This window comes from Mobilitalea sibirica (assembly GCF_015999265.1).
In the GTDB taxonomy this organism is placed as follows: domain Bacteria; phylum Bacillota; class Clostridia; order Lachnospirales; family Lachnospiraceae; genus Mobilitalea; species Mobilitalea sibirica.
This window is the reverse complement of the sequence record NZ_JAEAGR010000005.1, coordinates 115,344-173,014: the sequence shown is the minus strand read 5'-3', so window position 1 is coordinate 173,014 and position 57,671 is coordinate 115,344. Positions and strand designations below refer to the sequence as shown.

At 36.9% G+C, this 57,671-nt stretch carries 45 protein-coding genes, 1 riboswitch and 1 other annotated feature (2 of these 47 cut by a window edge); of the genes, 13 read left to right on the top strand and 32 right to left on the bottom strand.

Features of this window, described 5'->3' with window-relative positions; all coding sequences use genetic code 11:
- The 13 genes from I5677_RS06960 to I5677_RS06905 all read right to left on the bottom strand — a co-directional run.
- Positions 1-366, bottom strand: partial view of an HAD family hydrolase gene (locus tag I5677_RS06960; RefSeq protein WP_197660844.1) — the 5' portion only. Its footprint begins 336 nt before the window's first position; only the first 366 of its 702 coding nucleotides appear in the window; its start codon is at positions 364-366; its stop codon lies off the left edge, out of view.
- A gap of 44 nt (positions 367-410) precedes the next feature.
- On the bottom strand, positions 411-1,682 hold the full coding sequence (locus I5677_RS06955) for an aminotransferase class I/II-fold pyridoxal phosphate-dependent enzyme (protein WP_197660843.1): 1,272 nt from the start codon (positions 1,680-1,682) through the stop codon (positions 411-413).
- A gap of 325 nt (positions 1,683-2,007) precedes the next feature.
- A complete protein-coding gene (locus I5677_RS06950; RefSeq protein WP_197660842.1) occupies positions 2,008-2,472 on the bottom strand; it encodes a hypothetical protein in 465 nt (154 codons plus the stop codon).
- Between the two features lie 32 nt (positions 2,473-2,504).
- Positions 2,505-3,866, bottom strand: a complete 1,362-nt coding sequence (locus I5677_RS06945) for an amidase family protein (RefSeq protein WP_197660841.1) — start codon at positions 3,864-3,866, stop codon at positions 2,505-2,507.
- 387 nt (positions 3,867-4,253) lie between these two features.
- Positions 4,254-4,988 (bottom strand): amino acid ABC transporter ATP-binding protein, encoded by a 735-nt coding sequence (locus I5677_RS06940; RefSeq protein WP_206762679.1) that lies wholly within the window; start codon positions 4,986-4,988, stop codon positions 4,254-4,256.
- Positions 4,989-5,007: 19 nt separating this feature from the next.
- Positions 5,008-5,793, bottom strand: coding sequence for an amino acid ABC transporter permease (locus I5677_RS06935; RefSeq protein WP_197660840.1), 786 nt, complete (start codon positions 5,791-5,793; stop codon positions 5,008-5,010).
- Positions 5,794-6,201: 408 nt separating this feature from the next.
- Complete coding sequence (locus I5677_RS06930; protein WP_197660839.1) at positions 6,202-7,107, bottom strand: transporter substrate-binding domain-containing protein; 906 nt, start codon at positions 7,105-7,107, stop codon at positions 6,202-6,204.
- A 284-nt stretch (positions 7,108-7,391) separates the two neighbouring features.
- A riboswitch (Lysine riboswitch) is annotated at positions 7,392-7,573 on the bottom strand.
- Between the two features lie 432 nt (positions 7,574-8,005).
- A complete protein-coding gene (locus tag I5677_RS06925; protein WP_197660838.1) occupies positions 8,006-8,449 on the bottom strand; it encodes an RrF2 family transcriptional regulator in 444 nt (147 codons plus the stop codon).
- Between the two features lie 68 nt (positions 8,450-8,517).
- The gene (locus I5677_RS06920; protein ID WP_197660837.1) at positions 8,518-9,696 is read right to left on the bottom strand and encodes a MalY/PatB family protein; all 1,179 of its coding nucleotides are present in this window, start codon (positions 9,694-9,696) and stop codon (positions 8,518-8,520) included.
- A gap of 181 nt (positions 9,697-9,877) precedes the next feature.
- A complete protein-coding gene (locus I5677_RS06915) occupies positions 9,878-11,014 on the bottom strand; it encodes a trans-sulfuration enzyme family protein (protein WP_197660836.1) in 1,137 nt (378 codons plus the stop codon).
- Between the two features lie 261 nt (positions 11,015-11,275).
- On the bottom strand, positions 11,276-11,404 hold the full coding sequence (locus I5677_RS17325) for a hypothetical protein (RefSeq protein ID WP_279380747.1): 129 nt from the start codon (positions 11,402-11,404) through the stop codon (positions 11,276-11,278).
- A 29-nt stretch (positions 11,405-11,433) separates the two neighbouring features.
- Positions 11,434-12,174 (bottom strand): peptidylprolyl isomerase, encoded by a 741-nt coding sequence (locus I5677_RS06910; RefSeq protein WP_279380746.1) that lies wholly within the window; start codon positions 12,172-12,174, stop codon positions 11,434-11,436.
- 102 nt (positions 12,175-12,276) lie between these two features.
- Entirely contained in the window at positions 12,277-14,184 is a 1,908-nt protein-coding gene (locus I5677_RS06905) for a DUF4153 domain-containing protein (protein ID WP_197660835.1), read from the bottom strand.
- Positions 14,185-14,524: 340 nt separating this feature from the next.
- On the opposite strand from I5677_RS06905, the gene I5677_RS06900 reads away from it, so the two are divergent.
- Entirely contained in the window at positions 14,525-15,799 is a 1,275-nt protein-coding gene (locus I5677_RS06900) for a uracil-xanthine permease family protein (protein WP_197660834.1), read from the top strand.
- Between the two features lie 568 nt (positions 15,800-16,367).
- Here I5677_RS06900 and I5677_RS06895 read toward each other — a convergent pair.
- Together I5677_RS06895 and fusA are read right to left on the bottom strand one after the other, a co-directional pair.
- Positions 16,368-17,819 (bottom strand): NCS2 family permease, encoded by a 1,452-nt coding sequence (locus I5677_RS06895; protein ID WP_197660833.1) that lies wholly within the window; start codon positions 17,817-17,819, stop codon positions 16,368-16,370.
- A gap of 272 nt (positions 17,820-18,091) precedes the next feature.
- A complete protein-coding gene (fusA, locus tag I5677_RS06890) occupies positions 18,092-20,179 on the bottom strand; it encodes an elongation factor G (RefSeq protein WP_197660832.1) in 2,088 nt (695 codons plus the stop codon).
- Between the two features lie 447 nt (positions 20,180-20,626).
- Here fusA and aroF point away from each other — a divergent pair, with 447 nt between their 5' ends.
- The 6 genes from aroF (at position 20,627) to I5677_RS06860 (ending at position 28,814) form a co-directional block, all read left to right on the top strand.
- Positions 20,627-21,640 carry a 3-deoxy-7-phosphoheptulonate synthase gene (gene aroF, locus I5677_RS06885; RefSeq protein ID WP_197660831.1) on the top strand — a complete coding sequence of 338 codons (1,014 nt, stop codon included), beginning with the start codon at positions 20,627-20,629 and terminating at the stop codon, positions 21,638-21,640.
- 262 nt (positions 21,641-21,902) lie between these two features.
- Complete coding sequence (locus I5677_RS06880; protein WP_197660905.1) at positions 21,903-23,012, top strand: prephenate dehydrogenase; 1,110 nt, start codon at positions 21,903-21,905, stop codon at positions 23,010-23,012.
- Between the two features lie 225 nt (positions 23,013-23,237).
- A complete protein-coding gene (gene aroA / locus I5677_RS06875; RefSeq protein ID WP_197660830.1) occupies positions 23,238-24,554 on the top strand; it encodes a 3-phosphoshikimate 1-carboxyvinyltransferase in 1,317 nt (438 codons plus the stop codon).
- 435 nt (positions 24,555-24,989) lie between these two features.
- Positions 24,990-25,493 carry a GNAT family N-acetyltransferase gene (locus tag I5677_RS06870; RefSeq protein WP_197660829.1) on the top strand — a complete coding sequence of 168 codons (504 nt, stop codon included), beginning with the start codon at positions 24,990-24,992 and terminating at the stop codon, positions 25,491-25,493.
- 168 nt (positions 25,494-25,661) lie between these two features.
- Positions 25,662-28,052 (top strand): leucine-rich repeat protein, encoded by a 2,391-nt coding sequence (locus I5677_RS06865; protein WP_197660828.1) that lies wholly within the window; start codon positions 25,662-25,664, stop codon positions 28,050-28,052.
- 243 nt (positions 28,053-28,295) lie between these two features.
- Entirely contained in the window at positions 28,296-28,814 is a 519-nt protein-coding gene (locus I5677_RS06860) for a nitroreductase family protein (protein WP_197660827.1), read from the top strand.
- Between the two features lie 369 nt (positions 28,815-29,183).
- On the opposite strand, the gene I5677_RS06855 is transcribed toward I5677_RS06860, so the two are convergent.
- The 3 genes from I5677_RS06855 to tyrS all read right to left on the bottom strand — a co-directional run bounded on the left by I5677_RS06855 (position 29,184) and on the right by tyrS (position 31,813).
- On the bottom strand, positions 29,184-29,723 hold the full coding sequence (locus I5677_RS06855) for a GNAT family N-acetyltransferase (protein WP_197660826.1): 540 nt from the start codon (positions 29,721-29,723) through the stop codon (positions 29,184-29,186).
- Positions 29,724-29,773: 50 nt separating this feature from the next.
- Positions 29,774-30,406, bottom strand: coding sequence for an HD domain-containing protein (locus I5677_RS06850; RefSeq protein WP_197660825.1), 633 nt, complete (start codon positions 30,404-30,406; stop codon positions 29,774-29,776).
- Positions 30,407-30,502: 96 nt separating this feature from the next.
- On the bottom strand, positions 30,503-31,813 hold the full coding sequence (gene tyrS, locus I5677_RS06845; RefSeq protein WP_330617868.1) for a tyrosine--tRNA ligase: 1,311 nt from the start codon (positions 31,811-31,813) through the stop codon (positions 30,503-30,505).
- A 261-nt stretch (positions 31,814-32,074) separates the two neighbouring features.
- Positions 32,075-32,359: a binding site (T-box leader), on the bottom strand.
- Positions 32,360-32,546: 187 nt separating this feature from the next.
- On the opposite strand from tyrS, the gene I5677_RS06840 reads away from it, so the two are divergent.
- Positions 32,547-33,494 carry a DDE-type integrase/transposase/recombinase gene (locus I5677_RS06840; RefSeq protein WP_197660824.1) on the top strand — a complete coding sequence of 316 codons (948 nt, stop codon included), beginning with the start codon at positions 32,547-32,549 and terminating at the stop codon, positions 33,492-33,494.
- 222 nt (positions 33,495-33,716) lie between these two features.
- Positions 33,717-34,157: a C-GCAxxG-C-C family protein gene (locus I5677_RS06835; RefSeq protein ID WP_197660823.1), complete on the top strand. Its 441-nt coding sequence runs from the start codon at positions 33,717-33,719 to the stop codon at positions 34,155-34,157.
- A gap of 232 nt (positions 34,158-34,389) precedes the next feature.
- On the opposite strand, the gene I5677_RS06830 is transcribed toward I5677_RS06835, so the two are convergent.
- The 5 genes from I5677_RS06830 to I5677_RS17320 form a co-directional block, all read right to left on the bottom strand.
- Positions 34,390-36,183: an ABC transporter ATP-binding protein gene (locus I5677_RS06830; protein ID WP_197660822.1), complete on the bottom strand. Its 1,794-nt coding sequence runs from the start codon at positions 36,181-36,183 to the stop codon at positions 34,390-34,392.
- A 290-nt stretch (positions 36,184-36,473) separates the two neighbouring features.
- Positions 36,474-38,174 carry an ABC transporter ATP-binding protein gene (locus I5677_RS06825; protein ID WP_197660821.1) on the bottom strand — a complete coding sequence of 567 codons (1,701 nt, stop codon included), beginning with the start codon at positions 38,172-38,174 and terminating at the stop codon, positions 36,474-36,476.
- 372 nt (positions 38,175-38,546) lie between these two features.
- Entirely contained in the window at positions 38,547-39,974 is a 1,428-nt protein-coding gene (locus I5677_RS06820) for an alpha/beta hydrolase (RefSeq protein WP_197660820.1), read from the bottom strand.
- Positions 39,975-40,278: 304 nt separating this feature from the next.
- Entirely contained in the window at positions 40,279-44,532 is a 4,254-nt protein-coding gene (locus tag I5677_RS06815) for a 2-hydroxyacyl-CoA dehydratase (RefSeq protein ID WP_197660819.1), read from the bottom strand.
- 325 nt (positions 44,533-44,857) lie between these two features.
- A complete protein-coding gene (locus tag I5677_RS17320) occupies positions 44,858-46,597 on the bottom strand; it encodes a glycosyl hydrolase family 18 protein (RefSeq protein WP_197660818.1) in 1,740 nt (579 codons plus the stop codon).
- 337 nt (positions 46,598-46,934) lie between these two features.
- Here I5677_RS17320 and I5677_RS06805 point away from each other — a divergent pair, with 337 nt between their 5' ends.
- On the top strand, positions 46,935-47,546 hold the full coding sequence (locus I5677_RS06805; RefSeq protein WP_197660817.1) for a TetR/AcrR family transcriptional regulator: 612 nt from the start codon (positions 46,935-46,937) through the stop codon (positions 47,544-47,546).
- Entirely contained in the window at positions 47,539-48,126 is a 588-nt protein-coding gene (locus I5677_RS06800) for a GNAT family N-acetyltransferase (RefSeq protein WP_197660816.1), read from the top strand. The genes I5677_RS06805 and I5677_RS06800 overlap by 8 nt, the downstream gene beginning before the upstream one ends.
- 224 nt (positions 48,127-48,350) lie before the next feature.
- Here I5677_RS06800 and I5677_RS06795 read toward each other — a convergent pair whose 3' ends face one another.
- The 3 genes from I5677_RS06795 to I5677_RS06785 are packed head-to-tail and all read right to left on the bottom strand — an operon-like array spanning position 48,351 to position 50,261.
- Positions 48,351-49,124, bottom strand: coding sequence for an ABC transporter permease (locus I5677_RS06795; protein WP_197660815.1), 774 nt, complete (start codon positions 49,122-49,124; stop codon positions 48,351-48,353).
- On the bottom strand, positions 49,121-49,756 hold the full coding sequence (locus I5677_RS06790; RefSeq protein ID WP_197660814.1) for an ABC transporter ATP-binding protein: 636 nt from the start codon (positions 49,754-49,756) through the stop codon (positions 49,121-49,123). Before I5677_RS06790 ends, I5677_RS06795 begins: the two co-directional genes overlap by 4 nt.
- Before the next feature lie 25 nt (positions 49,757-49,781).
- Positions 49,782-50,261, bottom strand: a complete 480-nt coding sequence (locus I5677_RS06785) for an LURP-one-related/scramblase family protein (protein ID WP_197660813.1) — start codon at positions 50,259-50,261, stop codon at positions 49,782-49,784.
- Positions 50,262-50,693: 432 nt separating this feature from the next.
- Between I5677_RS06785 and I5677_RS06780 the strand changes: the two genes are divergently transcribed.
- Positions 50,694-52,685: a methyl-accepting chemotaxis protein gene (locus I5677_RS06780; protein WP_197660812.1), complete on the top strand. Its 1,992-nt coding sequence runs from the start codon at positions 50,694-50,696 to the stop codon at positions 52,683-52,685.
- Positions 52,686-52,790: 105 nt separating this feature from the next.
- A complete protein-coding gene (locus I5677_RS17315) occupies positions 52,791-52,916 on the top strand; it encodes a hypothetical protein (RefSeq protein WP_279380745.1) in 126 nt (41 codons plus the stop codon).
- Between the two features lie 205 nt (positions 52,917-53,121).
- Here the strand turns inward: I5677_RS17315 and I5677_RS06775 are convergent, their stop codons facing one another.
- The 6 genes from I5677_RS06775 to abc-f all read right to left on the bottom strand — a co-directional run.
- The gene (locus I5677_RS06775; RefSeq protein WP_197660811.1) at positions 53,122-54,396 is read right to left on the bottom strand and encodes a GGDEF domain-containing protein; all 1,275 of its coding nucleotides are present in this window, start codon (positions 54,394-54,396) and stop codon (positions 53,122-53,124) included.
- A gap of 214 nt (positions 54,397-54,610) precedes the next feature.
- Positions 54,611-55,216, bottom strand: a complete 606-nt coding sequence (locus I5677_RS06770; protein WP_197660810.1) for an HAD family hydrolase — start codon at positions 55,214-55,216, stop codon at positions 54,611-54,613.
- A 145-nt stretch (positions 55,217-55,361) separates the two neighbouring features.
- A complete protein-coding gene (locus I5677_RS06765) occupies positions 55,362-55,631 on the bottom strand; it encodes a zinc ribbon domain-containing protein (protein ID WP_197660809.1) in 270 nt (89 codons plus the stop codon).
- 113 nt (positions 55,632-55,744) lie between these two features.
- Positions 55,745-56,218 (bottom strand): VOC family protein, encoded by a 474-nt coding sequence (locus I5677_RS06760; RefSeq protein ID WP_197660808.1) that lies wholly within the window; start codon positions 56,216-56,218, stop codon positions 55,745-55,747.
- 57 nt (positions 56,219-56,275) lie between these two features.
- Positions 56,276-56,806 carry a hypothetical protein gene (locus tag I5677_RS06755; RefSeq protein ID WP_197660807.1) on the bottom strand — a complete coding sequence of 177 codons (531 nt, stop codon included), beginning with the start codon at positions 56,804-56,806 and terminating at the stop codon, positions 56,276-56,278.
- 205 nt (positions 56,807-57,011) lie between these two features.
- Positions 57,012-57,671, bottom strand: the 3' end of a protein-coding gene (abc-f, locus tag I5677_RS06750) for a ribosomal protection-like ABC-F family protein (protein ID WP_197660806.1). It continues 930 nt past the right edge of the window; only the last 660 of its 1,590 coding nucleotides appear in the window; the start codon falls outside the window, past its right edge; the stop codon is at positions 57,012-57,014.

Sequence of the window (57,671 nt, the reverse complement as noted above, 5' to 3'; positions counted from 1 at the left end):
GCCCAGCCTTATTCCTTTGGACCGAAGCTGTCTTACCGCTTCCGGGACACCGGGAAACAATCCAACTCTTTTTACAATCTGTAATTCAAAATCTGTAACGACATCCTCTGCCTGCTTATTGATCCTATCTGCTTCCGCCTTTGGAAAGTTCTTCACTGCAATATCATGAAGCTTATGCCAAACCATATAACCGTCGATTTCATTCTCTACATATTCACGGGGTATCTCTAAGCTCCTGCCATAAAGTGAACGAATCCGATTGGCCAGTTCCGGTAAAAGCGTAGGATCCTTATATAGATAGGTCAAAGTCCGATCAAAATCCGTCACTAATACCTCTGGCTGTATAAGCCTATTCGTATCTTTCATTTTATCTCCTGTTGCCTCTCGTCAGTGTCTCGATTGGATTAATCTTATTTATTCTCTAATAGTTTATCTATACTTACGATTTGAATACAGATGCAGATTACTTTAATCGCTTTCGTAAGTTCCTCCAAGGAAGGGAACGTCGGTGCTATGCGGATATTCCTGTCTCTGGGGTCCTTACCATAGGGGAAGGTTGCCCCTGCGCCGGTCATAACCACACCTGCTTCGGCTGACATGGCAACTACTTTTTTTGCACATCCATCTAAAGTATCTAAGCTGATAAAATATCCTCCGTTCGGTTTATTCCACCAAGCGATTTCTTTTCCTTTTAACTGTGTATCAAGTATATCAAGCACGGCGGTAAATTTCGGTCCAATAATCATGGCATGCTTTTTCATGTGTTCCTTAATATTCTCCATGCTTTTTAAGAACTTTACGTGACGAAGCTGATTTAACTTATCCGGACCAATGGTTTGTATTGATATTCTCTTTTTGATCTGAATAAGATTAGCCTTACTGGAAGCCATCATGGCTACGCCTGCTCCCGGGAAGGTTATCTTAGAGGTTGAGGTATAGACATATACCCTGTCTTCATTCCCGGTCTCTTTACAAGCCTTAAATAGATTCTTTAGCTTATCGCCCTGCTCATTAAGATCATGAACGCAGTACGCATTATCCCAAAAGATTCTAAAATCCTTCGCCTTGGTCTTCATCCTTGCCAGCCTGTCCACCACTTCATCAGAGAACGTAATTCCACTGGGATTACTATACTTCGGAACGCATATCATACCCTTGACTTCCTCATCCTCCGCTACAAGTCTTTCAACCGCGTCCATATCCGGTCCGTCCGAATTCATATCCACGATAATCATCTCTATTCCAAACAATTCACATATAGCGAAATGCCTGTCATAGCCGGGACTTGGGCATAAGAACTTCACCTTGGGAAGTTTACCCCAAGGAATCTCTCCGGCTGATACACCGAAAGACATTGCTCCGGCTATGGTGTCATAAATCATATTCAGTGCAGAATTACCACCGATAATTATTTCATCTGGGTCGGCTTCAAGAAGGTTGGAAAATAGTTGTTTTGCTTCAGGAATTCCGTCAATCCCCCCATAATTTCTACAGTCTATACCGTCAGCTGTTTTATATTCCTTCAAATTAAGCATATCTGCACATAGGTCTAACTGTTCGGGACAAGGCTTTCCACGGGACATATCATATTTTAATTTCTGACTTTGAAAGTCCTCATACTGTCTCATCAACTCATCTTTGTATTTCTGTAATGCTTTCGCATCCATTTTCATAAATTCCATTCTCTTGTTTCCTCCCAACATAACTCATCTGTAGCAATCTCTAACAATTACTCTTTTCATAATAATTAACTTAAGCTCTTTCGTCAAATACTTCTTGCGATTTATACTTATATTTTACCCCTAATAGCTTGTAATAGCAAATAAACTCATAAATAAGTATACAAATGCATGTCAACTATATATTTTACCATTTGTTTTCGCACATACGAAAATAGATTGAAATCTTTCATTAAGACCTCAATCCATTTTAATATTCAGCTATGAAACTTCTGCATTGAATACTAATATAAGAAAACTATTCTCAATATAATAAGCCAAATAATTCTTATATCGTCTTTCCCTTCTTTTTAGCATCTGCATCCATGGAAGACCCAATGATTAATCCAAATGCTACACCAAGCGGTAAACCCATTGAGATATTATCAAACAAAATCAATCCAAAAATAAGTCCAAAGCTGATTCCTAAGGGCAGATACATTGATATATAATGGCCATCCGGTAGCAGATTATGTTCCTTCTCCATATGCTGTGTGATAACTTTTAACTTACTCTGAAACCGCATGAAGTCTTTCTTATCCAAAGGTTCCTGTTTATAGATAATATCGTTAAGTAAGTCTGTTAAATCGGTTATGAAGTTTGTACATTCATCACAGTTGTCAGAAAATTCTATCAGTCTTTGTGTAATCCTCTCTAACAGATCTACATTAAGGGGTTTCATATATCTATCCTTAGAATTATTCTTTTTCTCCTTCAGATCCCGAACTGCATTTTCTAATACCTTATGTTTCATCTTATACCTCCTAAAGAACCTGTTACTATGGATTACTTATTAATAAACAGTTTGGGTTCAACTCTTTGTCCAACTGCTTTCTCAATCACATAAGAATGTTTTAACAGCTGCTCATCCGTTATGGCTGTGATCTGGAGACCAAAGGGCATACCATCCTCGTATAATCCACAGGGTATGGTGATTACCGGTAATGCTGTATATTGAAGAATGTTATTATAGGAAAGCATAATACAAAGATCCATATCTTTTAACTGTTCTCTAATCTTTAGCATACTTACCTTACGATCTTCTAATAATTCTTTATAAGCTGTTTCAGTAAGATTACCGGTAGTATTCTCCTCGGCATCGATTAAGAAGGTCTGACCGTATCTTAAGGCCTCCTCTTTATGGAGTTCATTATAATCAATAATATCTTTTAAGGTCTTAATAGGATAGTCCTTTGGTAAGGTGCTTAGATATTGATTCATGGCATACTTAAATTCATATTTCATAGTGTCCATAATGTACTTTGTCTCCGGAATACTGATCCGTTTTATAATAGCTCCCTGGTTTTCCAGTTCTTTTATCATTCTCTCTGTAATTACAACTGTTTCCTCCGTCAGTTCCCCGTTGTCCCAATCGTTATATCCGATGATCATACCTTTCACATCGAACCTCTCCGGAATTACAACCGGAGTATCGGTAAGTCCTGCCTGCATGATTGCTGCATCCTCAACCGTTCTTGAGAATGGTCCTGCAGTATCCAAGGTAAAGCTAATTGGTATAATTCCCTTTTGGCTGATTACCCCGGTGGAAGGACGAAAGCCTACGATTCCATTGGCCAATCCCGGGGCTACAATGGAATTACAGGTATCAGAACCGATGGAGGTGGCACATAGATTCGCTGCTACCGACACACCGGAGCCGGCGCTGGAGCCTAAGGGATCCCGCTCCTTATTATACGGATTTTTAACCTGCCCTCCTCTGGAACTATAGCCGTTAGGCATATCCTGAGTCATATAATTAGCAAACTCGGTAAGGTTGGTCTTACCCAGAATAACCGCTCCATTTTTACGAAGCATTTTCACCAAATCCGCATCATATCCGGCATAGGAATCTTTAAGTGCCAGAGAACCGGCTGAGGTATGCATACGATCGTCTGTTGCAATATTATCTTTAATAAGAACCGGAACACCGTATAATACAAGGTTACTTTGGTATCCCTGTTTGTCAAGTTCATCCGCTATGCTTAGCGCATCCGGATTAATCTCAATGACACTGTTAAGACCATCCTGCCCTTCATCCAGATCATGGATACGGTCTATATAGCTTTGTACCAGTTCTTTCACTGTCAGTGATTTATTCTGAAACATCTCCTGCATTCTGCGTATTGTTATTTCATTGATATTTATCATATAGCTCCTCCATGAATTTTAAATATGTTTATTACACTTACAACTTCTTCTATCTTATATTGCTTTCATCTCTTTATAATAAAACCTCTATTTACCATTAAATCTATTATAAAGAATTAACTACGAAAATACAACACGCCAAATTGATTACTACCGCTTAACGGAAAGTTATCAACTTGGCGCATAATTATTGATATGGTTAAAATTCTCCAATTTCTTCAGCCTATAATCAAATCAATCTTTCATAAAATGATTATTATAATAGCCTATCTTTCGAAGCCACAATATTATCTATACGATCATTTAATATCCAATGTTATGAGTAATACTAAATCATCGGGTAATATATATATCTATCCGTCAAATAGATATCTCTATTTTACTATTTTATCTTAATACTCTCTTTAAGAATTCCTTCGTTCGCTCCTGTGTCGGATGGTTGAATATCTGCTCCGGCGATCCTTCTTCCGCAATTACTCCCTTATCCATGAATACAACACGATCAGCCACTTCACTGGCAAAGCCCATCTCATGGGTTACTACTAACATCGTAAGACCGCTCTGTGCCAGTTCCTTCATGACAGCCAAAACTTCACCGACCATCTCTGGATCTAGGGCTGATGTTGGCTCATCAAACAGTAAAACATCCGGTTCCATGGATAGAGCCCTTGCTATAGCCACCCTCTGCTTTTGCCCACCGGAAAGCTGTTTTGGCTTCGCATTGATATACTGATCCATTCCTACCACGGTTAGATATTTCATCGCCACTTCTTTGGCTTGTTCCTTCGATCTTTTTAAAACCTTTATCTGACCAACCATACAGTTACTTAAAACATCATGATTGTTAAACAGATTAAACTGCTGGAACACCATACCCAGTTTAGTCCGATAAGCAAAGATATCATGCTTATCATCCAGTATATTCTCTCCGTTATATATGATCTCACCCCCGCTGGGTTTTTCCAACAGATTGATGCAGCGTAGTAAGGTTGATTTCCCCGATCCGGAAGCACCTATGATACAGACTACCTCACCCTTTCGAACATTAAAGTCTATATCTTTTAATATTTCATTCGTCCCGAAGGATTTTCTTAGATGCCGGATTTCTATCACATTTTCCATCGTTATTTCCTCCTTCTGACTAAATGCCGGTTTTTGTATTGGACTTATCCTTGTGAAGTAGATCCTCTGGTCGTTCAACCTGCATCTGGTTGCCGGGGATAATGTTATAATTCTCAGGTCCATCCAATCTTCTCTCAATAAATCTTAAGATACGGGTTACTGTTAGCGTCATGATCAGATAAAGAATACTTGCCACGAAGAATGCTTCAAAGTATCGATAATTATTACCTGCCACGGATTTTGTTGTAAAGAATAATTCCGATACGGCTATAACATTCAACACTGAGGTATCCTTTATATTGATAACAAATTCATTACCCATAGGTGGCAGAATATTTCTTAACACCTGAGGTAGTACTACATGAAGCATTGTCTTTGTATGATTCATACCAATCGCATGAGCTGCTTCAAATTGTCCTTTATCGATAGAGATAATTCCACCACGGACAATCTCTGCCGTATAAGCACCAGTATTGATCGATACGATGAAGATAGCTGCTATGGTTCTATCCATATCAATTCCAAATGCCATAGCAGAGCCGTAGAAGATAACCATGGCCTGTACTATCATAGGGGTTCCACGGAAAAACTCAACATACATCGACAATATCACATTACTTATTTTTAATACTATTCTTTTAAGCCCTCTGTCCGGCATCGGTATCGTACGTATCGTACCAATTAATAAACCAATCAGAGATCCTAGTATTGTACCGATAATTGATATATATAGCGTTGCCCATGCTCCCCTTAAGAAACTGGGCCAATTATTCTGTACGATTTTTATTAACCATTCCCAGGTCATAATCTGCACCAAGCCTTTCTAGCTATACACTGTACTCTATGTTAATAACAAAAACCGAAGGATATTCCCCATTAGGTGAATTTTCGTTTACCCGCTCGATGCTTCGTCTAGAGCAGTTCGCGGGCTCACTTGCATCCTTCAGACAAATTTAATTTATAATGCTATAACCGCTTATGAATGTAATACTTTCTTATACGAGTATAACATTATGTATTGTATGTCTCACGTCTGTTCGCTTTGACTTTGCGCATATTTATAGGCTGCCTACATGAACCTGACAGGGCCTGCAGACAGCCTCTATATCGAATAAGCTTTAATATCCGACACAAGCAATGCACATGTTAAAGATATGGTATATTCCTTTATATTTATCTTGACTATACTACATGAAATTATTTTATATTTTTCTTATTCTGCTGAAGGTTGGTTCTGAATAGCCGTATCCATAATACTGATTTGCTCTTCTTCAGAAATCCCAGCCAAAACTTCATTAATTTTCTCTGTTAGCTCACTGTCCTTTTTTAATCCAACAGCAATCGCAGTATCATCTTCCGAAGTTTCAAAGCCTTCATCAAATACTACCATAGCAAAATTTTCATTAGCTGCAGAAGCACTTACACCCTCAGGACGCTCTGATACATATCCATCAATGATACCTGCTTCAAGTGCAACACGCATAGCCGGGAAATTGTCCATAGCTGTTTCCTTCTTAACACCTTCGATCTGATCGATTACAGAGTAGTGGAAGGTATTTAACTGTGCTGTAATTTTCGCACCGGAGAAGTCCTGGATCGAGGTTGCATTCTCATAAGCCCCACCCTTTTTTACTACCATAACCAGATCAGACTTATAATAGTTGTCTGAAAAATCAATGGTTTCCTTACGCTCTGCTGTCGGAGACATACCTGCAATAATTGCATCAATTTTTCCTGATACTAATGCAGGAACGAGACCATCCCATTCAGTTTTTACGATTACTAATTCCTTATCAAGACCTTCTGCAATTTTTTTTGCAATTTCCACATCATATCCACCGGCATATTCAGCACTGCCGTCAATTGGAACACCACCGTTAGAATCATCATACTGTGTCCAGTTAAAAGGTGCATACCCAGCTTCAAGACCTACCTTGAAGGTGTCTTTCTTTTCTGTCTCCTGATTCTCATTATCCTGAGCCTCGGTATTATCCTGAGTTTCAGTATTACCCTGAGTATCATCGTTTCCAGGGTTTGTCTCCTCTTCCTTGGTTGTGCAGGCTGCCGCCAGAACCATCACTGACAATATAACAGCTAGTAAAGATAATAATTTTTTCATAATTTTCCTCCTCTTTCTTATAAGGGAATTATGCTCCCTATTGTAAACGGTTTTGTATACCGTTTTTTACTTGTTAAGACTTTCAAGCAATAGTCTAATTAAATACTCAAATTATCAATTTTATCCATCGACTATTTCTGATACTTATATAGATAACTCATCTAAGTATACTTTTCCTATGATTGTAGTCGGTATTTTGTAATGTAACAAAATTAATTTTACAACAGAAAAAACCTGAGGTTTACTCAGGTTAAGCCACATTGCTCCGAGCCCTCTTCTTCCCATGATGAGATAGCACATCTCATTAAACCGGGTAGCTTAATGAGACAGTCCTACAGCTCTTAACTGTAGACCCAGCAAATAATATCGAGTATATTATAAGCTTCGGCAGTCTTTCCTTCTCCGTAGCTTCATAGCTTCTCAAGCTCCCCTACAGACTGTTAAAGACCGCTCCTCTACCTCACTTTGAAGTGAGGCAATCCATATATTATTTAGACTAAGATATCTGCTAATTTAATATTACGCCAAACCTTTACTGACAATATCACGTAAACGAAATAACTTCTGTTATTCGCTTACTCTTTTATTTTTGCTTCATCCTAGTTAACTTTATCTGATTGTATGCCATAGGATGACCGGCAGCCGTTGAGTGCTTGTCCGTCGTCAGCTAAATTACGCTTTAAGTTTACAACAACAAATTATATCTGTCAATCTGGTAATTGTTATAATGTCGAACATCTTATAAGCAATCTCCGTTATTTCAGTGAATTTTCCAAATTTCTACCAAAATCACAGTGCAACTGATAATTATCTGTTAATTACTGCATATCAAGTAAACTATTAGTCATTTGTCATGTACACGGGAAGTAACATAAAAAAACTTTTGTGTTATTTCATATTAAATATAATACATAACCATATCTTCGCCTCTTTTATATTCATTCACGATATCTTCAAGAGTAATTCCATCAATAATCTCAATGATCTTCTCATCTAACCTGTTCCAGATATTATTTCTGATGCAGTTTTCTATCTTATTATTTATTAATCGTGATTCCTCTTCATCGTAAACTGACATATCACCTTCAAGAGCCCTTAATACATCACCAACCGTAATCTCTGAAGAAGCTTTTGCCAGAATATAGCCTCCTTGAGCACCCTTAACGCTTTTTACAATACCTGTTTTTCTAAGGATGGCAAACACCTGCTCCAGATAATTCTTCGATAAATCCTGGCGTTGTGCTATGCTGATGAGGGACACATGCTCTTGTTCATTATTGGAATTTAATATGAGGTCAATCATAGCTCTTAAGCCATATCGTCCTTTTGAGGATATCTTCATCTGTCTTCCTCCTTTAAAAAAATTACATGTTTTGCTTTATTCGCCTTATGTTCAGATATAAGCCTAATTTACAATGTATTAATTGCTTTCTCAAGCTGTATCAAGGCTTTTTTAAGTATCTCTCTGGGGCATGCCATATTAATTCTTTGAAAGCCTCTGCCCTCGGACCCGAACATCGTACCATGATCCAGCCATAGCTTAGCACGTCTAACAATTAAGTCTTCCAATGCCTTTTCGCTAAGGTTAAGCGTACTAAAGTCTAGCCAAAGAAGATAAGTTCCCTGGGGCTCCACCAGTTTAATCTGCGGCAGATGTTCCTTTAAAAAGTTTCTGGTGAACTCTAGATTTTCTTCCAGATATCCCAGTAGATCATCCAACCACTCAGCACCGGACTCATACGCTGTCTGACAGGCAATCAACCCCATGGTGTTTAACTGACTATAGCCGCTGGCTCGTATTTCATTCTTAAATTTATCCCTAATATCCTTATTCGCAATCAGGATATTGGAAACCTGTAAACCTGCCAAATTAAAGGTTTTACTTGGTGCCGTACATAAGATGGAATTCTGTAAAAACTCATCCTTTAGTTTGCCAAATATTGAGTGATGATATCCTTTATAAATAAAATCTGCATGGATTTCATCCGATATAACCATGACATTATGTCTGATACAGATGTCACCCAATCGAATTAATTCCTCTCTCGTCCATACTCTTCCGACTGGATTATGAGGACTGCATAATAAAAATAACTTAACATTATTCTTTGTGATTTTTGTTTCAAAATCATCAAAATCAATGCGGTAGGAACCGTCTTCATATACAAGCGGATTATTCACTAATTTTCGATTGTTAGCAAGAATGGTTTCGGAAAACGGATAATATACCGGCCTTTGGATTAATACCGCATCCCCTTCTTTCGTAAAAGCCCGAATCGCCATCGCTATGGCAAAAACCACTCCGGGAGTTTTTACAAGCCATTCCTTTTGAATCTCAAAATCAAATCGTTTTTGATACCACCCCTGGATGGCAGCGAAATACTCTTCCTTACTTTCTGAATATCCATAAATCCCATGGTCAACTGCCTTTTTCAATTCTCTCGTTACTTCAGGTGGGGTGCGAAAATCCATATCAGCAACCCAAAGGGGAAGTAAATCCTCCGGCTTTCCTCTTTGGACAGCAAAATCATATTTAATGGAATTGGTGCCTTTCCGATTAATTATCTCATCAAAATGACTTAAGCTCAATGTTATTCCCCCTTGTTTCTATATTAATATACGTCCTATTTTACCATTCCTATACATCGTGTCAGTTTATCTTCAGATTAAGACATGACATACAAACTTAAAACTTTTTATCACTATCTATTTGTTTTCTATACCGTAAAAGTTATATACAGGTAATTGATTAGAAATTATTATTATCGTTTTATGATAGTAATGCTTGTGCTAAATCCTCAATTATATCATTAATATCCTCAATCCCGACTGACATGCGAAGCAGTCTTTCATGAATACCTTTGGCTTCCCTCTCCTCTTTTGGGACATCGGCATGGGTTTGAAGCATTGGATATGTAATAAGAGATTCTACTCCTCCAAGGCTTTCCGCATAGAGAGCTATCTTTACTCTCTCCAAAATCTTTCTTGCTGTTTCCTCGCTATCAACCTCAAATGAAATCATGGCACCAAAGCCTCTGGCTTGCTTTTTGGATATCTCATAGTCAGGGTGTGAGACAAGTCCAGGATAATATACTTTAGTAACCCTGCTATGGTTACTTAACCAGGTAGCCAGTCTAGTCGCATTCTCCTGCTGCTTCTCCATCCGAACCGCCAGAGTTTTTAATCCACGAATAATCAGCCAACTGTCAAAGGGGGATAGGCACGCTCCAGTAGTCTTATAAATATATCGCAACCGCTGTGAAAGCTCCTCTGAATTTACAACAAGAAATCCTGCCAGTGTATCATTGTGTCCCGATAGATATTTCGTACCGCTATGTATCACAATATCGGCTCCCAACCGAAGCGGTAATTGAAAATAAGGTGTAAGAAAGGTATTATCTACAATCAATAACAACCCTCTGTCTTTTGTAATCTTAGCCACCTCTGCAATATCTGTTACCTGCATCATGGGATTCGAGGGTGTTTCAATAAATACCGCTTTTGTTTCAGGCTTTATTACCCTTACTATATCTTCTGTTTTCGACATATTGATATAATCAAAGGTAATTCCGTTTTTTCTTGATAAGTTATTGAAAAGCCGTATAGAACCACCATACAGATCTTCTGATGCAATGATATGGTCTCCCGGCTCAAACAACTCCATCATTGCAGCAATTGCAGCCATACCGGAGGAAAATGCCAATGCATCAACCCCCTTCTCTAGCTTCGCTATAATCTTCTCAACCTGCTCTCTGGTCGGATTCTGTACGCGGGAATAATCATAGCCAGTGCTTTGTCCGACGGCCGGATGAACAAAGGTAGCCGTCTGATATATAGGAACGGTAATTGAGCCGGTAGTGTCGGAACTATCTGTACTTCCGTGTATACATAGGGTTGAAATCTCCATACAATTCTCTCACCTTTCTATCATTCCTCATTTTTCCTATCAACTTAGTATGGTTTAAAAGTATAGAGAATTTTTTTACTATTGTCAACTATTTTTCGTCTAAATAATATAAGAAATCTGTTTTGATCTAATACGTTCGAAACGATATGTCATGACAGTTTCGTCGATAATTTCTTTCATTGTAAAACATTAAAATTAGGGGATGTGACAAAATGAATACGTTCAACATCCCCTTTTGCAATACAGAAGTATTTAAATAATTTAACTATTCTTTCGAATATAAACCTGTAAAGCTTTTATAATCATCATTAAAGCATAGATACCAAGTATAAGTAAAATAATAATTAAAATCTGCATTAACAACGCATAAAATGAAATAAATGAATACATAAATTACTCCCCCCTGTATATTTTATTGCTTAGTACTCTGATACAACAATTTTTTCAATAATTACACGTTCGGCCGGTATGCCCTGTTCTTCATCTGCTTTCTTCACCTTTGCCACGGCATCCAATACTTCTAATCCGTCATACACTTGTCCAAACACCGTATGGGAACGGAAGAGCCAGGGTGTTCCTCCAATTTTACCATAATTTTGAATGGCTTTTTTATCAAATTTTTTATTATACAACTGTTCAATCTGTTGTAGTATATCTTCTGTATACGTAGCTTCCGATTGTACGATAAAAAACTGGCTTCCATTAGTATTGGGTCCGGAATTTGCCATACAAAGAGCTCCCCGGTATGGATGTAAATCCTCTGCAAATTCATCCTCAAAATCCTTACCCCATATACTTTCACCGCCGGTTCCGGTACCGGTAGGATCTCCTCCCTGTATCATAAAATCTTCAATGATCCGATGAAAGGTTAGACCATCATAATATCCGTTCTTTGCATGAGTTAGGAAGTTCTCAACCGCCTTAGGAGCAGCTTCCTCAAAAAATCTTACATAAATTGAACCGAAATCCTTTATCACAATTTGAGCAACCTGATCGCCCTCCTTCGGCAATGCAAATTGTATAGTGTCACTTTCTTCATTTTCATCATCGTTTCCAATTTTTTCATCCGGCGTTAATACAGCATCGTTTGATTTTAAACATCCTCCAAGTAGTGTTATAAACGTAATAAATACAATAAGTAAGTAAACTTTTTTCATCATACTATTACCTCCGATTGATCTTTCTTAGTTTTACGTAAGTATACGTCATAATCTCATTACAGCATAAAATATTATAAACTAATCATATATTAATTGACAATCTTATTTAATCTTCAAAAGTATCATAACATAGGCATCCTTATCCACGCCATCTTCCCATTCTCTTATGCTAACTGTTTTCGTAATCAGCGTAAGGATTACCTTTTCATTTTCCATCGTAAATTCAGACTCTTCCGGTGATATTGGTCCGGACAATTCCTGTTTTTCATTTTGGAAATAATCAAAAACTATATTCACCGGAAATTTAATTATCTCATTACCTGTTTCATCTTTTAATATGATTGCCTGCTGGTCTTCAACGTCCTTAGTATTTTGAAGGCTATAATTTTTACCACCCTTTGTGACTCTCCCGATCTCTTGATTATCACTGTCAAATCTGTCTCTGAAATAAACATTGCTTTCAAACATATAATCATATCCAGCAATATTAATAGGATGAGTATCTTCTCTATAGTAATTTAAATTAATATATTTATCCACCACAAATTCATGGGCATCAAAACCAAAGGTACTTTTAAAGTTCTTCGTTTCGTAATAAGTACTTAACCATTCGATATTCTCCGTATAATCTAATTGGTCTAAGTATCTAACAGCACTTCTTAATACTTTTTTATCCTCATCACTCATATCTGCTTTCGGAATGATATTGTCCTCCTCCAGCATATCATTCGCAAGTAAAACTTCTTTTAGCCTTCCGGTCTGATTGATTCTGCTTATGGTAAAGGCATCCACCGGAGGCAGAATAGATAGCAAGGATAATATAATCAAAACAGGGGCTATAATGCCGTTCTTTGGCACCGGAACAATGCAGAACAAAATACCGGAAACCGTAGCAAATATCCCGAACAATATCACATAGTATCTTCCATAAGTAATACCTATCTCACTAATCATTAAAACTGAGGAAATCGTTTGGAATAAAACGATTGGTACTAATACTTTCGGAAATACTCTACGAAAGGCCTTTGCTATGGAATTATCAAGTCTTGCCACCATCAGGTAAACAATAATAACCGTTATGGAATAGGAAACCAATAGCGGCTCCATTAAATTATTCGTCCAAAACTCACCGGTAATATTCATAATAATATATAGAAGTAAAATAACCGTGAAAATAAATGTTATGGGAATAATCACATAGGTTAATAAACTTACAAGAAATTTAGAAGGAGTAACCGATGTTATGACTGCATTCATGCTATCGGCTATCTCGTTGTCATAACAGGCATCCTTATCTTCCATAACTCCCTTATTTTCTATATCTCCCTTATCTTCTATATCTCCCTTGTCTCCATTAGTTTTTACACCCTTCCTACTTTTATATGGAAATGACAGCACAAAATCATTCTTCGGATACACCGGTATCATAGATAAAAAATATAAGGGCGCATAGAGTACGAATATGACATTCGCTGCATGGATATTAAAGGTTTCATCTATGGATACAATTAGGATATCAATCGCTCCAAGCACTAAAACAAATCCTAAAAACAATACTCCCGAAAAAAAGATTGAAATAAAGAAAGCCTTAAATCCTGCCATAAAAGTTTCATTGATACTAATCTTGTTCTTTATGGATGGTATCCACAGAAAAGCAATCAATAGGATAAAGAGAATAACCGTAATACGTATGGATATTTGTTCCGCTATTGTCTTCTCTCCCAACACAAGAAAACAGATGAAAAAAGCCATCACGGAAGTTGCCATGAAAACGAGACGAATTTTTATATCTTGAAAAAATCGTTCATAAATTAGTTGAAATACTGTATATACACTTAAACCGATAGCAAAGGATAGTAACAATCTGACGTAATTATCATCCTTCTCTGTAATAATTAGCCTGGCATTCAAAATTGTAATTGCCATAAGAAAAACTACCGTAAGAGGAAAACGGGTTATCGTATTTGTAAGACCTACAAGTCTATGTTTTAGTTTGTCTAAGTTCTTCATATAAAACCTCCTCGTACTTAAAAACCCTTTTGACACTTAGAATGATACAATCTTTACATAGGTATACTATGAATAATAAATACTCCACGTTATGATAAATTATAGCATGTGTTTCCTACACATTTCAATAAATTGATATCATACCGATACGTCATTTCTGTAAAAAGGTTTTTCAAGCTACCAGTGTAAGTTTTTATATTTTTTTATTGTTTTATATGTTTTTTTAAGAAATATGCAAAAAACTATTGATTTATTTTTAGATATACTGTAGAATTTATAAGGTTAATGTTTTAGGGAATGTTTTCATAACCAAAAAAATTTTAAGCAAAAGGAGAAAAGTATGCAAGAAAAGACACTTCACAAAAAAATTGTTCTAGGTTTTCAACACGTGCTAGCAATGTTTGGTGCAACGGTATTAGTTCCTGCATTAACAGGGCTTAGTACCTCAATTACATTATTTTGTGCCGGAGCAGGAACCTTGTTATTTCATTTAATAACAAAAAAGAAGGTTCCTGTTTTTTTAGGTTCAAGCTTCGCATTCATGGTTGGTATTATGGCTGTGATAGGGGACTCCAGAATAGGTGATCCGGACTTTTTAGACAAGCTTGCGGCAGTAAAGGGCGCATTGATAGTTGCAGGTCTGATTTATGCAGTTTTTTCATTGTTAATTAAGCTAATCGGTTATGAAAAGGTGAACAAGTTATTGCCACCCATCGTTACAGGTCCAATTATTATAGTAATCGGTCTACGTCTTAGTGGTGTGGCAATTGGTAGTGCTTTCTACTATAATAATGAATTTAATTTAAAAGCAGTACTTGTAACTGTTATTGTACTTACCGTAGTTATCTGTATCTCTGTTTTTGCAAAGGGTATTTATAATTTAATGCCAATTCTGTTTGCAATTATTGTTGGATATATTGTATGTATCCCTCTTGGCTTTGTGGATTTCACACCGGTAAAAAATGCAGAGTGGTTATCTCTTGCTGATACAAGCATCAGAGATCAATTATTCCAATTACCTGCCTTTAAGTTAGATGCAATTTTAGCAATTGCACCAATCGCATTAGTTACATTAATTGAGCATGTTGGTGATATTACAACGAACAGTGCTGTTGTTGGAAAGAACTTTATGGTTGATCCCGGTGTTCACAGAACAATTCTTGGTGATGGTATAGCTACCGCTTTCGCCGGTTTACTTGGTGGACCTGCGAATACTACTTACGGTGAGAATACCGGTGTTTTAGCAGTAACTAAAAACTATGATCCTTCCGTAATCCGTTTTGCTGCTTGGTCAGCTATTCTTCTCGGTATCATCGGAAAATTCGGTGGCCTCGTAACCAGTATCCCTAGCCCTGTTACCGGCGGTATCAGTATTGTACTTTATGGTATGATTTCCTCCGTAGGTGTTCGTATCCTGATTAATTCAAGACTTAACTTTGGTAACAGCAGAAACCTTATGATAGCAGCTCTCATCTTCGTATTAGGTATTGGCTGTGACAGTATCCCGATTACCGATACCGTAACAATCTCTGGTCTTGCATTAGCAGCTATCGTTGGTATGGTATTAGCACTTATCCTTCCGGAAGGTAAAGATAGTGTTTTAGAGAAAGAATAATCAAATTTAGCTGAATATTAATTAAATATAGAAGTATAAACGAATTTTAAACAGCAAGAAGGATGACTATTCTGTTCTTCTTGCTGTTTATTTTTGTTTCTGGATTTTTTTCTTTATTACACGAAAAATAATCTGTATTCACCCGTTATACCATATATATTAATAGAAGAAAAAGTGAAATTGATGGTATGCTTATGAACAACTGTATCCAACGATACAGAATGGCTATGTAAAACATATCTACTTTTCCGGTACCGACGGCAAGGAATATCTGATTGAGTTTTTTCATTTGACTAATGATACAGATATTGAGATCGCACAATATAGAAAAAATAAAGAGGGTGAATGGGAGTTAATCCGGATGGAACCTGAGAAATGTTCAAAAGATAGTTAAACACAATAAATGAGTTTGATATCAGTATAGTAGGTACAAAAAAAGGGGCTGATGCCCCTTTTTTATGCTTTTATTATAAAATAGATTAAATTCATCAAAAGATTTAACTTAAGTACTAATTAGGTATCTTGCTTGTCCTAAAGCATGAAAACAAGCTCTTGAAATTGGTCTTTATTAAAGAATAGCATGAATTACAAAGTCAAGAATAAATAAAGCAGTAGCTACCCAAAGAACAGGACTAACGTCTTTCACTTTACCCTTAACAACCTTAACGATACAGTAGAAAATGAAACCTGCTGCGATACCATAAGATATACTATAAACGAAGGCCATAAAGATTGCAGCAAAGAATGCTGGGATTGCATCTTCTAAATCAGTCCAGTTAATATCCTTGAATGCCGCTAACATCATAATACCAACTGCAATTAATGCAGGAGCGGTTGCCTGAACAGGAACGATTCCGATTACAGGTGCAAGGAAGATACTTACTACAAATAATAAAGCAGTAACTACTGAGGTTAAACCGGTACGACCACCGGCTTCAATACCGGCTGCACTTTCTACATAAGTAGTTGTATTGGAAGTTCCGAATACTGCACCGATAGAGGTGGCGATGGAGTCTGCAAATAAAGCCTTGTCCATCTTAGATTTAAAGCCTTTACTCTCCTGAAGAGCTTTCTCATCAGCCTCATCAAAGATACCGGATCTTCTACCGGTTCCGATAAAGGTACCAATCGTATCAAAGGTATCTGATAAACTGAATGCAAAGATTGTCATCAATATAAGAGGTATCTGGGATAGATCATCGAATAAGGATAAGAGCCCTTCCTTACCAAATGCTGCACCAAAGGTTGTTCCTAAATCACTAAAGGATTCTGCTAAGCCAGCAGTAGCACCAAAACCTGATACATCAACAACCTTCATAGGAATACCGATGAGTGTTGTAACAAGAATACTAATAAAGATAGCACCCTTAACCTTTAATACTAATAATACAAAGGTTAATATAATACCGATAAGAGCTAAAATAACACCTGCATTATTAAATTTTACAAGAGCAGGAACAATATCTTTACCCTTAGAAACTACGGCATCAGCAAATACATTGATATCTCCGGTTGCATTCGGAACTGCAGGTGAATAAGTACCGGGATCAGAAGTAAATTGAAGTAAACCTGCATTTTTTAAACCGATGTATGCAATGAATATACCGATACCTCCACCGATTGCATGCTGTAAGCTTTCAGGTATTGCCTTAATGATTAATTTACGAAGTTTTGTAACAGTGATTAATACGTTAATTAGACCACAAATAAATACCATTGCCAGAGCCTGCTGCCATGAAAATCCGAGACCAAAAACAACAGTATAAACAAAGAATGCATTCAAGCCCATACCGGGAGCCTGAGCATAAGGTACGTTAGCAAATAAGCCCATGACTAAAGTACCTACAACCGCTGCAATTACTGTTGCCAAAAATACAGCTTGCTGAGGCATGCCGGTTAATGATAACATAGCAGGGTTTACAAAGATAATGTACGCCATTGCAAAGAAGGTGGTTGCGCCGGCTACGATCTCTCTTGGAACGGTTGTTCCATGAGCCTTAAGCTTAAAAAACTTTTCCATAAATTCTCTCCTTTTTATTATATATTGAAAGAGAAATTAGTTGATATAATTTCTCTTTTCATATCTTAAGTGAATGATTTCCTCTTCGAAAAAATCTTCGCTCCTAAACATACCCTGTAAGGCAGAACATATTTAGGAGCGTTAAATTCATTCTTTTAGTTGTCAATTGTCAACCAGTTGTTATTATCTTTCCGACAACAAAAATTCTATCAAATAATACTATATTATACAAGAAGCTTATTTATTAATTTTGCTAATCAATAATATAAGTATTAATCTTCGTGATCCTCTTCCTTTGCATTCTCTTCCATTACCTTCTGCTGTACATCAGAAGGAGCCTGTTCATATCTAGAGAATTCATAGGAGAAATCACCGATACCACCGGTCATAGAACGAAGGTCTGTAGAGTATCCGTATAATTCCGATAGCGGAATATCAGCAACGATTTCCTGTTTTCCTCCTGCAATCGGATTCATGCCTAATACTCTACCGCGACGCTTATTTAAATCACCCATGATATCACCGGTGAATTTATCCGGTATTAAAACCTTTAAGGATACAATTGGCTCTAAGAGTACCGGAGATGCTTGCATAAAGCCCTGTTTAAATGCCTGTATGGTTGCCATCTTGAAGGCCATTTCAGAAGAATCTACCGGATGATAGGATCCATCCACTAAGGTGGCTTTCAGGCCAACAACCGGATATCCGGCTACAGGTCCTTTAATAACGGATTCTGCAATTCCCTTCTCAACTGCCGGGAAGTAGTTCCTTGGCACAGCTCCACCAAAGATTTTCTCTTCGAATACGAATGCAGTTTCTAAGTCACCGGAAGGCTCAAATTCAATATGAACATCACCATACTGACCATGTCCGCCGGACTGTTTCTTATGCTTACCCTGTACCTTAACTTTCTTGCGGATTGTCTCTCTGTAAGGTACTCTCGGCTTCATCACTTCTATTTCCACTTTATACTTTGTAAAAAGCTTGCATACAGTAACATCCAGTTGCTGATCACCGATACCATATAATAGGGTCTGTCTGTTTTCTTTATCATTTACCATTTTTAATGTAAGATCTTCATCCATTAATTTGGCAAGTGCCTGAGAAACCTTATCATCATCGCCTTTATTCTTAGTTTTAAAACGCTGATAGGTATAAGGGGTAGATACCTCGATCGGATCATATGCAATAGGTGCAGCCTTGGTAGAAAGCGAATCACCGGTTACCGTATCATTTAATTTACCAAGGGCACCGATATCTCCGGCATGCAGTTCATTCACTTCTTCCTGATCCTTACCACGGAGTACATAGATACGATTAACCTTTTCTTCTGTTTCCTTTAAGGTATTGTAAACCGGAGTATCGGTTGTCAATACACCGGAGCAAACCTTAATCAAGGAAAACTTACCGATAAACGGATCAGCAATTGTCTTAAATACCCTGGCAGAGAATGGCTTCTTCTCATCGTAGTTCGATTCAAAGTCTTCACCTGTCTTAGTGTTTTTGCCTGTAATCTTAGTCTTCGTCGGATCCGGGAAATACTTCTCGATTGCCTGCAACAGCATGGTTGTCCCCTGTGCATTGATACCTGAGCCCATCAGAACCGGAACGACGGAACCATCTATAACATTATTTCGAAGTGCCTGAGAAATTTCCTGCTGTGTAAATTCTTCACCACTAAAATATTTCTCCATTAATTCTTCGTTCGTTTCAGCAACAGCTTCTAACAAAACTTCTCTGAACTTTGAAAGATTTTCTTTACTATATTCTGGAATATCACACTCCACATAATCGCTTGCCGTTGTAAACTTTCTACCGGCCATTTTAACTACATTAACAAATCCAACAAACTTCTCATTCTCCCTAATCGGAATATGAAAAGGAGCTATCTTCTTACCATAATGCTCAGTTAAATCTTCTACTACCTGACGATAACTTGCATTATCATCATCCATATCCGTAACAAAGAAAATTCTTGGCAGATTGAATTTCTCACAGAAATCCCATGCCTTTAATGTTCCTACTTCTACACCTGCTTTTGCGGAAATAACAATGACTGCCGCATCTGCTACAGCGAGTGCTTCTTCAACTTCACCAACAAAATCAAAGTAACCGGGAGTGTCTAAAAAGTTGATCTTTGTGTCCTCATAGATGATTGGTACTACGGTTGTACTGATGGAGAATAATCTTTTCTGTTCCTCTTTGTCGTAATCACTGATTGTATTCCCCTCTTCAACTTTTCCTTGTCGTTTGAGTATCCCTGCTGTGTACGCCATGGCTTCGACTAAAGTAGTCTTGCCACAGCCACCGTGGCCTAACAAAACAACGTTGCGAATCTTTTCCGAAGTGTAAACATTCATACTGATTTCCTCCAATACAATTTTTGTAGTAAGTAGTAGGAGTGGCTATACAAAGGGAACAAGCCCCCGTAATCACCCATAGATACCTCTTAGTATATTTTACTAGAGTAGGGCCAGATTTACAATACTTTTATGTAAATATTAACAAAGTTATTTCTTTTTCACTTTAAACCGTTACACTTTAACGCAATAGAGTATTGACACCACTGTATAATTGGAGTATAGTCTATGGAAAGCAAACTAATTGCAGTATAAGTGCATAGTAATACTGTTGGCTTCATTGGAAGTACATATGTAATCGATAACGTTTTATACATAACTTATTCTACATCCAGCAAAAACATATGAATCGTTAGTTATGTATCTTTGATAAGTTATCTGCCAACAGAGTATACTGTATCTGAATAAAATTAATGATTTAGTGCGTGAATTGAAGGGAGAAATATTATGATTATAGTAATGAAGCCTCAGGCAAAACAAGAGTCCATTCAAAGGATTAAAAATATAATTGAATCGAAAGGATTGGATGCACACATTTCCGCCGGTAAAGAAGTAACTATTATCGGTGTAGTCGGTGATAAAACCAAGCTTCAGGATCAAAATCTTGAGATTTTTGAGGATGTTGAAAAAATTGTTGCGGTAACCGAAAGTTACAAACTGGCCAATAAAAAATTTCATCCTGACCCCTCTATCGTAAAGGTAGGTAACGTTGAAATTGGAGGCAAAACTGTTGTTATTATGTCCGGTCCTTGCGCGATTGAGAGTAAGGAGCAGTTACTTATCACGGCTCATGCGATAAAAAAGGCTGGCGCTCATATCCTAAGAGGAGGCGCATATAAACCACGAACTTCTCCTTATGCCTTTCAGGGCCTCGAAGAAGAAGGGTTAAAATTCATGAAGGAAGCAAGGGAGGAAACCGGCCTACCGGTTATATGTGAAGTTACCAGTTTGAATGCAATAGAGGCTGCTGTAAAATACGTAGATATGCTTCAAATTGGTGCCAGAAATATGCAAAACTTCTATCTGCTTAAAGAAGCAGGAAAAACCGGTCTTCCTGTATTATTAAAACGTGGTCTTTCTGCCACGATTGACGAATGGTTGAATGCATCGGAATATATTATATCAGAAGGGAATCCTAACGTTGTATTATGTGAACGGGGCATTCGTACCTTTGAAACTGCAACCCGTAATACCTTGGACTTATCCGCGGTACCGGTGATTAAGGAAAAAAGTCATCTTCCCATTATTGTGGACCCCAGCCATGCAACCGGTGTAAGGGCTTATGTAAAGCCTCTTTCTATGGGAGCGATAGCTACAGGTGCAGATGGCCTTATGATTGAAACTCATCCCAATCCTTCCTGTGCTTTATCGGACGGACCACAGTCCTTAACATTTGAGCAGTTTGAGAAGCTAACGCAGGAATTAAGACCACTGATAGAAATTATGGGAAAAAGTCTTTAACAAAATCCCATATCAAAACCGTAGCATAGACATTAAAAGCTATTCGGATATATTATTAATATTTACGAAAAACGAACTAAATTTACAATTTATAGAACAATTACTACATCTTAATGATATAATATGGAACATCTGATACATCTAAATAAGTGATATTATTATGGACATAGATAGAAATAAGGAGGTATTCATGAGTGGTATAGACAGTGACTTTAGCGACTTTAGTGATTTTAGTGACTTTGATGATTTTAAGGTTGAAGTATTGAAAGAATTAAAAATTGGTTTTATCGGTTTTGGATTGATTGGCGGTTCCATAGCCCGTGCATTAAAAAAAATCAACCCGGACGTTTATCTATATGCTTATGACTACCATAAGAATAAACCCAGCAGTGATTTAGCGGCCGCCTTACATGATGGTAATCTGAATGAAATTACATTTTCTTTGGATAAAGGTATTCCGGAATGCGATTTTATATTCTTATGTGCTCCGGTTTTGGCTAACATTGCATATGTAAAGCAACTAAAAGCATTCATAAAGCCCACCTGTATTCTAACTGATGTCGGTAGTGTAAAAGGCAATATTCATACTACAATAGAAGAAATAGGGCTAGAGAAGCAATTTATCGGCGGACATCCGATGACCGGTTCCGAAAAAACAGGGTATCTTAATTCCTATGCTCTTCTTCTTGAAAATGCATATTATATTCTGACACCAACTAAGAAATCACCGAAAGACAAGGTAGCGCTTTTATACCATCTGGTTAAGAAGATGGGATCGATCCCTATTCTTTTGGAAGCAAAGGAGCATGATGAAATAACTGCAGCCATAAGTCATGTACCTCATATTATCGCTGCACAACTGGTTAATCTTATTAAGGACTCTGATGATAAAGCAGAGAAAATGAGGGCTTTAGCAGCCGGAGGTTTTAAAGATATAACTAGAATTGCTTCCTCTTCTCCTGTTATGTGGCAAAATATCTGTCTAACCAATGCCACAGATATTAAAAGATTACTGGACCGTTACATACAATCTTTAAGGGACGCTTCAGAGGCCTTAGGACATTTAAACGAGGATTATTTATACCAAATGTTTGATCAGGCGGGAGAATATCGCAATTCTATTCCAAACAAATCCATTGGCCTAATGAAGAAAGTCTTTGAAATATATCTGGATATTATGGATGAAGCAGGGGCTATCGCTACCATAGCCACTTTATTAGCCAGTAATCAGATTAGTATTAAAAACATAGGAATAATTCATAACAGAGAATTTGAAGAGGGTGTTCTTCGAATTGAATTTTATGACCAAATGGCAGAGGAAAATGCCATATCCCTATTGAAGAAATACAACTATCGGGTGTATGAAAGATAGACATTATAGTTATAGCATTCAGATAAGAGACTTGGGAATGTTTATATCTGTATATAAAATAAAAACTTTATGATTTACTAAACAGAACCAAATGTACTACTTCATTAAAATGTCTATCATTAGGAAAAACTACCCTTTATTGAATTCAATATAATAAATCGTTGATTATTATGAATCAAGTCAAATATTTATATAAAAATGAATCTAACTAAGGAGCCTAAGACTATGATTTTTGTTAAAAATGGACCTCTAAAAGGATGTGTTACCGTTCCGGGTGATAAATCCATCTCCCATAGAGCTGTTATGTTTGGTGCCCTCGCTAATGGCACTACCGAAATAACCAATTTCTTACATGGGGCCGATTGCCTGTCAACAATCCGTTGCTTTCGCCAGTTAGGAATTGAGATTAATAATCAAGCATCATCAGATACCGTTACGATTCTCGGCAAGGGTCTTTATGGCTTACGAAAACCAGACCAAACTCTGGACGTAGGCAATAGCGGGACAACCATGCGCCTCATTTCTGGTATATTATGCGGACAGGATTTTGCTGTTACCCTAACAGGAGATGAATCCATTAGACGCAGACCCATGGGAAGAATTATTGCTCCTTTAAAACAAATGGGTGCAGATATCGAGAGTGCGATGAGTAATCATTGTGCTCCTCTACTTATAAATTGTACAGCTGATAAAATGAGCAATCTTAACGATATGTTAACTGGGATACGTTATCAGTCACCGGTCGCTTCTGCACAGGTAAAATCATGCATTTTACTTGCAGGACTTTACGCTGAGGGAGAAACCTCTGTAACCGAACCTTACATCTCCAGGAATCATACAGAGCTTATGCTGTCACAATTCGGGGCAGCGATACGAACCAAGGGAAATACCGTAACAATTTTACCAGGACCTTATCTGGAGGGTAGGAAAATATCCGTACCGGGAGATATCTCTTCTGCCGCTTATTTCATAGCGGCCGGCCTGATGGTTCCTAACTCCGAAGTACTAATTAAAAATGTAGGTATTAATCCCACAAGAGACGGTATGCTTAAGGTATGTAAGCAGATGGGAGCAGATCTCACATTAGATAACATAAGAGATGACGGCGGGGAACCGGTAGCTGATATCGTCGTTCGCCATAGTGAGCTGAAAGGGATAGAAATCGGTGGGGATATTATTCCGACATTAATTGATGAGATCCCGATGATCTCCATCCTTGCCTGCTTTGCCAAAGGAAAAACAGTAATTAAGGATGCCTCTGAGTTAAAGGTGAAAGAATCGAATCGTATTGATGTAATGGTGGAGAACCTAACGAAAATGGGTGCAGATATCACAGCCACGGAAGACGGAATGATTATCAATGGAGGAAAACCTCTTCACGGAGCTACTATTGAAAGTAAATTAGATCATCGTATCGCCATGTCCTTTGCAGTTGCAGCCCTGATGGCAGAGGGTGATACCGAAATTCTTAATGCAGAGTGCGTAGATATCTCCTACCCTAATTTTTATACTGATTTAAAGAAATTATATCAATCCCATTGATAATGGTGGTTTCATACGATCAAAATCATTAGAATTTATATGATTTATTTATAACGTCTAATATATTGCAATCCTTCGTTAGAATTATATTGTTAAAATAAGAATTCTTAAATAGTATACGCAATACTACTAACTAAGAAAAAAAAACATAAAAATAGCTCTGTATCAGTTGGAGTGGGATTCTTTGTATCCCGCTCCATTGCTATGTTTAAAATAATGACTTGCATGAGGTTATTTCAGTGTAACCTTCTCAGGCGTGCTTTTTTCATAATTTGTCCTTACATTCCTTTTTTCGCTGTCACAAATCAAACTTCTAATTATGAATCTTCTGTTTTTGGCATTATGTCGGAAAATCTTTGATATGAATAAGATAAGAAACAATTTGCATAGGTGAGTTAATTGAATTTTCCGATGTTCGCGAATGAAGGCTATATCATGAGAGAAATGTCTATAGACGATGCGCAGGATATCTTTGAATATCAAAGCGATAGAGAATTTATGAGATATACAGGCCTGCCACCTCATCAGTCAATAAAACAGACACAAGCTATGATTATAAAATATGCCTCTTACTTCTATGAAGGAATCGGATTGGCCTGGTCTATCACTGATAAGCACAGCAACAAGGTGATTGGTAATATTATTATGTGTTATACAGATCCTCTAAAAAAAACAAAAGCCAGAGTCGGTTATCACATTTGCCCTGATTATCAAAATCAAGGAATTGCTACCTGGGCACTAGGGAATTGCATCAAGTTTGGTTTTAACCAACTTGACCTAACAGAAATTGAAGCGAAATGTAAATCAGTAAACTTAGCATCAGAACGAGTAATGCAAAAATGTTGTATGGTAATAAAAGAAATAAAGCCAAGCCCTTTTCTTGTAGAAGGTGTGTATTATGACATGAAAACATATAGCATAAAGAGACTTACAAAATAAGATATATCCTACTTTTTATAGTTTAAATCCTACATTTTTTATTATCATTATGTTGCTCTGGATTTTATTATTTATATCTGCTACAATGACAAAAATGGTAAATTAACCCATGTAGTAGCTAACCATTTACACAGATTTTATTAAAACTATCTTTTGGGGGTACTATGAATGAAACTGCGATCTAAACTAATTTATTTACTACTAAGCTTCTTTTTATTAATAACATGTATGCTACAAACGTTAACTCCTGTACTGCCCGTACAAGCATCTCAGACGACCCTAAAACCAACATCTACCATTACCAAAAAGACTTTATACGTTGGTTACAAAAATCACACGATACAATTAAAAAACACCAAAAAGAATGTGAAGGTTACTTATAAATCAAGCAACCGAAATGTTGCCACTGTATCTTCAGACGGGCAAATAAAACCTGTAAAACCGGGAAAAGCAACAATAACCGTTACAATTAATCAGGATCGAAAAAATTATACTACACAGATAGCAATCACAGTAAAAAATCCTTATGTTTCAATTACTAATAATCCTAAAGAACTCAAAAATGGTTCTACCTATGCTTTTCAAGGGAAGGCCTACGGCATATTAGAGCCTTCTCTTACCTGGACCTCTTCAGATCAATCAGTTGGTATCATAGGAAAAACCTCCGGTTTTTTTGTGGCTAAGTCTACCGGATCTACTGTAATAACATTAGAAGATGCCTCAACCGGTATAAAACAAGAAATAAAGGTAAATGTAATACTTTCTAATACCTATACACCACCAAAAGGATTTGACTCCGGCGTATACCTGTCCGGCCTTGATCTAAGTAAAGAAACCGGACCGTATTATAAAACATCAAAAGAAGAATATATTGATACGAGCCGATTTGTATTATTTCTTGATGAAAACGTAGAGATACCTGTTAATATAATAGAACTTATAAATCACATTATGGATTCTATAGAAATAGAAACCGGATACCATTTCTATGTCGAACCACATAAGGCTAATCTCTATTTTGGATTAGGTAACGAGTTAAAGCAATATTTCAGTTCTTATGAACAATTCAAGAACGTAATGAGAAAAACCCCTCAAAAAGTCGGTATCCTGGTTACAAATCACAATTTAGCAGTTGATGCCGTAGCAATCGGTGATTTTGGAATATTACTTAAACCGGAGCACATTAAGCTTTTGGATGGCAATGCTTATGTAATTATACATGAATTACTTCATGTAGCATGGTTTCGTAATGGCTATTATATGGAGCAAGTATTATCCGAAGGATTTACGACCTACTTTACTGCAAAAATCACTGAAAAGGATACTGTTTTAAATTGTTCTTACGATAGTTATGACAAATTTAAAAATTATAAAAATATTATCACAGAAGATGGTTTTGAGGATTTATTTATTCATTATACTGCGGGTCAAAGCGCATATCAGCTCGGGTTTCGAATGATGCACTTCATAATAGAAACATATGGACTTGACGCATATAGAATTTTTCACGAAAGGGTGACAGACACTTTAAATGAAAACTTAGCAAAACCTCCAATGGACATTATTACTTCTATTATGAAGAGTGAATTTTCGATGGATTTTTTTGAATCCTTTGCCCGTTGGCACGCAGAAAACCGGGAGAAGTTTGGAGATAAAGATATGACGCTATACGGAGATTGGTTTATCGATGATTACGGATATCTTAGAAAATATTATGGAAGTGATAAACATGTGGTTATCCCTAATACAGTTCATAATATTCAACCGGAAGCCTTTATGGATTGTAAATCTATTGAAACCGTAGAAATACACGATGGTATAACTTCCATAGGTGCCGGAGCCTTCTATGATTGTAAAAATTTGAAGGAAGTTACATTACCGGATAGCGTACAAATGGTTGGTTTTAACACTTTTGAAGGTTGCAGTAATCTAAAAAAAGTTATCTTACCTAAGGGATTAACAAAATTAGCTATAAGAATTTTTATGGACTGTACCGCTTTAACAGATATAAAGTTACCAAATGGAATAACGTCAATAGGAGCAAATGCTTTTACTAATTGTTCTTCAATTACCTCGATTACACTTCCTGAAAGTCTAGAGACAATAGGGCATAATGTATTTCGTGGTTGTAGTAGTTTAAAAAGCATTGAGATACCGGATGGTGTTAAATCCCTACCACATTCCTTATTTGCTGACTGTACCAGTTTAGAAAGTGTAACTTTACCACAAGGAATTAGTATAATTGATACATATACCTTTTATAGATGTACTTCCCTAAAGCAAATAAAGATACCGGATGGTGTTACTTTAATCGGAGAATCTGCATTTAGTTTCTCAGGTATTACTAATGTTCATATTCCTGACAGTGTAACAGTGATTGGCAATTCAGCATTTGCAAATTGCAAAAACCTTAAGAAGATTACTATACCAAAAAGCGTAACAAGCATAGGCAAATCATCATTCTACGGATGTGAAGGACTTACGATTTATGGTAAAAAAGGTTCTTATGCGGAACGTTACGCGAAAGAAAACAAAATAAAATTTATAAAAGCCAAATAGATACAGATAAGAAGTTACAAAATAATATGCTCCCTTTAGATAGACAAGTAAATAGTTAAAAATTGTCACTTAATAGGGAACATATTATTTTTCAAACGGCTATGGAACATGTCCATTTTATTAAATTGAATTTGCGAAATTAATTATATGTTATCATTACCTGCATATTTCTGTTATAATAGGATTCATTCAAATATATGTAATGAAAATGAATATTAAATAAGAGAAAGGTTGTTGATCTCTATGCTTGACTTACTGAAAACAAGAAGAAGTATTCGAAGATACCAAGATAAAGCCATTGAACAGGACAAAATAGATAGCATCTTAAAGGCTGCTCTTCTAGCACCATCCTCCAGAAGCCGCCGTCCTTGGGACTATATTGTTGTAACTGAGAAAGCGACACTTCAAAAGCTTTCTGAGTGTAGAGAAACCAGCAGTGCGCTGATAGCCGGTGCTCCCCTTGCCATTGTGATAGCTGCTAATCCAAAAGTATGTGATGTTTGGATTGAGGACTGCTCTATCGCTGCTATACTGATGCAGCTATCAGCCCATTCTTTAGGTCTGGGTTCCTGTTGGGTTCAGGTTAGAGAACGTTTTACTAAGGAACAGGATAAAGCGGAAAATCATATCAAAAAAATACTGGGAATACCGGATGATTACCATGTTGAATGTATAATTGCAGTGGGCTATCCGGCTGAGAATAAAGAGCCATACCAAGAGAGTGATTTACCTTATCATAAGCTTCATTTGGGAAAATTTTAGCCAGTAAAAGACTATAACAAAGAATTCCTCTCTATTACTCTATTCAGAAAGATATGGTCATATCCTAACATGATTTTTATAATGCCTTATTTAGAGATTTTACAAAAGTAACATAGGGGCATCCATAATACATTATCGGAGGAACTATTAATATGAGCTCCATTATTGTATATGGTGACCCTATGAACTGTTTTAACAAATTTCTCTTTATGAAACAATCATGTCATTATCTTTATTACATTAGGTCCATCCAAAAGTATTTTAGACAATCCTCTAAATAGTATTAGTATTTTTCATTAGGATTTATTTGCGATATAACGTAATTATGCTAGGTGTACTCTATTCGCTATATTTTGAGATAACCCTTAATTATATTAATTCTATCCAGTATCTCTTATAGGTGTGGCCTTTATCATCTAAATATATTTCATTTTCTAATACACCACCGTTTTTCTCAATAATCTTAGCAGAACCTATATTTTGTTTTTTACAGGTAACTAATAATTTATTGATAAAAAATTCATTCTTACATACGGGAAGCACTAAATTTAACATCTTACTTCCATATCCTTTTTTTCTTTCCGAAGGTCTAATGCTGTATCCGATATGACCACCAAATCTTAATAAATCATCATTCAGGTAATGTCTCACTGCTATCACTCCAACGATATAATCATCTGATTTAACGAAATATATCGTTGCCGGAACGTATTGCTCCGGTAAATTCTCTTTATATCTACCTGCCTCAATTTTTCTTAACCACTCCTCATAATTATCCATACCTTCGAAACTTCGAATTCCTTCGAATTTATCAACTCCCGGAACGTCAGGAGGATACATCTCGTACTCCCGAACCATCTTTAAAACTTCTTCCTTATCTTCTATTACCGGAAAAACCAACTTTAACATAAGATCTCCATCTCTCTATCTGAATTTTTTTCTTCAGTCCGTTATACTTTTTATATATTCAGGTCCCTTCCTAACTGTCTGATAAATTCCTTCGTTAGTTTCTGCTTTTCCCTCCAAAATCGTTTTGCAGGTTCCGTGACCATTGGATTTTGATTCATTTCACTAACGGAATAGGATAACATATGTTGATAAACCTGATAAAAATTCGGCATCCCCTTAGCAGTTGTTATCATCGCATCCATGGTAAGGCCTAAAGCGGCTGTATCATCAAGCAAATCTGCTTCCATCAATATAATCAATTCAATCGAAGCATCTTCGGAAGCTAACAATTCCTTATTTGAATGGTTAGTAATTAGGTAAATAACTTCTTCTATGACATTTTCACTATAGCCATGTTTTCTTAGGTACTCCTCACATATCCCGGCTCCGGCCAATGCATGATTTTTATTATTATCTTCGACCCCATAACCGACATCATGAAATATCGTAGCGATATGCAAAGCTTCTTCTTTGATTGACCTATCAACAGAGAGCTCTGATACAATTCGTTTCATCCACGCATATACCCTTTCTATATGTTGATAACGACTATAATGGATACTTGTTTTAGATACCGCTCCCTGTGAGTAAGCCTTATCTAATCTGTTCTTCACATATGAGAACATATCCTCATATCTTTTCATCTGCTGACCCTGCCATTTCTCTTTTGTTAAACTCACACTACTTACCAAATTCTTCTTATATCATAAAACCACTTTTGTATAATATCAAGGTGTTTTTTAGTTGAGTAGCAAACGAATAAACTTTTTCTTACCTAAACGAAGTATAACGATATCTGTGTCTAGTTTATAATCTAAGTCTTTCACTTTTTCTCCGTTTATCTGTATCCCACCCTGAAGTATTAAGCGCCTAAACTCACTTCCTGATTTTATGAAACCCTGTTCAAGTAGAAGTGGTGTTAGATCAAGTAAGCTTAATATAGTTGTCGGGATGGAAAACTCCGGCATATCTTCAGGTAATTCACCTTTCTGGAATACCGTCTCAAAATACTCTTTCGCTCTTTGCACATCCTGGGTGGAATGATACAAGCCTGTAATAATATTCGCCAACTCCAGTTTTATATCTCTTGGATTTTTTCCCTCCTTAAGCTGTTTCTTGATCTCTTCTATTTTATCCGGATGTTCATCCGTTGCTAATTCAAAATAACGAAGGATAAGATGGTCGGGAATTTCCATGACTTTCTTATACATAACCTCTGCCGGCTCAAATATGCCGATGTAGTTTCCAAGACTTTTACTCATCTTCTCTATACCATCAAGGCCTTCCAAGATAGGCATAAAGAGGGCGATCTGTCGTTCTAGTTCCATGCTGCTTTGCAGATTTCTTCCCATTAAGATATTAAAGGTCTGATCCGTACCACCAAGTTCGATATCCGCTTCAATTTCAACAGAATCATAAGCCTGCATTAACGGATAGAAGAATTCATGAAGTCCAATAGGTTCGTTCGCTCTAAACCTACTCTTAAAATCATCCCTCTCTAAAAGCCTTGCCACGGTAATGCTTGACGCCAGCTTAATAACCTCTTCAAAGTTTAACTTAGAAAGCCACTCACTGTTAAATCGGACTGTAGTTTTTGCAGGGTCAAGAATTTTAAATATCTGTTTTGTATAGGTATCTGCATTTTTTAACACCTGTTCCTGAGAAAGCGGTTTTCTTGTCTTGGACTTACCGGTAGGATCGCCAATTCTACCGGTAAAATCACCGATTATAATGATTGCTTGGTGCCCCAGATCCTGCATCTGTTTAATCTTTCGAAGAACTACCGCATGCCCAAGATGGATATCCGGAGCGCTGGGATCCAATCCCAGTTTTACGGTCAGAGGCCGTTTCTCTCTTAAAGCATTCCTTAATTTTTGCCTTAATTCTTCTTCTGAAATTAATTGTGCCGCTCCTTTTTGGATGATTTTCATCTGTTCTTCTATCTCGTATATTTTTATTTTGTTCTCCAGGTTATTCTGTACCATCTTTTCCTCCTCAAGCTTTTGTTCTCTTATTATTTTTTCTGTTTGGTTGTTATTCTTGATTTCCATTATTATTCCACCTTTCTTTTTTTGTTTCTAGATTTCACTTGTAAAGTATGTTTCATCTATCCCTAACATAGGTCAATGACTGAATATGTTAATTATACTTAGCAAGCTTCTCTTATACTTACCTTACAAGCATTTGTTTCCTATGGTCTTTTGCATGTTATCTCTTTACCCACAATAGCCTTTTACATACAAATCAAAACGATAAGCCGCTTGATACGTCAGGAATCAAAAAAACCGCTCCTCAAATTCATGTATCATGAATTTGAGGGCGGGAATTATCTCGCGGTACCACCTCATATATATCAGCTGTTCACACAACCAACCTCTTCAAGTACGCCGGATATTCTCTCAAACATATGAGTCGTATGTCTCGGGTATACTCTAGCACGATAACGGGTGCAGGAAACCGTCAACAGCCTACTGAGATTTCTCTGTTCGGTGTGAAGCTCAAAGATGTATTCAGAATAATATTTCCTGCACCTCTCATCAACCGGTAGCTTTCTGTAGGAAAATCTCATTCTTACTAGTTCTTTTCATCGCATTTACAATATTTAAACGCTAGTATAACAAGCTATTATATCAATGTCAATATGTTTTATTTACTTAGATTTATTTTTTTTGTAGGATTACAATACATGTGTTACAAATCTTATTAAATAAAAACGGAAATAGCTCTTTTGTGTTATATTTAAGTCACCACAACCAAAATACAAAAGAAAGAGAGCATTTCCGTATGGCAAGTATAACACAGGATATGAGGTTTCGACTAGCTTTAATTAAATACGCTGATAAATATGGTGTTTCAAAGGCAGCTGCACGATATAAAACGAATCGTCAGTACGTTTATCGTTGGAAACGACGTTATGATGGCTCCTGGGACTCCCTTAGAGATCGTTCTCGAAGACCTCATCACCATCCAAACCAACATACTGAAGATGAGATCAGTCTTATTAATAACATGCGCCGTCGTAATCCTAATGCTGGCCTGGTAATCTTCTGGGTAAAACTTATGCAACGAGGTTATAAAAGATCTATTCCCGGTCTTTACCGCTTCCTCCGCAAGAAAAAACTTATGGCCATTAAGCCGAAAAACCCAAAATACGTACCTAAGCCTTATGAACAAATGACGTATCCCGGCCAGAGGATTCAGGTAGATGTTAAGTTTGTGCCTTCCGTATGTCTGGTCAATCAGGCCAGGGGACAAAAGTTTTATCAGTATACAGCTATTGACGAATACTCTAGGTGGCGTTACGTTGAAGCTTTTGAAGAGCACAGTACCTATTCATCTATGCAATTCCTAGAGCACCTTGTTAAAGCCTTTCCAATGCCAATAGAATGCATCCAAACGGATAATGGTCTAGAATTCACAAAACGCCTTGCATCCGGAGATAAAGCTAAAACGCCAACTATTTTTGAAGTTCGTCTTAATCAATTATGCATTCGTCATAAACTAATACGTCCATTTACCCCAAGGCATAATGGTAAGGTCGAAAGAAGCCACAGAAAAGATAATGAGCGTTTCTATGCAACGCATACCTTCTATTCATTTGAGGACTTTAGTAATCAGCTAACTACATATAACAAAAGAGATTATAACCGCTTTCCGATGAGACCTCTGGGATGGAAATCACCTCAGAATATCTTATCTGATTTTGTTAGGTATGGTGTAACATATGTTTGACAAACCTACATTTTATTTACTTAGATTTATTTTTTTATTATATTTCGTTTTGAATCTTTCATTTGTTTCGACACAAAATCAAGTATTTTTTTCATGAATTAACATTATTTATCAATTTTTAGTGGAATATTCCTGAGTTATATGTTATAAAATTATCTTATACAACTAGGACATACGAACGAGCCGTAACAGTATATTAGAATATGTAAAGGAGGAAATCAAATGAACAAAGCAAAAGAAGCGGTCCAATGCTTTCATGAAGGCTATAATTGCTCACAGGCTGTATTTTCAAGCTATAGCGAAGAACTGGGATTAGAGCGGGACACAGCTTTAAAAATCGCCTGTCCTTTTGGAGGAGGCATGGGACGCATGGGAAAAACCTGCGGTGCAGTGACCGGAGCATTCATGCTGATAGGGCTAAAACATGGTACGTATCAATCTGACCAGTCAAAGGAAACCACTTATCGGTTGGTTCAGGAATTCACAGAAAAATTCAAAGAAATGTACGGTTCCATCGAATGTAAGGACTTATTAAATTGTGATATCAGTACAGAAGGCGGAAGGGCCTTCGCATCAGAGCATGGTCTTTTTGATAAGCTTTGTCCTATCTATGTAGAAGATGCAGTGAAGCTAATCGAAGAACTAATGGAACTCAAGCAATAGGTACATATAAAGTTTATATTTGTAATACCATAGAAAGGAGTCGGATTTTAGCTTCTCTTACCTCCAGTTAAATATAGTTGAATATATTTCTCGGTTAGTATTGTAAGGGAATCTAAATTCCGGCTCCTAGTAATCTATATCATCTGTGGTATAATACTTTATAACCGCTTACACAGGATATATACGTTTCCCTCGACATTAATAGTATCGAGATTTGCAGACGTTTATAAGCTTACTCAAACTGAGAATTATATAGCTTATAATAAAAACCCTTTTGTTCCATTAATTCTTTATGCGTACCTTGCTCTACCACATTTCCCTGATCTATCACAAGGATATTGTCCGCTCCCTGAATGGTAGATAGGCGATGAGCAATTACAAAGCAGGTTTTCTCTTCCATCAGTTTTCGCATCGCTTTTTGGATTTTGATTTCGGTTCTGGTATCTACGTTGGAGGTAGCTTCATCTAATATTAACATCTTAGCATCTAAAAGCATAGCTCTTGCTATGGTAAGAAGCTGTTTCTGTCCTTTGGAGATATTTAATCCGTCTTCATTCACTATGGTGTCATATCCCATTGGCAGTCTCTTAATGTAAGAATGTATCCCAGCCATCTTGGCTGCTGCCACGACTTCTTCCATCGTAGCATCCTCTTTGCCATAAGCAATATTATCAAAGATTGTCCCGGCAAATAACCAGGTATCCTGAAGTACCATGGCATAGGCCTTTCTTAGACTTTCTCTTGTCAGATCTCTTGTTTCAGTACCATCTACTAATATTTTGCCTTCCCATACATCATAAAACCGCATTAACAAATTAATTATCGTAGTTTTTCCGCCTCCGGTTGGTCCAACAATGGCGGTCAGACTGCCAGGCTTCGCATGTAGAAACAGATTCTTTATTATCACTTTATCCGGCAAATACCCAAAAGTAACCCCTTCAATTACAACATCACCTTTCACACTGTTAAGTTCCTTAGCTTCATCCCGGTCAGGGCTCTCCGGTTGTTCATCAATTAACTTAAACACTCTCTCAGCTGCTGCAGCGGCAGACTGAAGTTCACTGATAATATTGGCAACCTCATTAATCGGTCCGGAAAACTTACGGCTGTATTGCACGAAAGATGAAATGTTTCCAAGGGTCATGGCTCTGTTAAGATATAGGATTGCACCAAATACCGTTATTAAAGATAGGGATAGATTATTGATAAAATTCACCGTAGGTCCGGTCATGCTACCATAATACTCCGCAGTATAATAAGCATCGACAGTCTCTTTATTAATCTTGTCAAAGCGTTCAACTACAGTATTCTCTGCCGCATAGGCTTTAATTGTTTTTTGTCCTGATACCATCTCTTCTACAAATCCATTAAGTTCACCCAGCTTAGCGGAACGTCTGCGAAACAGAGGTCGTACCTTCTTTGCCATATAACGGGTATAGAGCAAAGAAAGCGGTATGGTAACCAACATAACCAGTACCAACTGAGGTGATATAACGATCATCATAATTAGTGATCCAACTACGGTAATCACACTGGCGCAAATCTGTACTACATCAGTAGAAAGAGAGGTGTTTATTGTATCGATGTCATAGGATATCTTACTGATAATGTCTCCAGCCTGATTACGGTCAAAATAACTGACCGGAAGTTCCACCAGCTTGGTAAATACATCTTCTCTCATTTTTCTTACAATCTTTTGGGTCAGACGAATCATCATTACGGATAAGATATAAGAAAGGATGGAGGAAACGATATAAAAGCCTATCATCCACGCGGAATAGTAAAACACCGTCTTAAAAACCACAAAACCCTTCCCGGGTTCTATTGCATCGATGGCATAGCCGGACAACATCGGACCAATCAGAGCAAACATATTACTTGCAATGGTTAAAATGATTGCTAAGGCTAAAAGCCATTTATATTGATAAATATATAGCCAGAGTCTTTTCAGAACAAATCTGGTATCTCTTGGCTTATCCGTTTTTTCACTTAGTTTTCGTCTTCCAGTGTTTGTGTTGACCGGCATATGGCACCTCAATTCTATGTAAGCTAATCAATGTAAGAATTTAACTGCTTAAATACTCTGATCCCTATGAAACTGTAATCATCTTTACAAACAATAACACTTACAGATCTTATTTTTAGAGCATACCTACAACTTCTTAGGTACGTTGTTGTTTACATTGTTCATTACCCTTAACGTATGTAAATGTAACCCATATATTTATGTATTAGGAGTATTTAATATTTCTTATATTTATCTGTCCCTTTCACTTTATCTACATTGATACAAATAAAGAATAGTATCTCCTTGTATTAAGACATCAACTGCGACTGGTAGATCTCTTGGTATACCTCGCAGTTTTTTAAAAGCTCCTCATGGGTTCCGTACCCTGCCATCTGCCCATCTTCAATTACCAGAATATGATCCAGCTTCATAACAGAGCTAATTCTTTGAGCTATTATAATACTGGTGGTATCTTTATAATTCTCACGAATTGCTTTTCGAAGTAAGGAATCAGTCTTATAATCTAGGGCACTGGAGGAATCATCAAGAATTAAGATTTCCGGTTCTCCTGCTAAGGCTCTAGAAACCAACAACCTCTGCTTTTGTCCACCGCTTAAATTACTGCCCTTGATTGCCAGTTTAAAATCCAATTCTTTCTCAAGTTGAGAAATAAATTCTGCAGCCTGAGCATCCTCAGTAGCTTCCTTTACCCTGTGGATTGGCAGCTCCCTTCCGAGACTAATATTTTCATATACCCGATCAGCAAATAAAGCATCATTTTGGAACGCAATACCAAACCTTCTGCGTAACTCCTGCTTATCAATGCTTTTGATGTCCTTTCCTTCCAGCATAATTTTACCCTCAGTCACATCATAAAAACGCATCAAAAGATGGATCAGGGTTGTCTTTCCGGAGCCAGTTGAACCAATAATACCAAGACTCTCTCCCTTTTTGATGCCAAAATGAATATCCGTTATGCATGGCTCTGAGGTATAAGCAAAGCTAACATGATGAAATTCAATATGGTAGTCTGAATCTACCCGGTCAATCTGTTGTGTCTTTAAATCTTCTTCCGTATTAAGAACTTCTGCAATACGGGAGGCAGATGCACTGGCTTTCGAAAAGATTACAAAAATTCTCGTAATTGCCATCACTGCTTGAAGCATAATAGCAAAATATGATAGAAGCGCAACAATCTTACCCGGTTGGGAGGCCCCGGCATCTACTCGGAATGCACCTACGATAACCACTAAAGTTAGTCCGATATTTAATAACAGATTCATAACCGGATTAGTAATCGCCATGGTAGTTCCAGCCTTTAGCTCTTTGCTAACCACCTCGTCATTTCTATCGGAAAAACGCTTCTTTTCATAGGATGTTTTTGATAAAGCCTTGATTACACGAATTCCGGTAATATTCTCTCTAACCACCCGTATTAGTCGATCTGTAGAAAGCTGTAACCCCGTATATAGGGGAATTCCTTTTTTTGATACGAGATAAACAACAATAGCCAGAAAGGGCATAACTCCAATCAGCACCAGAGTAAGAACCGGCTCCAAGGTACTGGTTATCACAATACCACCGATTAAGATAATGGGTGCACGAACACCGATTCGCTGCATCATCCCAATCATATTATGAATGTTATATGTATCCGAAGTCATTCTGGTTTCCAGGGATGGTACGGTAAAATGATCCAGTTGAGTTCCTGATAAACTAAGAATTTTTTGAAATAAGTCATGACGAAGAGTTTCTATGGTATTCCTTGCAACTCTGGCCGCCATGCGATTTGCTATGATATTAAAGGTTCTGGCACCGATAGATAAAGCAATCATTACTACGCCCCACCACAATATGAAAGACACCTTTTGTTTTGGTATAATCTCGTCTATAATATATGCTAAGACCCAAGGAAGCCCTAAATCCATAAAGGTACCTAATACCTTGATGGTAAATCCGAAAAACATTCGTAAACTATATGGTTTTAAATATGTAAATACCTTCTTCAAGCGAATACCTCCAAGGCTTGATGTCCGTTTCATAGTATTGATTACTACAGTTCGAAACCGTTTTAAGCACAGATATTATATTAACACTTACCTATGGCATCGTCAAGACGAAGGCTAGTCAGATCTCTGTATAAATCTATCATCGAGATAATAATTGACGATATAATGAATGAGGCGAAACTGTTCATAGATGATGAAGGCTCAATTATTATGTACAGCACTTTTTATATTGTTTAAAACACCAATAGATTATTCTTTAAATAAAAAGATAATTTATAATTACTATTAATCGTAAGAGATAGCAGTAGTATTTTCTTAAATGAAAGATTTCACTACTGCTATCTCTTACGAATTCCTACATATTCATTCAGTTCATTGATTCTGATTTATCCACTCCGCCATATCATCAATAACCTTTTGATCCACAGTACTCTGGATGTTATATTCGGATACATCGGTTTTTCCGTTAGATGTCATGAAAAGATGGTTTAAATTATCATACAGTTTAAAGGTTACATTATCCTTATCAGCTAATAATTCCATCCAGCCTGCATAATCTTTCTCCGGATACACCTGCCAATCGGCACTTCCTTGACCGATGAAGATTGGAATATCCAGATTTGCTACAATTTCAGGTGTATTAATCTGGTTTAGGCTGTACCAGTAGGATGCAGGTATACCCAACAAGGTATCCGTATCATCTTCTGTTAATCCTTTAATCTTATTCAACTGGTCATCTAACATGGCAATTATCTGGTCTCTTTGTTCGGTAGTTACATCCGGTGTAGTATCAAGTACTGCCAGATTCTGATCGAAACTGATATCCTCCAGCTTTCTAGGACTTCCGGCCAGAATTACGATCCCGGCTACCGCCTCATGATCGGAGGCAATTTTTGGAGCCAGCATTCCACCAAGGCTATGTCCGATGATATAGATGTTGTCTGTATCAACCTGATCTGAATTTAAAGTAAAGTCGATTGCTCTCTCTACATCATTCAAGGAATCATCATAGATGGTAAATGCCTGAGGCATTTGCTTTGGATATTGTAACAAAAATTCATGATATCTTATGGAGGCGATACCCTGTCTTGCTAGTCCGTGAGCAATATCACGAAAAGGTTTGTTCGGACCAATGGATTCATTCATATCATGAGTTCCTGATCCGTGTACTAAAATAACAACCGGAGGTTTTTCTATCCCTTGGGGTAAGGTTAGAATACCATCAACCGGATATTCTTCATCCCCGATGTTAATCTCTATCTCTTTAAATGTATCATTTGATTCAACTTCTGCTGTTATTGGTGCATAACTAAACCATAATCCATCCAGTTTTCCTGATTTATTATAAGTGTAAGCAATTTGTAGCCCGTTATTTTCAAATTGTAATATCACCTTCACTATTCTGTACGGATCTGATTCCTCCTGTGTTATTTCATATAATTTTATGAACTCGCCTAATCCTGTTACGTTGGTATTCCAAGCCTGCTCTAATGCTTCTTTACTCATCTGTGCTCTTACCAGCAGGGATAAGGTATCATATACTTCATCAAAGTCTTCATCTACCATCTGCATGGAAAGTTCTTCGCTTAATGCTTCTAAATCCAACTCATCCTCGAAGGACATAATGTTCTTGTTATTCTCTTCTTGTTCATCTTCACCCTTTGTTTCGTTCTCATGGTTAACCTCTGTGATACTGGTTTCATTCTCTGCTTCATTCTTATCTCCATCCTCTTTCGCCGAGCATCCTGTCATTATGAGCAGGAAACATAGAAAGATGATAAATGCAACGATACGTTTCATATAAGTTCCCCTTTCCTATCAATTCTATGGTAACAGTGTTTTTGATATATTTAATCATATACATATTTTACCTCTTATAAGCTATGGATAAAAGTATATTGAATTAATTGTTTATTAGAAATGTATTAAAATTATTATGTAAGGTCAATGGATGGTCTGGTATTTGCTAAACAGGATAAACAGCTTGTATGTTCAACTGCTTATCCTGTTTGCTTATGATAAGTGTACAACTTAATTCTTTTTGTTAAACTCACAAACAGTTACTTGTAATTGTTCGTCATATATCTCTTTGTGACTTTTCCATTTAGATTTTACTCTTTCTTTCCTCTTGATTTAGGCTCTTCATTGCCACTGATAACATGAGTTTAATACGATTCAATTGATTAACACTGGATATTCCGGGATCGTAATCAATCGGAATGATATTAGCCTCCGGATATTTCTTTTTTAACGGCTTAAACATACCTTTTCCCGTTATATGATTAGGTAGGCAGGCAAGGGGCTGAACACAAATAATATTCTTTATTCCATGTTCGATATATTCGAGCATTTCTGCCGTAACCAGCCAACCCTCCCCGGTCATATTCCCCAGAGATAACACAGAGGATGCCATGTGTGCCAATTCCTCAATTGGGGTAAGTGGTAAGAAACGACTGCTTTTTTCCAACTCCTTCTTCATAACCTTCCGATAACGTTCAATATAGGCTGCAGCCAGATTGCTCAGCTCCATATTTAATTTCGTCCCGGCAAGATACTTGAATCGGAATCTCGAATTAAAAGTAGAATATAAGATATAATCCATAAGATCAGGTACAACTGCCTCAGCTCCTCCTTGTTCCAGTATTGATACAATATCATTGTTGGCTGTGGGATGATATTTTACTAAGATCTCGCCTACTATACCAACTTTGGGCTTCTTAACATCCAAAAGCTCCAACTGGTCAAATTCCTTAACGATACTCCGTATATAATTCTCAAACCTTCGTTTGCTTCCATCTCGAATATTAGCTTTTGCTTTATCATTCCACTTATCGAATAGTAACTGTGCCGAACCGGGAAAACGTTCATAGGGTCTTGTCCGAAATAATACCCTCATAAATAAATCTCCGTACACCAACGCCATAATGCAACGGTTTATTAATCCTAATGTGAATTTAAAGCCAGGCTGCTTTTCTAAACCAACCGTATTGACTGAGATTACAGGAATGTTCGCATATCCTGCCTGTTTTAGACCCAGCTTTAAAAATGCAATATAGTTGGTTGCCCTACAACCACCTCCACTTTGTGTAATGATGACAGAGGTATTGTTAATATCATATTTACCCGATTTTAAAGCTTCCACTATCTGTCCTACCATAATGATTGCCGGATAACAGGCATCGTTATTTACATATTTTAACCCCTCGTCTACAGCAGATCGATCCATAGCCGGCAGAACTTCAAAACGGTAGCCGCAAGCTTCTGCCGCCTCCTTAATCAGCTCAAAATGAATTGGTGCCATCTGTGGTGCCAATATCGTATGAGTCTTCCTCATAACCTTAGTAAATACAGGATTCTGATAAGTAAGCTCTCCTTTGTCCGGCTGGTAGGAATTTCTCGCTCTTTCCTCCATAGCAGCTTTTAAGGACCGGATTCTTATCTTGGCAGCCCCCAGATTATTCCCTTCATCAATTTTAAGCATAGTGTACATCTTACCGCCGGTAGATAAAAGTTCCGCAATCTGATCCGTTGTTACGGCATCCAAACCACAGCCGAAAGAATTCAATTGCACCATATCCAGACAGGGCTCATTTGCTACCAGGGTTGCTGCCCGGTATAGTCTTGAGTTGTAGGACCATTGATCAACCACTCGTAATTTGTGTCCCAGGATAGCCAGATGTGATATACTGTCCTCCGTCAATACAGCAAGACCATAGGATACAATTAAATCTGCAATGCCATGATTGATTTCCGGATCAACATGATAAGGTTTCCCACATAATACGATACCTTTTTGATGATTATTCTTTAGATAGTTTAGAGTTTCTTCCCCTTTTTTTCTTATGTCCATTTTATATTGTTCCCGTTCCTTACAGGCGGCAGACACAGCACGCTTAATTTCATGCAAAGATATATCATATTCAGAAAATTCTTCCGAGATTCTTCGCACTAAAACCTTATCGTTATCCAGTGACAGAAATGGTGTCAGCAACTTAACATCCTTTTCCTTCAAGTCATCTATATTATTTTTAACCACCTCAGGATACGAGGTAACAATCGGACAATTATAATGATTGCTTACATCTTCATATTCTCTTTTTTCATAAACCACAGAGGGATAAAAGATAGTTTTTACTCCCTTATCAACCAAATCTATTATATGTCCGTGACACAATTTCGCCGGATAACAGGCCGATTCCGAAGGAATCGTCTCCAACCCCTTCTCGTAAAGTTTTTTTGAAGAGGGCGAGGATAAGATCACCCGAAACTTTAGGCTGGTAAATAAGGTAAACCAGAACGGATAATTCTCATACATATTAAGAACCCTTGGTATACCAATCGTTCCTCTTAGGGCCTCCTCCTCCTTAAGAGGACGATAACCAAAGGTACGCCTGTATTTATATTCATATAGGTTAGGAACCTTCTCTTTCCTTTGCACATCGATCCCAAAACCTCTTTCACATCGGTTTCCCGCGATAAAACTTTCACCGTTAGAAAAACAGTTCACCGTAAGCAAGCATTGATTGGTACATTTATCGCAACGTCTATGCTCAGCTTTCATACGAAAATTGTTCAGAGCTTCCAGAGGTAGCAGGGTCGTTTCCTCTCCATTTTTATGACGCTCCTTAGCAATCAAGGCAGCACCATATGCTCCCATCAGTCCGGCTATCTCCGGCCTTACTGCCTCCTTACCGGATATTAGCTCAAAACTACGAAGTACCGCATCATTGTAGAAGGTACCCCCCTGAACAATAATCTTATTCCCAAGTTCCTTCTCATCCCGGAGCTTAATTACTTTAAATAAAGCATTTTTAATCACAGAATAGGACAAACCGGCGGACAAATCACCTATTTTAGCACCCTCTTTTTGGGCCTGCTTCACTTTTGAATTCATAAACACCGTGCATTTTGTCCCTAAATCCACCGGTGCTTCTGCAAAAAGAGCTTCTCTGGCAAATTCCTCTACCTTCAAATTCAAGGAATTGGCAAACCCTTCAATAAAGGAACCACAACCGGAGGAGCAGGCCTCATTTAATAAGATACTGTCGATTGCACCGTTCTTAATTCTAAGACACTTCATATCCTGTCCGCCTATATCCAGGATAAAATCAACTCCCGGTAGAAAATGTTCGGCGGCTTTATAATGAGCTATTGTTTCTATTTCACCAATGTCTATATGAAATGCCGCTTTCATTAGAGCCTCCCCATAGCCGGTTACGGTAACTTTTGCTATTGTAGTTCCCTCAGGTATTCGTTTATACAGATCCTTTAATATAGTTATCAACTTATTAACAGGCTCTCCTTCATTTCCTCCATAATAGGAATAAAGAAATTCTCCGGCTTCACCGATTAAGACTACCTTAGTTGTTGTAGAACCTGCATCAATCCCTAAGAAAGTCTTTCCTTTATAACAAGAAAGCTCCACTTTTTTAACAAAGGCTTTCTTATGTCTATTTTTAAAATCCAGGTACTCTTCTTCATTGATAAACAAGGGCATAAGTCTCCCGACTTCATCATCTTTTTTGTTTGATATGCCTTGTACTCTATCATTTAATTCCTTTAAGGAAATGCCCCTTCCTTCTTCTTGTTTGCTTGATAAGGCTGCTCCAAGGGCGGCAAATAATTGAGAATTATCGGGAGCTATGGAATTCGTGATAGGCAAATGTAAGCTTTCCATAAACCGTTTCCGCAACTCTGAAAGAAAGTAAAGTGGTCCTCCAAGAAATGCCACCTTACCTCGTATCGGCTTTCCGCATGCCAAGCCTCCAATGGTCTGATTAACCACTGCCTGAAATATGGAGGCGGCAATATCTTCCTTTCTTGCTCCCTCATTAATTAAAGGTTGGATATCAGTTTTTGCAAACACACCACATCGGGAAGCTATGGGATAAATTACTTGATAACCCATGGCATAATCATTTAAACCTGCTGCATCGGTATTTAGAAGAACTGCCATCTGGTCAATAAATGCACCGGTACCTCCGGCACAACTACCATTCATTCTCTGCTCTATTCCATTTCGAAAGTAAGTTATCTTAGCGTCTTCTCCTCCCAGCTCAATCACAACATCTGTCTCCGGAATAAAGGTTTCAACTGCTTTGGAGCAGGCTATTACCTCCTGTACAAAATCCAGGTTCAGCCATCCGGAGACGGATAATCCACCAGAACCGGTAATACACACTGACAGAGAAATATTCCCCAGCTTATCGTAGCAATCCTTGATTAATCTGATTACTGTTTCCTTCATATTTGAAAAATGACGTCTATAGTCACTATATATTAATTCATTCTCTTCTCCTAATACAGCAAGCTTTACCGTAGTAGAGCCGATATCAATTCCTAACATATATTTTTTCATTCTGTTACTCCTGTCGGCTTAATTGTCTCTTAATCGGGTAAATTTTGTCTTTCTTACTTTCATAAGTTGCATAAACATCCTATAATTCCACCCTTTTGTATTATGTACAGTATTAACTAAATCATACAATCAACAGACAAATACCATAATGTCATGTTGAAATTAGAATACAGAGTTTGCCTTAGTTATGAAAAAACTGCCGAAATCATCTGTTAATTGGATGATTCGGCAGTTTATATTACTTTATATATTTAAATCCATATCCTATTCTAAGAATTTAATTTGATACTATTTTATCTTTTTTCATTCCCATCGAATTATTGTATTATTTTAATCCATTGTATAGAGCATTTAGTAGGACTCTGTTTGGGTCTTGACTAAGTTCCCAGATCATTGCTCCTCCCAAGCCCTTGGTATTAATGTATTCTGCTTTTAACCCTATGGATTGTTCGTCATCATAGGTAATAAAGGTTGATCCGTCAAATAACCAGGGTACCATGGATTCCTGATGGTAATATCGAACAAATCCTGGTGCATTCAGATAATTAGCCGCTATATTAGCATAATTTATGGATGCGCTTCCTGAGTAAGTTTGATACAATCCGTCATTTTGATTGCTAACTGACTTATAGATATATCCATAGAACGGAACCCCCATAATTATTTTATCTTTTGTAAATCCTGCATTCAACCAGATGTTGATACTCGCATCCACACTCCATTTAAATTGTGGGGAAACATCATTATTGATATATAGAGGCGCATTAAAATCTGTATAAGGCTCCCAGGAGCCGTGGATATCATAGGTCATAATATTGGCAAAATCAACATATTGATGAAGTTTGTTTAGCTCAATGTTATTCACATACCAGCTTCCGGCCGCTCCGGCAAAAGTCAGTATATAATCTTTACCGTCAATAGCTCCTCTTACGTCAAGCTTTTCTCTTAGTTTCTGCATTAACAAGGTAAAGTTTTGTTTATCCTCCGGTCTCCTTGTATTCGTTGCTAAACCACCGGCAACCGGGTATTCCCAGTCAATATCAACTCCGTCAAAACCGTGTTTTACAATAAAATTTACACAGCTGTCTGCAAATATAGTTCTGGATTCCTCCGTAAGAGCTACATCCGAGAATCTTCCTGACCAGGACCAGCCACCGACTGCGATCATTGTTTTTAAACTAGGATTTTTTAACTTAAGTGCATTTAACTTGCTTATATTGTCCAGATCTATCTCAGGATATCCCAAAGTGATTTTATAATCTGCACCGATATTGGCAAAAGCATAATTGATATGGGTCAGCTTACTTACATCGATTTTATCCGGCGTAAAACCGGAATAGGCTGCCCACGCTCCATAATATCCGACTACCTTTTTCGCAGGAGCAGGTAAGGGTGTAGGTGTTGGAGTGGGTATTGGCGTTGGTGCCTGGGTTGGTTTCGGCGTCGGTGTTGGTGCCTGGGTCGGTTCCGGCGTCGGTGTAGGTGCCTGGGTCGGTTCCGGCGTCGGTGTTGGTGCCTGGGTCGGCTCCGGGGTCGGTGTCGGTGCCTGGGTCGGCTCCGGGGTCGGTGTCGGTGCCTGGGTCGGTTCCGGCGTCGGCGTTGGTGCCTGGGTTGGTTTCGGCGTCGGTGTAGGTGCCTGGGGCGGCTCCGGCGTCGGCGTAGACTCAGGTATTGATTTCCCCAGGGTTGTGACTGTTACATAATTACTTGGATTTGATAAATTGCCCGCCGCATCTATTGCTTCCACATAAAATGTATATGTACTATTAGATTTTAAATTAATTGCATTATATGTAGTGAATGTGGTACTACCAATATGATTATTATTCTGATAAATATGATAGGAAGACACACCTTTATTATCATAGGAGGCATCCCATTGGAGTGATATCAATGTATCAGTTATATTCGTTGCTGTGAGATTACTTGGTGCTGTAGGAGGTTTTTTCTCCCCTCTGTTCGGTCTTGCTGCTAAGACTGTAGATCCTGATAAGCCCGAAAATATAATTACGAATAACAATATCTTGGCAATCAATCCCCGTTTCTTTAACTTGAGTCTCATCATATTAGGTGTCTCCTTTTCGTCGCATTTTAGATTAATGGATTACAATTAGAAAGTAATATCAACCTCCTTTTTTGTTGATTATCTACAAATAGTATAAATTAATGCTATCAACTTATATACATTATGTCAACTAACTAATAGTGAAAAGGAACTGGTAATTTACTCCACAACCACCATAAATATCTTAAATTTAATGGTATTTTTATTAAGTACTTTTTAAAATTTCTGATACGTTTTATTGTGATAATATTGTCGTCCATTTAGGATTGACAGGAGTAAGAATTAGTTATATAATTTTTAATGAACGAACATTCATTCATTATAAGGAGGAATACAGTTGCCAAGAACGAAAGAACAATTTGAGGCTATGAGAGTATTCACAAGAGAAAAAATCCATGGGGCTGCATTAAATCTATTTACACAAAAAGGATTTTTTGCTACAAGCGTTCAAGATATTGCCCGTTATGCAGATATTAGTATTGGTTTAATGTACCGCCACTATAAATCTAAGGAGGATTTGTTTGGAGAATTGGTTTATGAAGCAGCCTATGGTTTGGAAGAACAAGCGAAACAATTTCAAAGTAATGCTTCTCCGGTAGATCTTATTAAAAAGTTTACAATTGAAATTATGGAGGACTTTAAAAAAAATGATGAATTTGCCAGACTTACGGTTCTCATGGCTCAAGCATTTATGATGGATGGTTTTCTGCCACAAGTAAATTATCTGCTGAAAAAAAACCAGGAATTATTTACTCAAACGGAACGGTTAATCGAGAGTGGACAGTCCTTCGGTCAGTTTAAGGAAGGGAATCCAAAAGAGATGGTGCTGACTTATTATGCTGCTATTCAAGGTCTTGCTGAAATGAAACTAGTTTTAAATGATAGATTTATCACACCTAACCCAAAGATATTATATTCTATATTGATTAAGGAGGAATTCCATGATTGAAATAAAAAAAGCCGGTAATTTAGGAGAATATACGAAACGAAGGATTAGCGAGATTTTTGTGGAAGGGTTTGGAAAACATTTGACTTTCTTCTCTAAGGATAGCCATAAGCTGGTTGATGCTTTTGAGCATATGTTTGTTATTGATTTATTTTTTGTTGCGGTTGTTGATGAAGTAATCGCAGGAATAACTGCCTGTAGCAATGGTATCAGCTCTTGCATTAATCTAGACAGAAAAGAGTTAAGAAAGCACTTAGGATTTTATAAGGGAACCATGGCTTATTTTATACTAAAACACGAATTTGAAAAACCTGCCATCGTTACAGGAGATGGACTGGCTTCGGTTGAATTTGTTGCGACCGCAGAAAAATTCAGAAAAAAAGGGGTTGCTTTGGCTTTAATCAACCACCTGTTTTCTTTACCACAATATTCTGAATATGTACTGGAGGTAGCTGATACGAATATCAACGCAGTAAAATTGTATAATAAACTGGGCTTTAAAGAATTTAAACGTATAAAACAGAAATACAGTAAAATTTCTGGTGTAAACTATCTTGTATATATGAAATATGTAAAATCTTAAAAAAATAAGTACATATGATTTTTATATATATCATAGACAATAACAATCTTATAACCTTGAATATAAATTCATTTTATAAAAATGTGAAGGGTATAAAGGCCATATTCACTTTACGTTTGCCTGATACTACAATAATGTATTGATCAGGCAAACGTAAAGTGAATATGGCCTCTAAAGAGTAGGTGCAGAAATCCCTTCAGTCCATTTAAACAAACCTTTTTCAGCTATAACATAATCTGATTTCTCTTATTGTATAAGGTCATATAACCAAAGTGCAGAGAGGAAAATACGGTTAAGCAGACCGAGGTACAGATTGCAATCATAATTGCGATCTGATACATAATAGCCGTGGTTGGCAGGGTACCTGATAGGATTTGTCCGGTCATCATACCCGGAAGAGAGATAATCCCCATGCCTAGCATATTATTCATAGTAGGTAATAAAGCCGTCTCCAAAGCATTATTGACATAAGGCAAAAGTATTTTTTTCGGTGTTACCCCAAGGTTTAAGAGTGCTTCGATCTTATTTCTCTGGGTTTTAATGCTTTCCATAAAGGTCTTCATGCCGAGGGTAACCCCTGTCATAGCATTTCCGATAATCATTCCTGCCAAAGGTATGGTGTACTGAGGGTTAAATATATTTACCTGAACAACTGCCATTACAAAATAAGATAGAACAAATAATCCTGATATAGCCAAGGAAAAGGACAATGCTATTTTAAAATTACGATTAATACCTTTGTTTTTTGATAGTACTCTTCGGATGGAGAATGCTATCATCGCAATCAAATATATGATAACAAAAATCGGATGGGGATTTTTAAAAATATAAGTTAATATTAGTCCTGCCAAAACCAATTGTACGGTCATACGAAGGCTGGCCACGATTAACAGTTTTGTCTGATTAATCTTTGACCTCTTCATAATGTACAATATGATAAGCAGTAACAGGTAGATCAGACTAAATTGCACTATATTTAGCTGGACGATTCCCTTCATTGGCTCTCCCTCCTTTTAATCGTTATCACATGTTCTGCGAATTGTTCCGTAATATTAGGATCATGGCTGACGATAATAACGGTTATGTTATTTTCTTTGCAGTAAGATAAAACATTGTGGATCACATTTTGGCTGTTTTCCTTATCGAGAGCTGAGGTAGGCTCATCCATCATCAGTACTTTAGGGTGAAAGGATAAGAAGATTGCGATATAAATTCGCTGCCGTTCTCCGCCGGACATCGTTGTACAGTCCTGCTCCAGCGGAAATGGTATACAGCAAAGATCAAGAAATCTTCTCATCTCCTGTTCCGATGGGGCATCCAAACCTCGATATTCATAAAACTGTATAAAATTATCTCTGATGCTTAAGTCAAATAGATATAAAGACTGACTTATTAATAATATCTCCTTACGCAATTCAATCGTATCAATCTCATTAAGATCCTGTCCTTCATAAAAAACATTACCTTGACTTGGTGAATAAGTTCCGTTAAATAATCTTAATAATGTTGATTTTCCTGTTCCGCTGCTTCCAACAATAAAATTCACTTGGTTCTTTATAATCCCTACGTCCTGATAATGGATTATATCGTTAAAAGATAAGTCTTTTGTGCTTATGATCATACTTTCCATGGTTTATCTCATCCTTTATATTAATTTATTGATTCTCATTATGCATGCAGTTATCAATGGCAATGACCAAAGCACAAACAAAGCCCGCATCTTCCTCTTCAGGTATATCAAGTTCATAACTATCTCCCCAGGATAACCATTTTTTATGTATACTTCCAAAATATTTGCCGTTTTTCGTTATTTCATAGTCCATTTGAAAGAAGTCTCCGATGATTTGTATCTCTCCGTATCTGCTTTCGACTCTTAATTTTCTTTTAAATAAAGCAAACTCCTGGCTAACAGTGGCACAAAGCGTATCATTTTGATATATCTCATAACGAGCCAAAAGAAATGTAATCTTTCTCTTAATAAAATAAAGTTCCTTGCCCTGGGTATCGTATAAATGCAGTTTCGCTCCGATGGCAAATAACTGACTTTTCACATCAAATACTACATTTTCATTCGCATCATAAATATCATATTTATCTCCCACCGAAAAAATTCTTTGCTTAATATAAAGCTTCATTTTAGTCCCTCACTTTCTAATTAAATCATTATATTCCTTATAGTATTCCTTATAAAAATGTTTATTTCCATTGATACACTATTATTTAATACATTCTATCAACATCTTATTTCTTGTTTCATTACCTATGTCCTAAGCTCTAATGCTATTAGAATATACGGATACCTGTGATATGAATGTTTAAATTATGGCCTATGATTATATCTTTCATTATAAATCATAATCTATCTTATTAAGTTCGTCAAATACAAGCCAAAATTCGCTTTTCACTTCTTCTACATAATTACATACTGTGTATCTATATAAAAATGGTATGCTATCCGGTACTTTACATAAAACTTACATAGATTTTATGAAATCCTGTAGGAACAAAATAAAAATTTAATATAGACTGTAATCAGTTAAATATTTTATAGTACTGGAGGACTACAAATGAAAAGCATTAAAACAAAACTCATCTTATCTTTTTCCATATTAATCGTATCCATTACCCTACTAATTGGTTTGATTTCTTTAGGAATCGGTTACAGCTCTATCAAAGGAGAAGCAAAAAAATCACTGGAACTGTTAGCCGGGGAAGGAGCTAAGTTAACTGAAAGCAGAATGACTACATTGATAACCACATTGAATATGATAGCCATGAAAAAAGAAATTAAGGAAATGGGCTGGGAAGTGAATATAAATGTCTTGCGTGAAGAACTTGAAAAAACGGAGTTTCTTGACATCGGTTATGTCTTACCAAATGGATATACACATTATACGGATGAAACTGTTCGGCTGCTAAGTGATAGAAGCTATGTCCAAAATGCCCTGAACGGTCATGCCAATCTATCCGATGTTGTGATTAGCCGAGTTACACGTAAACCGGAAATTATGGTGGCAGTGCCGGTTATGAAACAGAATAAAGTTGTAGGCGCATTGGTTGCCAGAAAAGAAGCCGATGCATTAAGTAATATAATTCAGGATGCCGGATATGGTGAGAAAGGTTTTGCTTTTATGATGAATGGTAACGGTACAGTAATCGCCCACCCGGATGTAATACAGGTGTTGGATCGTTATAATCCTCTAGAAGATCATAGTGCCTCCGTTAGCGACTCATATGTCAAAGCGTTTCAGCAAATGATTGATGACAAAAACGGTGTTACTAATTACACCTATAATACAAGTAGTCTGTATGCAGGATTTGCACCAATACAAGGAACGGACTGGATCTATGTTATCACAGCAGACGAAAAAGAGGTTATGTCCATGATCCCAAGACTTTACCGTTCCATACTGTTTGTCATGTTACTTGTATTAATTGTAGGATTAGGTTTTGTATATATCCTTGACAGCTCGATTACAAAGCCCCTTTTAGGTATTATAAATCAATCAGAGCGTATTGCTGATTTAGATATATCAGAAAACATACCGGATACTTATATGAATCAAAAAGATGAAATTGGAACATTATCCGGTACCTTTCAGAAACTAACATTACATTTACGGGAAGTCATTAAGCAGATATCAGATTCCTCTCTTATCGTATCTTCGACAGCACAGGAATTAACTGCAACTTCACATCAATCCGCCAAAATTATGGGAGAAATCACTCAGGTAGTTGAGGATATCGCAAGTGGAGCATCCGAACAAGCCAAAAGTACCGAAATCGGTTCCCAAAAAGCTGCTTTACTGGGTGATATGATCGAAAGAAATCATGAGAATTTATTAAACCTGAATTCTTCCTTAACTAATGTAACCAAAGTAGTGAAGGAAGGTATCAAAGAAATCGAAAGGCTATCTACGATATCGAAAGAAAATGATGCTGCGATAAAAGAAATTCATGATATTATACTGGATACCAAAAAAAGCTCCACAAAAATTCAGGAAGCCAGCAGAATAATTGCCGATATGGCTAAGCAAACAAATCTTCTATCCTTAAATGCAGCCATAGAAGCAGCCAGAGCAGGGGAAGCAGGGAAAGGTTTCTCGATCGTTGCAGAGGAAATAAATAAGATGGCTGAGCAGTCAGCTAGCTCCACAAAATACATAGATGAAATTGTATATGAACTGCAAAAGAATGTTGAAAAAGCAGTGGATAGTATGGAACAGATCACAACAACATCGATAGAACAACACAATAGTGTTAATGATACCATTCATAAATATCACTCCATTGCCGATGCAATGAAAACCTCAGAGACAGCAGTAATAGATATAAATAACACAGGAAATGATATGGATACAGCAAAGAATGATATTATAAAGATGCTTCAATCCCTTGCCTCCATTGCACAACAGAATGCAGCTGTTACCCAGGAAGCATCCTCTACCATGGAAGAACAAACGGCATCCATACAGGAATTAGCAGATGCGAGTGAAAAATTAACGAATCTAGCAAATATACTTCAAGGTATTATATCTAAATTTAAAGTAAATAAGTAGAATTAATAACCAAAAATCACAAAATTCACTGGACGAATTCACCAAAAGAATCTATAATATATAATATACAAATAATGGTATTTATGATAGTTGAGGAGTGATTACATGGGAAACAGGGATATTAAAAAAGATGTTAAGAAAAAGAAAAAAACTGATACCGGCCTTATATCCTCATTAAAGCCTATAATGCCGCAGCCTGAATTGGTTAAAAAGACTAAAAAGAATACCTAGTATGCTATGCACTAATAACCTATAAACAACTTAAATGATTCTATAATACATAATTTCTTTGTATTTAAAGAAAATCAAAGACACTATCTTAATACAAGGTTATTGATCAGGGGCTATTGCATAATGAATCTTTAGGGATATAATTATACTCCTAATTCATTATTCAAAAGCCCCCTTATGATATATCAGTCTTATAAAAATCGCTTTATCCCATTATCTTTCGCATCATTTCCGTCTGCATATCCGGACTATAAAATTGAATTATGTTCTTACCCAGCTCCTTGGCTTTATACATAGCAATATCGGCATTTCTAATTAAATTGCCTTTATCTTCTCCATCCTTGGGAAAAGATGAAATTCCTAAACTGGCTGAAGAACAGATTAGTTTACCATGGACCGAAAAGCTCTCCTCAAATTTATCTTTGATCGTATTCAGATAAGCTAAAACCTCATCCTCTGTGATATCCCGGGGTATGAGCAATGCAAATTCATCTCCGCCCATTCTACCCATAAGGTCTTTATCATGGATGATCGAATTAATTCGGTTTGCCACCGCACTTATAAACTGGTCTCCGGCATCGTGTCCCATTGTGTCATTTATATTTTTAAAATAATCTATATCGATATAGACCACATATAATTTTGTCTTTGTTTTCTTAGCATTATGTAACATCTCATCTAATTTTTGATATACCATTTTTCTGTTTGGTAATTCTGTTAATACATCATGATATGCAAGAAAATGCAGCTTCTCCTCGTTTTGCTTAATCTGATTGTTATATTCAGTAAGTTGCTCATTCTGTTGATATAATTTGATTTCATTTGCAGTAACCTCCTGATAGAGATCTTCGATCTTCTGCTTCTGATCATTCAGAAGGTGTAACTGCTTTATAAGCTTTTTATAACGATTGACATGGTTTTTTTGAACAACACCAGCTAAAACTATAAGGCTAATAAGAAGTAAAATCAAAAAACCATAAAAGGCTTGATTATAATATGGATTATGATCCGGCATTTTTATAAAAGCATAGATCCCAGCCATGGTTATGACTGCTCCACTTAAAAAGAGCATTTTCTTTTGGATCTGGAACATAGATATAATTAAGAGTATGCAGGCAATAATCCAGATCATCGGTCCAAAGATATCATTAAACCGTATAAAGATAAAGAAACACCATACAGCGTATAATATTGCCACTGAATTTGATAATACTCTTAAAGTAATTTTTGCTCTTAGTAAAATCTCAAATACCGTTCCAATCAACAAGAAAACAACAGAATCAGCTATTACATTCCATACATTCTCATGAAATACACCGCAACGTATTAGTAAATTAGAAATGGCTAAAATAAAAAGAATTGGAGATGCAATCATACATGCCATTTTATTTTCATATTTAATTATGGTAGGTAAATCTGTCGCTTTGTCAATTATCTTTAAGATGTCGGGAACCAGATATCTTTCTCTCTTTATACCCATATTTCTCCCCCTTGTATAACCAAACCAATAATAGTACTTTAGTACTATGAATAGTATTATATTCCTATTTATCAGAGTTTGCAATACAATGTTTGTAATTAAATTCAATATTTGGGGGTTTTTGTATAATTTTTATCAAATTTCTTTAGATAATCTAGTTAATATCCACATTACGTGCCATTTTACTTCGTTTGGATAGGAAGCTCTACTTAAATCATACAATGATATGAAACTTTTTTAGCTCATTTCGAATTTCTTGATGTGAAGTTACATGTATCGTCTGAAAACCCAATACTTTTGCTGCTTCCACGTTCACCTTCGTATCATCTAAAAATACGGCTTCCTGAGGAATGATATTGTACTTATCTATCAGTGCCTGAAAGATTGCCGGCTCCGGTTTTACATAACCTACTTCATAAGATATTACTGCTCCATCCACATGCTGAAAGAACTCAAAATTCTCCTTTGCATGTTGGAAGTTTCTCCCTCCGTAATTAGAAAGTAGATAAACCTTATATCCCTTTTTCTTTAAATCTTGAATTAGTTCGACAGAACCTTCATACTCCCATACCACTTGATAGCTTTTATCTAAAAACTCAGCAATTTCCGATGCAACCTCAGGATCATTGGCAATAAACTGATCAATTAACTCCTGTTCCATATTAAGACTGCGGTCCAACTCTTTCCACAGCCTGTGATATACAGTTGCTTTACCGATTTTGTCTATGGTCACATCATCATAACCGCATTCCTTAAGATATTCCAGCCAACCAAAATGTGCCAATACATTGCCAATATCAAATACTATTGTGTTTATCATACTCTTCTCCTAATGTCTTTCTCGTATTTTACTTTAGTTTATCTAATCCCTGTAAAATTCTCTCATCACTATAAATAGATGCTGTAAAACATGCGCATCACTTAGTCAGCTTATGGTTTTACAGCATCTGTTTTATTTGCTTTTCTTAACTAGCCTTCCAACGCTTTAATGTAGGAAAAAACTTCTGCATCGTATTTCTTGCCGTATCTTCTGACATTCCTTCATTGCCGGATACCATATGAGGAACACAGAAGTCTATCATTTCATCCATGCTCATATCCGATGTGAAAGCCCCATCCTTAAAACAATATACACAGTAATCTGAGTTCTTGCTTCCATCCGCATCCGTTCCGTACAATTCATCCGTATCGCCAAGAGGCATACCACAGCTTTGGCATAATTTCATATTCTCCATCTTATTTACCTCCATTCTTGATTACATCTGTTTGATGTATTATTATCATAACAAAGATAAATAGACATCTGTATGTCATATTTAAAATCCTATTTTTATTCTCGAGTTAATATCTATTTGGCAGCTTTATATTCAGATTTTTTACTCCAGCATTGTAGCTCCACAATATTACCCTCCGGATCTGTAGCATAAACAAATTCAGCAGATCTTCCATCCTCGAATTTCGTAGTTACGACTTCTCCGATCTGTCCTCCTCCAGCATCTTTTATCCTTTGTAACATTTCCTTCACATTATCTACTTCAAAAGCTAGATGAGCAAATCCGCTTTGATTAATTTCTTTTCTAATAGAAACTCTCATTTCATCATAAGAAAATATCTCAAGCGTAGGGTAACCGTCCTTATATCCCGGTAAGCATAAATGTTCTCCTATGATATGTGCATTCTTTACTCCAGTCAATCGATCAAGCCATTCGCCTTTTAGGTCTCTGGTTTGCCCTATGCTCTTACATTGAAACACTTCTTTATAAAATCCAATTACTTTCTTACTGTCTTTCGCAATAATATTCGTATGCACATAACGAAGCATTTGCTCTCCTCCTTGCTCTAAATAGGAAACATAAACTTTCATACAATCCTATGGTAACTAGGAGTTTACCTGACTTTCATACATACCTTTTGATATATTAAAGTAATATAAAAATACAATATGAAAGATAAATCCGGCTACCATACCCATAAATCCCAGCAAAGGAGCAATCAGAGCCAGGTAGGTCAAAAAGGAACAAATTGCAATCAGTTTCCATACCATAAACAATGTTTCAGCCTTCAGTTTCCACTGATATATCTTTTCCATGTCCTGAATACCCATAACGATACTATAGGTTATATACAGCGAGATGATTGTTGATACAAGTCCAAGAAATAATGACAGATACCCCATGGATACACTAATCCCTAGTAAATCAAAAACATATATAACAGCAGTAAATAAGACCATACACCTTACATAAGGTTTCACTTTGCCAAACCATTGACTACGCAAACTTAATTCATAAAGCCCTTTGTGTATCAATATATATCCGATAAAATCCGGAATAAGGCCTATCGTTGAAGCATTCAAATTAAAATTAAAATTCAAAAACACAAATAAAAACCCAATAAAAATTCGACCCATTTATAACTCCTTTACTCCGTGTAGTTCGTTTACATCATTATGACCAGCATATCATATATCCTGTCAAAATCCATATCATCATTCGAAGTCAAACGAAATATCTTTTTGAGTCACCATGGATATTTTTATCATAATGTTATATCTATAGTAACAGTAAAACTAATATTAAGCAACAATTTCCTTGCACTTAGCTTTCCTGTAAAAGTTATAATCTAATTTCCTTTGTCTTGATTTTATCCGTAAACACCTTATCATGCTCTACGAAAACAATCGTTGGCTGATAATTTAAAATCAATTCTTCTATCTGCACCCTAGAGAGAACATCAATAAAGTTAAGTGGTTCATCCCATAGAAATACATGGGCCGGCTCTGCCAGACTCTTAGCCAGCAATACCTTCTTCTTTTGTCCCCCACTAAAATCCTTAATATCTTTCTCAAATTGATTTCTCGAAAAATCCAACTGTCTTAATACCGTTTTAAAGATTGTTTCATCCAGTCCATAGGTAATGGCAAAATCCTTAAGACTTCCTGCAAGGCAGGAAGTATCCTGAGATATATAAGAGATTTTTAATCCGGTTGCCAGATGCAGCTTACCCCTATATGAGATATCTTCTCCTAATAGAAGTTTAAATAGTGTGGATTTGCCCGAACCGTTCTTTCCTCTGACTGCAATCCGCTCACCGCTGTTTAATGAGAAGCTGATGTTGGAAGCCACTTCTCTTTCAACGTAAAATAAAGATAAGTCCTCAGCCTCTATAAAACGCTTTTTATGAAACTTCATGACATTCATCTTAAGCGGATCAGCATGCTCTATATTTTTGAGAAGATCCTTCTTGTCATCTATTGCTTTGAGTTTTCTGCTTTC

Coding starts and splice junctions, on each gene's coding strand:
- I5677_RS06955 (WP_197660843.1), bottom strand. CDS start 1,682: ATGGAATTTATGAAAATGGATGCGAAAGCATTACAGAAATACAAAGAT.
- I5677_RS06950 (WP_197660842.1), bottom strand. CDS start 2,472: ATGAAACATAAGGTATTAGAAAATGCAGTTCGGGATCTGAAGGAGAAA.
- I5677_RS06945 (WP_197660841.1), bottom strand. CDS start 3,866: ATGATAAATATCAATGAAATAACAATACGCAGAATGCAGGAGATGTTT.
- I5677_RS06940 (WP_206762679.1), bottom strand. CDS start 4,988: ATGGAAAATGTGATAGAAATCCGGCATCTAAGAAAATCCTTCGGGACG.
- I5677_RS06935 (WP_197660840.1), bottom strand. CDS start 5,793: ATGACCTGGGAATGGTTAATAAAAATCGTACAGAATAATTGGCCCAGT.
- I5677_RS06930 (WP_197660839.1), bottom strand. CDS start 7,107: ATGAAAAAATTATTATCTTTACTAGCTGTTATATTGTCAGTGATGGTT.
- I5677_RS06925 (WP_197660838.1), bottom strand. CDS start 8,449: ATGAAGATATCCTCAAAAGGACGATATGGCTTAAGAGCTATGATTGAC.
- I5677_RS06915 (WP_197660836.1), bottom strand. CDS start 11,014: ATGGAGATTTCAACCCTATGTATACACGGAAGTACAGATAGTTCCGAC.
- I5677_RS17325 (WP_279380747.1), bottom strand. CDS start 11,404: ATGTATTCATTTATTTCATTTTATGCGTTGTTAATGCAGATTTTAATT.
- I5677_RS06910 (WP_279380746.1), bottom strand. CDS start 12,174: ATGATGAAAAAAGTTTACTTACTTATTGTATTTATTACGTTTATAACA.
- I5677_RS06905 (WP_197660835.1), bottom strand. CDS start 14,184: ATGAAGAACTTAGACAAACTAAAACATAGACTTGTAGGTCTTACAAAT.
- I5677_RS06900 (WP_197660834.1), top strand. CDS start 14,525: ATGCAAGAAAAGACACTTCACAAAAAAATTGTTCTAGGTTTTCAACAC.
- I5677_RS06895 (WP_197660833.1), bottom strand. CDS start 17,819: ATGGAAAAGTTTTTTAAGCTTAAGGCTCATGGAACAACCGTTCCAAGA.
- fusA (WP_197660832.1), bottom strand. CDS start 20,179: ATGAATGTTTACACTTCGGAAAAGATTCGCAACGTTGTTTTGTTAGGC.
- aroF (WP_197660831.1), top strand. CDS start 20,627: ATGATTATAGTAATGAAGCCTCAGGCAAAACAAGAGTCCATTCAAAGG.
- aroA (WP_197660830.1), top strand. CDS start 23,238: ATGATTTTTGTTAAAAATGGACCTCTAAAAGGATGTGTTACCGTTCCG.
- I5677_RS06870 (WP_197660829.1), top strand. CDS start 24,990: ATGAGAGAAATGTCTATAGACGATGCGCAGGATATCTTTGAATATCAA.
- I5677_RS06865 (WP_197660828.1), top strand. CDS start 25,662: ATGAAACTGCGATCTAAACTAATTTATTTACTACTAAGCTTCTTTTTA.
- I5677_RS06860 (WP_197660827.1), top strand. CDS start 28,296: ATGCTTGACTTACTGAAAACAAGAAGAAGTATTCGAAGATACCAAGAT.
- I5677_RS06855 (WP_197660826.1), bottom strand. CDS start 29,723: ATGTTAAAGTTGGTTTTTCCGGTAATAGAAGATAAGGAAGAAGTTTTA.
- I5677_RS06850 (WP_197660825.1), bottom strand. CDS start 30,406: ATGAAAAGATATGAGGATATGTTCTCATATGTGAAGAACAGATTAGAT.
- tyrS (WP_330617868.1), bottom strand. CDS start 31,813: ATGGAAATCAAGAATAACAACCAAACAGAAAAAATAATAAGAGAACAA.
- I5677_RS06840 (WP_197660824.1), top strand. CDS start 32,547: ATGGCAAGTATAACACAGGATATGAGGTTTCGACTAGCTTTAATTAAA.
- I5677_RS06835 (WP_197660823.1), top strand. CDS start 33,717: ATGAACAAAGCAAAAGAAGCGGTCCAATGCTTTCATGAAGGCTATAAT.
- I5677_RS06830 (WP_197660822.1), bottom strand. CDS start 36,183: ATGCCGGTCAACACAAACACTGGAAGACGAAAACTAAGTGAAAAAACG.
- I5677_RS06820 (WP_197660820.1), bottom strand. CDS start 39,974: ATGAAACGTATCGTTGCATTTATCATCTTTCTATGTTTCCTGCTCATA.
- I5677_RS06815 (WP_197660819.1), bottom strand. CDS start 44,532: ATGAAAAAATATATGTTAGGAATTGATATCGGCTCTACTACGGTAAAG.
- I5677_RS17320 (WP_197660818.1), bottom strand. CDS start 46,597: ATGATGAGACTCAAGTTAAAGAAACGGGGATTGATTGCCAAGATATTG.
- I5677_RS06800 (WP_197660816.1), top strand. CDS start 47,539: ATGATTGAAATAAAAAAAGCCGGTAATTTAGGAGAATATACGAAACGA.
- I5677_RS06795 (WP_197660815.1), bottom strand. CDS start 49,124: ATGAAGGGAATCGTCCAGCTAAATATAGTGCAATTTAGTCTGATCTAC.
- I5677_RS06790 (WP_197660814.1), bottom strand. CDS start 49,756: ATGGAAAGTATGATCATAAGCACAAAAGACTTATCTTTTAACGATATA.
- I5677_RS06785 (WP_197660813.1), bottom strand. CDS start 50,261: ATGAAGCTTTATATTAAGCAAAGAATTTTTTCGGTGGGAGATAAATAT.
- I5677_RS06780 (WP_197660812.1), top strand. CDS start 50,694: ATGAAAAGCATTAAAACAAAACTCATCTTATCTTTTTCCATATTAATC.
- I5677_RS17315 (WP_279380745.1), top strand. CDS start 52,791: ATGGGAAACAGGGATATTAAAAAAGATGTTAAGAAAAAGAAAAAAACT.
- I5677_RS06775 (WP_197660811.1), bottom strand. CDS start 54,396: ATGGGTATAAAGAGAGAAAGATATCTGGTTCCCGACATCTTAAAGATA.
- I5677_RS06770 (WP_197660810.1), bottom strand. CDS start 55,216: ATGATAAACACAATAGTATTTGATATTGGCAATGTATTGGCACATTTT.
- I5677_RS06765 (WP_197660809.1), bottom strand. CDS start 55,631: ATGGAGAATATGAAATTATGCCAAAGCTGTGGTATGCCTCTTGGCGAT.
- I5677_RS06760 (WP_197660808.1), bottom strand. CDS start 56,218: ATGCTTCGTTATGTGCATACGAATATTATTGCGAAAGACAGTAAGAAA.
- I5677_RS06755 (WP_197660807.1), bottom strand. CDS start 56,806: ATGGGTCGAATTTTTATTGGGTTTTTATTTGTGTTTTTGAATTTTAAT.